The sequence below is a fragment of the Lacrimispora brassicae genome, assembly GCF_054772055.1.
Genome location: NZ_BRYH01000003.1, coordinates 1 through 57671, shown reverse-complemented (window position 1 = coordinate 57671; position 57671 = coordinate 1). Strand labels below are relative to the sequence as shown.

Here is a 57671-nt window from a genome sequence, read left to right as displayed (position 1 = left end):
CCGCATGACCCGCCCCAACTTTGAGCCTGTCATGAATACGGCGGAAATCCACACCATCGAGCATTTGGGGGCTACCTTCCTGCGCAACCATGAAACCTTTGCTTCCCGGGTCCTGTACTTTGGCCCCATGGGCTGCCGCACCGGCTTTTACCTTCTCCTGTCCGGCGACTTCAAGTCCAGGGACATTGTTCCATTGATCACAGAAATGTACGAATTCATCCGGGAGTTTGAAGACGAAGTCCCAGGCGCCTCTGCAAGGGACTGCGGCAATTACCTGGATATGAATTTAGGGATGGCAAGATACCTGGCCGGAAAATTCCTTAATTCCGTGCTGTACGGAATCGACGACGGCCAGCTTATTTATCCCCGGGACTGACAGCGGCATTCTCTCTTTCCTCCCCGGTTCAGGGAGAAATGAGGGGAAACCATTTATCTGGAAAAAGCCGAAGCAAGGGCATTATATGCCCTCTCCTCCGGCTTTTCTCATTTCCTCCGGGAATTTCCCGGCTCCAGCCCGGGATCCTGCCTGTAAGGGCCAGGGGCCTGCAGCTTCTTTTTTCTTCTTTTTTCTTCTTTTTTCTTCTTACTCACTCCTGTTCCGAAAAGTAAATCCATTCATCCTTCCATCACTTCCTCCGCCATCCGGTATCCAACGCCCATTTCCGTAAGGATGTACTGGGGTGCTCCGGGATTAGCTTCTATTTTTCTCCGTATGTTTGCCATGTTGACACGAAGGGTATGGCTTTCTTCAGTATACACTCCCCATATCTCCCGTATGATGAAATCACGGGTGAGCACCTTGCCTGCATTTTTAGAAAGGAGAACCAACAGCTTATATTCTATGGGTGTTAAATGGATCTTTTCCCCGGCTTTGTATACAACCCTTTTGCTGTAATCGATCTCCAGCTTTCCAGATGAAAAGGAGATGTGCCAAGAACTTGGCATCCAGCATAAAACCTTGCACCGTATGGGGCAGGCCCTTTCCCGGGGAGAGTCCTAAAGCTTTTTGGCCTGAAAAACCCCCGGAATAAGGGTTTTCTGCCTGATTCTCTTCTCCCCCATTTCATGGCTCCATGGAATGAGGGAAGAATGGCAGAATAAATGGTTGGATTTTACAATAAATTATTATTGACAATATTGTGTGTCACACAATATAATAATATTGAGGTGATAATATGACGGAAAATGAGCAGTTACAGATCTTTATTACAGAACTCCGCCGGGGCAGCTTAACTCTGGCTGTGTTGGGATGTCTTCACCAATCTCATTACGGCTACGCTTTGCTTCAGGAAATGCAGAGAAAGCATATAGATATTGAGGCCAATACGTTGTATCCTCTATTGCGCCGGCTGGAAAGCCAGGGCCTGCTTGTCAGCGACTGGAATACCAGCGAGAGCAGGCCAAGAAAGTACTACATCATCAATGAAAAAGGAAAAATGGTGTATAAGGAATTGATTGCTGAGTGGAAAAGAATGCAGGAAAGTTTTGAATCCTTTATTGGAAAGGAGGAGCACAATGAGTAATTTCATTGAACGTTACGTCTATGATGTAACACGCCGGCTGCCTGAAAAAGAACGAGATGAAATAAGCAAAGAGCTGACGGCCAATATTTACGATATGCTGCCGGATGATGCAGATGAAAACGAAATAAAGTCAGTTTTATATAAGCTGGGTGCCCCCGCCTTCCTGGCGGGAAAATACCGGAAAAACCCCCAGTATTTAATATCTCCCGGCATTTATGACGACTATGTGCGCTTGTTAAAGTGGATGTTACCGCTGGCCGGTGTCATCGGCATGGTGATCGGCATCATCACAGGTTCCACCGATGCCATAAAGGATAGCATGATAAATATAAGCAAGGTGCTGTCAAAGGGGATCTCAGCGGGTCTGTCCGCAGCGTTTCAAGCTCTTGCCTGGACAACAATAGGCTTTGTAATTGCCGAAAGAACCGGAGACAAAAGCCAGGAAAGCACAAGTTGGAAGGTAGAGGATCTGCCGGAAATATTGCCCAAAAGCAAATACCCCATCTCCCTGTCCGACAGTATTGCGGAACTGGTACTGACTGTTGTGTTTATGGTTGTGGCAATCCTGGTATGCAGCGGGGCAGTGCCCATTGCATTCATGATCCGGCATGGCAACACACAGATACGCACCTTATTCAGTCCCGGGTTTTTGGAAAGCTGCATCCCCCCGATCATAATCATGGCCCTGTTTGGAGTCGGGGAATGCATCATTAAGATAAAAGACCGCCGATGGTCGATTCCTGTATGCTGTACAGTTGTTCTGAGCAATATAGTAAGTGTATCCGCCCTGATTTATCTTGTTTCCCGTCCTGACATTTTAAGCGAAGAGTTCAAAGGGTTTATGAAATCAACTGTCTGGGTATCTTCAGGTCCGTTTCTATGGGGAATAAATCCTGCCATGATATTCCTTTTAATCGTGATCGTATGCTCCTTTGCAGAGTGCGGCAATGCCATTTATAAGACGCTTAAAAGCCAAAAAGTTTAAATGCCATTAAATAGGAAAAGGCACTTGAACATCCAAGTGCCGGCGTATATCCAAGTCAGGAAGGTTGTCAGATAGAATCTTTGATGCCTTCATAAATCTTTCAAAAAATAGCATCCTGCACCTTAAGCGGTGGAAGGATGCTATTTTTAGTATCATTATCAATTACAAAAACCAAGGATGCGACTTGCCAGACTTTCCGAATCCAATTCATGGGCTATTAGCAGTTCCCTTGCAGAGCCGGATCTTCCATAAACGTCATTAACACCTATCTTTAAAACAGGAACCGGATAATTTTCAGACAGAACATCGCACACTGCGCTTCCTAATCCGCCGATAATGGAATGTTCCTCCACCACCACTACTTTTCCCGTCTTTTTTGCCGACCGGATCACTAAATCCTTATCTAAAGGCTTAATGGTATGGATATTTATTATTTCTGCCTGAAGCCCTTTTTCCCCCAATCTCTTCTCCGCCTCCAGCACTTCATTTACCAGGATCCCATTTGCAATGACAGTAATATCTGATCCCTCCTTTAAAACTACTCCTTTCCCAATTTCAAAATCATAGTCCTCCCTCTGATTAATGGAAGGAACCGGCACTCTTCCAAACCTTAAATAAACAGGCCCTTTATATTTATATGCTGCTTTTACCGCTGCTTTTGTTTCCACATCATCAGAAGGACAAATGACAACCATTCCCGGTATAGCCCTCATAAGTGCAAAGTCCTCATTGCATTGATGAGTCGCGCCATCCTCTCCAACAGAAATCCCGCCGTGAGTGGCTCCTATTTTTACATTTAATCCCGGGTACCCAATGGAATTGCGTATCTGTTCAAAAGCGCGGCCCGCCGCAAACATGGCAAAGGAACTGGCAAAAGGAATTTTACCTGTTAAAGATAAGCCTGCTGCAACTCCCATCATATTGCACTCTGCAATCCCGCAGTCAATATGCCGGTCTGGAAATGCCTTTTTAAAAAGAGCAGTCTTTGTTGCCGAAGCCAGATCTGCATCCAATACATGTAAATCTTCATGGATACGGCCTAATTCTACCAGTGCTTCTCCATAGCTGTCCCTGGTTGCTTTCTTTATGATCTCTGACATAACAAGTCCCTCTCTCTTTCCAATTCCCCCATAGCAAGCTGATACTGCTCCTCCTTCAATACGCCGCTATGCCATGACAGATTATTTTCCATAAATGAAATCCCTTTTCCTTTTACTGTTTTTGCAATAATTACTGTTGGCTTCCCTTTTGTCTGCCTTGCCGTTAAAAAGGCTTTTTCCAGTTCCTCAAAGCTATGGCCATTGACAGTCATGGCATGAAAGCCAAAGGCTTCAAACTTCTTATCAATAGGATAAGGAGAACAGATTTCTTCAACGGTCCCGTCTATCTGGAGACCGTTATTATCTACAATCACTACCAGATTATCTAATTTCCTGTGGGCTGCAAACATGGCAGCTTCCCATACCTGCCCTTCCTGCATTTCCCCGTCCCCTGCCAAGGCGTAGACCCGGTAGTCTTCCGAAGAAAGCTTCCCTGACAATGCCATTCCGGCGGCAACTGAAATACCCTGTCCCAAAGAGCCGCTGGACATATCCACACCAGGTGTTTTCTTCATATCCGGATGCCCCTGCAGCCTGGAACCCAATTTCCGGAAAGTCGACAATTCATCTATTGGGAAGAAGCCCCTCTGAGCCAAAACTCCATAATATCCCGGCGTGATATGACCCTTTGATAAGATAAACCGGTCACGGTCTTCTTTCCCCGGATCTTTTTCGTCAATATTCAATTCTTTAAAAAACAAATAAGCCAGTATTTCTGCTGCGGATAAAGACCCTCCCGGATGTCCGCAGCCCGCATGATATACGGCTTCTATGATTCCTTTGCGGATATCATTGGCGATTAATTGCAGCTCTTTATATTCCATCCCAGCCCCTCTTTCTAAAATATCTGACAGCAAGCTCTGTTTTCCGGTGAAAAAAGTGCTGTAATGCCTGATGGTATGTTCAGGCATTACAGCCTTCCTTATGTATCACTGTTCTGCGTCTTTCCTGTCAGGCTTTACAATTGAAACTGCAATCATAACGGCCAATACCCCAAACACGAATATGGTAGCTGCCATAGGCCCTAATTGTCCGGCTTTTCCAATTAAGAATCCTGAGGCTATAAAATCCAGATCAGAGAAGGTTGTTCCCTGGTACCCCAGATCTCCCAGCAAAGGCATTAATAAAAGCGGTGCAAAGGTCAGCATCAAACCGTTTATAAAAGACCCGAATACAGCTCCTTTTACCCCTCCGTTGGCATTGCCGAAGACTCCCGCCGTGGCGCCGCAGAAAAAATGAGGCACAACTCCCGGCAATATGATGATTCCGCCGGTGAGAACCAGAATTGCCATACCCACTATCCCGCCTGCAAAACTGGAAAAGAAACCAATCAATACGGCATTTGGCGCAAAGGTATACACAATGGGGCAGTCCAGTGCCGGCTTTGCATTGGGAATCAGCTTTTCTGAAATGCCTTTGAACGCAGGCACAATTTCTGCAAGGATCAAACGTACTCCCTGTAATATAATAACTACTCCTGCCGCAAACTGGATTCCTTTTGTAAGGGAAAACATAATATAATTCTTTCCGTCTGACCAGTTGTTCTTTATATAGTCCGGTCCGCAAAAAAGTGCAAGAATCACATAAAAGAGAACCATTGTCAGGGAAATGGAAACAGAACTGTCTCTTAAAAATGCAAGTGATTTAGGGAATTCTATCTCTTCTGTTGACCTTGAATTTTTCCCTACCAATTTACCGATCATTGCAGAAGACCAATACCCGATGGTGCTGAAATGGCCGAAAGCCACATCATCGGTTTTGGTTATCTTTTTCATGGTTGGCTGTGCCAGGGCAGGGAATAACACCATAACAATTCCAAGAGCAACCGCTCCCACCACCACTGTCATGGCCGTGGACATGCCAATGGTAATTAAGATAACTCCAATCATACAAGCCATATAAAGAGTATGATGCCCTGTGAGAAAAACGTATTTAAATTTGGTAATACGGGCAATTATAATATTGGCGAACATTCCGAAAAACATGATCAAGGCAGTGACCTGGCCATACTCTTTTAACGCTACCGCAATAATGGCTTCATTATTGGGCACAACCCCTGCCGTATGAAATGCCTCCTGAAACATTCCTCCAAAAGGAGCCAGGGACGCAACGATCACATCTGCTCCCGCCGATAACACGATAAAACCCAGAAATGACTTTATCGTACCCCTGATGGTATCTGCTGCAGGTTTCTTTTGAAGCAATAAACCAATAAAGGCGATTAATGATACTAATACTGCGGGGGTTGAAAGAATTTCCTGTATTATCTTTAAAACAGCCATTTTTTTCTCCTCTCTATGCACAATTAGATTACATTCAGTTTCTTTAATGCCTCTTGCAATTTTTCCTTTAGTTCTTTTTTATCCAGCAGGTTCTCAAGCTCCACAACTCCTTTTAAATGGGTCATTCCCATTGCGATATCTCTTCCTGCAATAAAGATATCTGCTGATCCCGGTGTGGCACCCCCTAAATCACTGTGATCCACCTCAACCTCCGGCGCCCCTATCTCCTTTAGCACATTTTTAATATTCATTTCCACCATAAAACTGCTTCCAAGCCCTGAGCCGCAAACCGCCAATATCTTCATATGATTTCCTCCTGGTTTCTTATTCTTCTTCCATATCAATCAATTTGATGACATCCTCTGTTGAATTACAAGCGACTAATTCTTCCCTGGTAACTTCATTGGTTAAGATATTCGATAATTGGGCAAGGGCCCTTAAATGTGTGTGATTATCAATGGCCGCCAGTGTAATGAATACCTTGACAGGCTTTTGGGGATTATCCAGCACACAAACCTCTTCTTCCAGCTTTAAAAAACTCATTCCCAGCTTATTGACCCCTGTTTTATTCTGAGCATGGGGAATTGCTACATTGGGACATATTACGATATAAGGACCAAAGCCCTTCACATTGTCTATCATGGCATTGATATATTCTTTTGTTATGGAACCATTCTCCAATAAAGGCTTTGCCCCCAGCCAGATTGCTTCCTCCCAACTGTTTACACTGGAAGCAAATTGTATGGTTTCCTTCGTAAGAAGGTCTTTTATCACAGGTAATCCTTCCCTTCTGATTTTTTCTTTTTTATATTGTTTCTGCAAAAGGTCCTTTAAGTCGCCGCTTAATCCCTTCCAATCTTGAATCACTGCGTATTTCTCTATGATTTCCAGGATGGAATGAACTGTAACACCGGACTCTGACTTGATCCCAAATACCGAAGAATATACTGCTTCACTAAGCATAAACCTTTCTTCTACCGTTAAGATGGGGGAGGATATGAATAAATGCTTTTCTGCCGGCACATCAATTCCCTCCGTAGTGGAAAAAACCATATCATAGGTTTCCGGCGGAATCTCTTTGAATTCTTCTACATTACAAGTATCCGCGAAATGTATTTCAGGAAATATTTTTATTAATTGGTTTTTCATCATAACAGAGCTTGCAAGCCCGTTCTGGCATACAATGATCCCTCTTTTTCTGATCTTATCCTGATCCGGCAAATCCATTACCGTCATAAAATGTAAGGCAATATAGGCAATCTCATCATCAGGAATGAAACAGTCCAGATAATCCCCAAAGGGCTCCAGCACTAATCTGCATATGTCAAATACCTCTCCGAACTCTTTTTTCACCTGCATCAATGCCGGATTCACTACCGGTATTCCATATTTCAACCGGAAATAGGCCAAACGTAAATGCATCAGCATATTTTCTGATATGCCCGCCTTCTTCTTTACTTCGGTTCCGGTAATGACTTCAAAACGGTTGATCAGGCTTTGGGACAGCTCCTGTAAAAACATGCTTTCCTGATTGTAAAGCTGAAAATACATTTTATCGCCCAAAGTCATACTTAACAAAAGAACAAATAAATAGTCGATCTCTTCCCTGGGCAAGTGAAACGTCAGTGACTCATAAAAGGTTGTTACATCTGCATAAAGGGGGAGGTGGCTCCACATGGGTTCATGGATCAGCGGGGGGCAGTAGGTCATTGACTGGCAGTGATAAGGGAGTAAACTAATAAAATAGATCACCTGAATCAAATATTCCTTCATGATGGGCAGATTAAATTCCTTGATCAACGACTCTACCTTGTCTTTTGTCTCTTCAAATACCGTTTCATAGGAATTATCTGAAACAGCCAGTGATATTAATTTCTTGCATAAGAAATTATCCTTCAGGCTAATAATTGCAAGCAATACCAGAGAACGGATTTTAATAGGCTCGCCTTCAAAGTAATAACCCAATTTTCTTGAGTATTTTAAATCCACCTTATACTGCCCGCCTATTCTTTCAATTTTTCTTAAATCACCTAAGATGGTATTCTTGCTGGATTGGAGATTGGTAATAAAATGGTTCAACCCCAAAGGTTCCCTTGTGCAAAAAATCTGAATACAGATAATCCAGATTTTATTTTCCCCGTTTACAATAAATTTCTGACGGGGCAGGTTTAGCCTGGATACCTTGCTGATTGTTTCCTTATTAATCAGAAACCTGCCTCTTGACAGTCTGATCAATTCTATCTCATTTTCTTTCAGAAGCTCATTGATCTTTCCCACATCATATTCAATCTGCCTTTTGGAGCACCCTAACAGATCCATGGCTTTGTTCACGGAAAAATTTCTGTCATTTAACAAATACTGCAATAAATTGAACGCGCGCTTTTCAATAATCTGCATTTTCCCACCTCTTTTATGCAATATACCATTGACCTCCTGTGATTATTATAATTAATTGAGCATTATTTTTCCATTCTTATTGGTACCTATATTTGTCTCCGAAAAACAAACAAAAATGTGCTCATTCAAAACTAAAAAACAACAAGTATGACCAATTGCATCAAAGAACCACAACATATATTTACAGCCCATAAGGTAAAAAAAATGAGGGCAATGTGGATTCATTGCCCTCAAAACATCTTAGCTTATATTATTTTTTCTAATATCCCTTCATTTCAATTGAATAATCATATGGACAGCCGTCCCAAATGCGCCCGCCTGTCCTGAAGAGCGGCTGACCACCGGTCATGGCTTCCCAACAAGCACCACAATGGACCTTGGCGGAACCAGAAACCGTTTCCCTTCTGCCTGAGGCTCCTTTCCTTCCGGGTATATGCCGTTTTCATCCGTCTTATCCGTGTGAAAGGCCACATGCCACCGCTCCTTCCTGGGGAGATTGGGAAGGTCAAATTCATGAGGCTCCCAGTGCATGTTATAAGCCACATAAAAGTTGTTATCAGGGGTCCCGTCCGGCCTCTTTCCATATTCTCCGCAGTAAAAGATTCCAAGCTGGCGCCGGAAATTATCAAATTCCGGGCACCATGCCTTTACTCCATGGTAAGAAACATCCGGAAAGCCGCAGGCCAGATAATCCATGATTTTAGGCTCCTTCGGCATATGGAACACCGGATGAGCCTTTCGGAAGGCAATGACAGCCTTTACAAACTCCAGGATATCCTGATTGGTCCTGACCAGATTCCAATTAAGCCACGACACCTCATTGTCCTGGCAATAGGCATTATTATTGCCTGACTGGGAATTGCCGAATTCATCTCCCGCCATGATTAAGGGCGTTCCCTGGCTTAAGAGCAAAAGGAGGAATGCATTGCGAAGCTGCTTCTTCCGAAGCTCCATCACCTTTTTCCGCTTGGTGGGTCCTTCCACCCCGCAGTTCCAGGAATAATTATAGGGACTGCCATCCTGGTTTTTTTCCCCGTTTTCCTCATTGTGCCTGGTATCATAGGACACCATATCCATCATGGAAAAACCGTTGGTATTGGCCATATAGTTGATGACCCCGTATCCTGCCGGATTTCTCCTGGTGCGGAAAGCAAGATTTTTCATCTGCTCCTCGTCCCCCTTTAATACCCGGCGCATATCTATGAGAAAACCGTCGTTATACTCCCCTAAATGCCTGGCTTTTCCTTCTGAGACCGTCTCCCAGGAGAGTGCAAACAACTTGATCCGGCTTAAATAAGGGTCCCTGCCAAGGAGATCCAGGGGCATCTCTCCCACCAGATGGATCCCGTCCACATGGAATTCATCCGCCCAGAAACGGACCACATCAAGAACAAAAGAGGGAGGTTCCTTTCCCGTAAAGAAAAGCTCCACGATCACTTCCAAGCCTTCCTTGTGAAGAGTCTTCACAAGGCCTTTAAACTCCAGGACAGGATTCTTTCCCGCTGCGTAGGAGGCCTTGGGAGCGAAATAATAACCTGATGTGTATCCCCAATAATTCAATTTTCCTAAAGGCTTATCCACAACGGAAGGGTCCCCGTGCACATGTTCCTTCACAATGACCTCGGAAAATTCATTTACCGGCATCAGCTCCACAGCAGTAATTCCCAATTCCTTTAAGTAAGGGATCTTCTCCCCTATGCCCTGAAAGGTTCCCCGGTTCTTTACTTTGGAAGAGGCGTGCCTTGTAAACCCCCGGTTATGGAGACGGTATATGATGCTGTCCTCATATGGAATCTGAGGGGGTTTATCCCCTTCCCAGTCAAAATCCGCCAGCTCCATGGGAGTCCTTAAGAGAGGCGAGGCATGTTCAAGATCTCCCCATGCCTCCCGTCCGGTAAAGCGTTTTCCATAAGGATCTGAAAACAGCCTTCCATCGATTTCAAAGCAGTATTCCAGACCGTCAAAATCTTCCCCCAGAATGGTCATGTTCCATACATCGCCTTTTCTCAATTCTGCCGGAAAGGAAAGGGTCTGGACCGGCTCTTCTGCCCCGGCCTTAAAAATACGGACCCTGCAATCCTCCCCTTTTGCAGCCACACACAGGCGGATCCCTCCGGATACCTTTGAAAGCCCTATAGGATATGCCCCCATCTCACGCTTTGCAATCTTGTACTGTTCCATATCACTTATCTCCTCTGTCTCTTGGTCTGACTCCGGGATAGTTCCTGCTGTTTCTTATTAACTCTTATTGTCTTTTACTGGTTTTCAATCTGTTCCGCCAGATCGTTTAAATACATCCACCGCTCCATCTTCTCTTCCAGCAGCTTTTCCTGCTCCGACTTTTCTTCCATCAGTGTATTCAGCCTGCCGTAATCCCTGGCAGCCTCCCCCATCTGCTTATCCAGGGCCTCTATCTTCTCTTCCAGGGCCGCCATATCCTCTTCAATGGTATCCCATTCCCTCTGTTCCTTAAAGGAAAATTTAAGCTTCCGCTCTCCCTTTGGCTTTTCCTTGTTCTTTTTCTCCGGTGCCTGAGGATTTTTTCCGGTCCCCTCCACCTGGCCCGGAAGGCCCTGGGGATATTTCTCCTGGAAGGCGATCTGATAATCCGTATAGCCGCCCTCATACTGGGTCACCAGGCCCTGGCCCTCAAAGGCAAAGATCCGGCTCATCACACGGTCCAGAAAATAGCGGTCATGGGAAACTGCCACAACGATCCCCTGAAAGCTGTCAAGATAGTCCTCTAATATGGCCAGAGTCTGGATATCCAGATCATTGGTAGGCTCGTCAAGCAAAAGTACATTGGGCGCTTCCATGAGGATCCTGAGCAGATAAAGCCTTCTCTTTTCCCCGCCGGACAGCTTGCCCACAATGGTATACTGAACACTTGGCGGAAATAGAAAGCGTTCCAGCATCTGAGAAGCGCTGACGCTTCCATCCTTTGTTTTCACATATTCCGCCACGTTCCGGATGTAGTCAATGACCTTTATGCTGTCATCCATGTCCTCGCTTTCCTGAGAAAAATATCCCATTTTCACGGTCTGGCCTATGGTGACCGTTCCGGAATCAGGAGCCTGCCAGCCTGCAATGATCTTCATTAAAGTGGATTTTCCGCTTCCGTTAGGCCCGATGATGCCGATGCGGTCATTTTTAAGGAAAATATAGGTAAAGTCCTTCATCAGCAGCTTTTCTCCAAAAGCCTTGGTGATCTCATTAATCTCCACCGTAGTCCGTCCCAGGCGGCTTGCAATGGAATCCAGTTCCACGTTCTGGTCCGCCTCTGGCCCCTTTTGATCCCGTAGGGCCTCATAACGCTGAATATGGGCCTTCTGCTTGGTGGAACGTGCCCTGGCCCCCCGCTGCATCCATTCAAGCTCCACCTTAAGAATGGACTGGCGCTTCCGCTCGGTAGCCGCCTCCATGTCCATGCGCTCTGCCTTCAGCTTTAAATACCCTTCATAACACCCCAGGGTGCTCTCTCTGTCGGCTCCGCCGCCACTTACCTTGTTTTCCTGATAGCTGTAAATCTTTCCCTTATCCAGCTCCACGATCCGGTTGGTAACGCTGTCTAAAAAATACCGGTCATGGGTCACCATTAAAAGGGCACCTTTAAACCGCCGCAGGTAATCCTCCAGCCAGTCCGCCATGCTGCTGTCCAAATGGTTGGTAGGTTCGTCCAGGACCAGTAAGTCGGTAGTTCCAAGGAGGACGCTGACTAATGCCACTCTTTTTCTCTGTCCCCCGGACAGGGTCTCTACCCTGGAATCAAATTCTGTAAATCCCAGCCTGGTCAGCATGGACTTTGCCTGGCTTTCTAAATCCCACACATGCTCATGTCCTTCATTGTCCCGGACAATGCTTTCTAATATGGTATCACCTTCACAGAACCTTGGATTCTGGGACAGAAAGCGGATATCTAAATTCCTGCCCTTTACCACGGTCCCCTGATCCGGCTCCTCAAGTCCTGCCACAAGCCGGAGCAATGTAGATTTTCCGGTTCCGTTAATGCCGATCAGCCCGATTTTATCCCCCTCATTGATGCTGAAGCTGGTGTCATCAAAAAGCAGCCGTTCCGTATATGATTTTGTTAAATGTTCAATGGTCAGTAAATTCATTCCTTATCGTTTTCTCCTGTCTGATTCTCTCTAGCGGATCACAAGCTCCACAGGACAGTGGTCGGAGCCCAGGACCTCTGTATGAATGGCCGCGGCAGCAAGCCTGTCCTTTAAGCTTTCTGAAACGCAGAAATAGTCAATACGCCAGCCTGCGTTTTTCTGCCTGGCGCTGAACCGGTAGGACCACCAGGAGTATATGCCTTCCTGCTCCGGATAGAAATAACGGTACGTATCAATAAAGCCGTTTTCCAGAAGCACGGTAAACTTTTCCCTCTCTTCATCGGTAAAGCCTGCATTTTTCCGGTTGGTCTTGGGATTCTTTAAATCAATTTCCTTATGGGCCACATTAAGATCCCCGCAGAAAATCACCGGCTTTTTCTCCTCCAGCTTCTTTAAATAAGCCAGGAACGCCTCCTCCCACGTCATCCGGTAGGGCAGGCGGGCCAGCTCATTCTGGGAATTGGGGGTATAGCAGGTGACCACATAGTATTCCGAAAATTCGGCAGCGATCACCCGGCCCTCCCTGTCATGCTCCTCTGCTCCCAGCCCATAAGCCACTGACAAAGGCTCCTCCTTTGTAAACAGGGCGGTTCCGGAATAGCCCTTCTTTTCCGCATAATTCCAGTACTGATGATATCCGGGAAGATCAAGATTGATCTGTCCCTCCTGAAGCTTACTTTCCTGGATACAAAATACATCTGCATCCACTTCTTTAAAATAATCCAAAAAGCCTTTCTCCACGCAGGCGCGAAGGCCGTTTACATTCCATGAAATCATTTTTTTCATTATTTTTCACCTCTTAATAAAAGATAAAAATAGTATATCATTTTCCCATTGATTAGGAAAGGGAAGAATTTTAATTCCCGGATTCTTCCTTTGAAAAATCATGATATCCATTTTCTCACTGCTTCTGCTGACAATCATTATATTTTAAGCATAATTATCGTTGACGAACCCACTTCTTTTGAGATATTCTAATAATAATTTAAAGCGAAAGCGTGAGAACCATATTTACAAAAAAACGATACAAGGCTTCATGACCTGGGATGTGAATCTGTAAATTATAATGAACGGCTCCGGTTTACATAAGAAGTTCCATAGTATTCGTTTAATAAAATCAAAAAATAATCAGTGAGCTAAGGAGAATTGTATGGAATATTGTTTAGGAATTGATATAGGCGGAACATTTATTAAATATGCATTAGCAGATGAAAAGTACAACATTGTAGACCGGTGGAAAGCAAAAGCCATAAAACTGGACAGCGTACAGGAATTTTATGATTATATATGTTCAAATATAAAAGATCTTAACACAATAAAAAATATAGGAATAAGCGCTCCGGGACTTATTGATGAAAATTCTAATGTGAAATCTTATGCTGCGGCAAATGTATGTATCATGAAGGACAGCAATGTGAATCTTGAAATAGGAAAAAGGACAAATAAAAAGGTGGCAACCATCAACGATGCCAAAGCAGCCGGCCTTTGTGAGTTTAAAATGGGAAATGCAAAAGGAAGCAGATCCTCTGCATTTTTAATTATCGGAACAGGCGCCGGTGGGTGCTTATGTGATGAAAAAGGCGTTATTTACGGCAAGGATTGCTTTGCAGGTGAATTTCACCACTTGCCATTTATAAATGCTGAAACCGGAAAAATCGACCGGCTAGGGGATTATTCCTCAATGGTGGCTTTGATTAAAATATTCAATGATAAGGTAACTTCAGAAGATAAAGCTATCTACGGAAGCGAAGTATGTGATAAGTACTTAAATGGAGACAAAATCGCAAAGGAAGCTGTTGATGAGTGGATCAATAATATATCCGTCCAATTGCTGGCAATCACTGTATTTTACAATCCGGAAATCATATGTATTGGCGGCGGAATATCTGAAGAAGCCTGGTTTATAGAAGCTGTCAAGGAAACGTTTCAAAGCATATGCAAAGGTTATTTTGGAGACGCAGAATTTATAACGACTAAAATTGATAAGTGTAATTTTAACAATGACTCCAATTTATTAGGTGCAATCATTAATGTGAATGAAATGCTTACATAATTTTGCAATCAGGTGATTTTAAAGCGGGTTGGCCCGGGCCAGGATTCTGTCCCCAAATGGCCAGCCCCTTTCCTGTCCGGTCAGCCTTTCTTCTCCGGCACGAAAAAAAATAATCTGAGAATCAAAAGGAAAAGGATGTCTCAAAGGCATTTTCCCTTCAAGACACCCTTAATCAGGTTCTTATTCCTATCTCATTATTTTCCTTTATCCTGCCATTTTTTCCGTTCCACGAACCGTCCCAGGAAAAAAGACAGGATGCCTACTCCGATTCCAGTCTGGATACAAAACAGCAGACTTTCCACTTCCCCAGGCAGCTCCCCATCGATGAAGGTTTCCATCACAGGAGTAAACCATGGCTCATATTCACTTCCCTGGATTTCTGATATCATCTGGCTTCCTGCATCATCGGAGCCGCCAAATTCGGCTCCCTTTAAAGCAAAAAGAGGAACCGCTGCGATCAGGAAGGCTAAAATCAGGAGGATTGCTACGATCTTTTTATTTTTAACGGTCATATTACTGCACCTCCTTTGAAAATCCAACGGCCTTCAGCTCCGGAAGGGCATAGGTTTCAAGGGTAATGATGATTACCGTGGTAAGGATCCCCTCAATGACCGCAAGGGGAAGCTGAGTCGGCGCGAAAACCCCTAAAAACTTAAGGGCAGAAGCTGAGACGCCGCCAACCTCCGACGGATAAGCCAGGGCAAGCTGAATGCTGGTTACACAATATGTAAACAGGTCACCGATCATGGCTGCCAGGAAAATGCTGACCATCTTATTTACCTTCACCATTTTCAATAATTTATAAACTCCAAAAGACACAAACGGTCCTGCAATTGCCATGGAAAAGGTATTGGCCCCCAATGTCGTAAGTCCCCCGTGGGCCAGCAGGATGGCCTGAAAGACCAGCACGATCATACCCAGAATGCTGACCGCAGACGGCCCGAACAAAATAGCTCCAAGGCCGGTTCCTGTCATATGGGAACAGCTTCCTGTAACCGACGGGATCTTTAGGGACGATATGACAAAAATAAAGGCTCCCGACATAGCCAGTATGGTGATGGTTTTCCTGTTCTCCTGAAGCCTCCTTTTGATGGAGAAAAAGCCCGCTGCCAGAAACGGCACACAAACGGCTCCCCAGGCGATGCAGTATCCCACAGGGAGATACCCCTCCATTATGTGCATTCCATAAGCGCTTGGAACAATTCCAAAAGCCAGGGCAAATGCAATGACAAGTTTCATGACTCTTTTTTCTTTCTTACTCATTTTCATTCTCCTTTCCGTTTTCCCACCCAGCTTTCTGGGTAGAGCCCACCCCGCTTTATCGGGTGTAAAGGTATACCCGAAGGGTGTTCCAATAAAATAAGCACCTAATTCCGATGATTCCCACTCATCAGACCGGCGCTTACGGGGTAAATCTTTGTACAACAAAAAGACTTCCCGGCATCTGGTCATCGCTCGTAACCAGATGCGTCGCAGGCATAATTTACTTAATGAAGGCGTAGCCTGAATTTAGTAAATTAGCCGTTCGATGAGCCAAAGGCGAATCGAACTTCCTTATAAAAGGCAGGTCTTCTGACTCGTGTATCGTCACAGCAGCTCCTCTTCCCGGTTTCCCAGTGATTCATTGAGCCCTGCTCCCCACTTACAGCGGCGGGACCGTAAGGGATTTGCACCCTTTTCCCTATTATCCTGCGGAGAATTTTCACAGGCACCTTTCACATGATACGATTGTATTGTAGCTGTTTAAAACCTATCTGTCAATTTTTTTGTACATCCAAGAGCATTTCCAGCTCTCCGGTATCTCTTGGACAGGTTCCGCCTTCTTCTAAAATTCCATGCTTTACCAGGCTGTTATAAACCTCCAAAAGGACCGGTTTTTTCAAATTGGCCTGATTTAATACCTCATCATCCTCAAATACTTCCCTCACCGGCCCGTCCGCAATGATGCATCCGCCGGAAAAAATCACCGCCCGGTCTGCAAAACGGTATGCAAAATCCACATCATGGGTGGAAATCAGAAGAGTTTTCCCCATTTGGTTCATCTTATCCAGAACTTCCTTTAACATTTCCACATTCACCGGATCTAAGGATGCCGTAGGCTCGTCAAATATGATCACCTGGGATTCCATGGCAATGATATCTGCTATGCTGACTCTCTTTTTCTCCCCTCCGCTTAAATAATGAGGAGGCCGGTCCTTCATGGACTTTAAATTCATGTATTCCAGCGCATCTTCTACCCGTTTCTTCACTTCCTCTTTTGAAAGCTTTAAATTCATAGGGCCAAAAGACACCTCTGCAAATACCGTGGAAGCAATGATCTGATTGTCCGCATCCTGAAAGACGATCCCTACGTTTTTTCTCAGCTCATTCAAATCCCTTTTCCCTATTTCTTTCCCGCGGTAAAGGATCCTTCCTGAATCCGGGCGGTACACCCCGTTTAAATTAAGAAAACAGGTGGATTTTCCCGCACCGTTAGAACCGAGAACTGCAATTTTCTCTCCCTTTTTAACGGTAAGGTTGATTCCCTTTAGCACCTGGTTCCCCTGTCCATAAGAATAGCATAGGTCCTCCGCCTGCAAAAGTATTTCCTCCATCTTCCGTCACCTCCTTTCTCCTGTTTTATCCGCCCAAAACCGGTCAAGCCAGCAGGCGTACCCATAAAAGCACCAGAAAATAACCGGCCGCGGCCCAAAGCTGCCATCCCTTTACCTTCTTTTCCTCTTCCAGGAACAAAAGCTCTCCGTCATAGCATCGGGCGGTCAGGGCATCATAATAGGTATTGGCCTTTTTTAAGGAAACCACGAATAAATTTCCGGCCGTGCTTCCAAAGGAACGGCAGGAGGTCTTAAAATCACAATAGCCCAGCCTTGATTCGGCGGCCTGCTTCATATAGCACTGGGTATCCATCATTACGAAGATAAACCGGTAGATCATGTTCATCAGCTCTAAAATCAGCTTTGGAACATGAAGCCTCCGGAACACACTGATGATCTCGCTTGCCGGTGTAGAAAGCACCAGCATGTACATGGCACTTAAGGCCGCCAGGGCCTTTAAAATCAACCCCAAAGCAAGGATTATTCCTCCTTCCATCAGATACACATAACCACCTGGCACAGAAACAAATACCCGTCCATGAGGCACCGGAGACAGGCCTATGACAATGGCCCCTGTTCCCAAAGCAAGGAAGGTAAGGGGGATCTTAAGAAGGGCCAGATATTTTCTCCAGGGAAGACCGCCTGCCAGTGTGGTGACCCCAGCCATGGACAATAACACCAGCCACGAAACCTTCCAGTCATCCGCCACGATGCAAAAAAGCAGGGCAGCCACCGCTGTCACAGCCTTAAACCGTGGATCCCAGCCCCGCATCCGGGAAGCATATGCGTAAGAATCTATGGTGTCAATGGTTCTCACCTCCTTTCCCTGTCTGATTATACGTCATGATAGATCATTACGCAACGGTTCTCACAAACAGCCACCATTATATCCGTTCCAGGCAGGTTCCGGGAAAAGAAACAGGCAGACGCGGGCAACTCCGGCTCTTATATCTCTTTCACCGGAACTGCAGCATCTGCCTGAATATTTAACTATTTGACTATTTGTTCTCCTCAACCTGTTCTTCCGTCAAGGTAAATACCTGTCTCTTACGAGCCATCTCATCACTTGCCAGATACTCGTCATAGGTAGTGATCTTATCGATCAACTGGCCGTTCACGATCTCCATAATGCGGTTGGCCGTGGTCTCCACGATCTGGTGGTCACGGGAGGAGAAAATCAGAACTCCCTGGAATTTTACCAGACCATTATTAAGGGCCGTAATGGACTCCATATCCAGATGGTCCGTAGGCTCGTCAAGCAACAGCACATTGGCGCCGGAAATCATCAGTTTAGAAAGCATACAGCGCACTTTTTCCCCACCGGATAATATCCGTACCTTCTTTACTCCATCCTCTCCGGCAAACAGCATACGGCCAAGGAACCCGCGCACATAGGTGGCTTCCTTTTCCGGAGAATACTGGGTCAGCCAGTCTACAATGGTGTCATCGTTATCAAACTCCACCGAGTTGTCCTTTGGAAAATAACACTGGCTGGTGGTAAGGCCCCATTTGTAATCGCCTTCATCCGGCTCCATTTCCCCTGAAAGGATCTTGAAAAGAACGGTCTTTGCAAGCTCATTAGGTCCCACCAGAGCGGCCTTATTCTCACGGTTTAAGGTAAAGGAGATATTATCTAAAATCTTAACTCCGTCAATGGTCTTTGATAAACCATTAACAGTCAGCACCTCATTGCCGATCTCACGTGCCGGGCGGAAATCGATGTAGGGATATTTCCGGCTGGACGGCTTGATGTCATCCAGTTCGATCTTCTCCAGGGCCTTCTTTCTGGAAGTCGCCTGCTTGGACTTGGAAGCATTGGCGGAGAAACGCTGGATAAATTCCTGCAGCTCCTTCATCTTTTCTTCCTTTTTCCGGTTAGCTTCCTTCATCTGTTTTACCATCAACTGGCTGGATTCATACCAGAAATCATAGTTTCCAGCATAAAGCTGGATTTTTCCATAGTCAATGTCTGCAATATGGGTGCAGACCTTATTTAAGAAGTAACGGTCGTGGGAAACCACGATCACCGTATTTTCAAAGTTAATGAGGAATTCCTCAAGCCATGCAATGGCATCTAAATCCAGGTGGTTGGTAGGCTCATCAAGAAGCAGGATGTCCGGGTTTCCGAACAACGCCTGGGCAAGAAGCACCTTAACCTTTGACCCGCCGGTCAATTCCTTCATGGATTTGTAGTGAAGGTCTGTTTCGATCCCAAGGCCGTTTAAAAGGTTGGCCGCATCGGATTCTGCTTCCCAGCCGTTCATGGCAGCAAATTCCCCTTCCAGATCCGCCGCCTTGATGCCGTCTTCATCGGTGAAGTCCTCCTTCATGTAGATGGCATCCTTTTCCTTCATGATCTCATAAAGCCTGACATTTCCCATAATAACGGTATCAAGGACCTGGCACTCATCATATTGGAAGTGGTTCTGCTTTAAGAAGGAAAGTCTCTGTCCCGGCGTTAAAATGATATCGCCGTTCGTTGGCTCCAGTTCACCGGAAAGAATCTTTAAGAAGGTGGATTTTCCTGCACCGTTGGCGCCGATCATTCCATAGCAGTTGCCTTCGGTAAACTTGATGTTCACCTCTTCAAACAATGCTTTTTTCCCGATTCTTAATGTTACATTACTTGCACTGATCATCTTCAATTCCCTTTCTGCAATCTGGTTATCGTTCACTCCGGCGCTTTTCCATCCTGTTGCCGGTTCTGCCTCCGGATAGCCAAAATCATCAAAATAGGGGTCCATTGGCCCCTTCTTCTGTCATCTCTCTTATTGTACATGAAAATCCCGAATTTGCAAGCTTTTTATAAAGTTCCATATGCCTTTGGCTCACCAAAAGGCTGATTTACGGAATTCGGGCTGCGGTTTGCCTGCCTCCATTTTGTAAATCATGCCTGCAAATCCGGGATTTTTATGTTTTTTTACTTTGCAGCTTCTACCCTTAAGGGGAAATTGGACATGCTTCCTGCGTCATAGGTAACAGTCACATAGGTAACCTTCACCATGGCCCCGCTTCCATTGCTGTCATTGGAGGCAGTTCCAAGGACATCCGTGTCCAGACCCTCGCAGTTGTCCTTTATAAACCCAAGCTCTGTGCCGGATTCCGATTTAATGGTAAAGGTGCTCATGGCCTGGTCTACAACGCTTCCGGTCATCTCCTGCACCTTCATGCTCTCCTGCCCGTCTAATACCAGGACAGGCTTGGCATTAGCCGCATCCGTACCGGAGATCTCTCCTTTATAGATGACGGAAACTTTCACCTCCGGTTCCAGCGCATAAGTAGTCTCCACCCCGGCACCGCTTAAATCAAAGTTCAATTCCTTGTCGCCGCTTTGGATGGTCATGGTCCCCATGTTATCCGCAACCGTTTTCACCGTACCCGTAAGGATCTTAAATTCCGCCCCATTGCCCGGCGCCTCCTGGCTCACATCTTCCGTACCTTCGGAGGTTGGAGCCGTGGTTTCCGTAACCGTATTTGCCACGCTTTCCGTATTCTTTACTGATTTTCCACAGCCTGTAAATAAAACAGCCGCACAAACAGCCACTGCTATAATCCATGTTTTTTTCATAAGCATCCTCTTCTTTCTTTCCTAAATCACCTATGATTCCACATTTAGTATACCATCCGTTTGTGAAAAATCTTTATCTTTTTCCTTAATTAATTTTACGAATTGCCTAAAAATGGTAATTTTCTGCTTAAAATCAAGGGGTTAGAGACTTTTAGCCTCACTGGCTGCTACTACCTGGATGCAGTTGAAACCAGGCTTCATGCAGTTAAAATGCAGTCAGGAAATGATATGATCTACTATATAGTAAGCCAGCCGGAATCTTTCACTTGAAAAAGCAGACACAACTTTTTTATTTTAAATCCAATTGATATTGCTCCTTTCTGTGTATAGAAGGCATCGAAGAAAGACACAGTATCTTCAATCTCATTAAAATATCTTGTCTTCTTATTTCCATTATCTGGAAAATTTTAGATTAACTTATTAAAAAGTTTATACATTTATTACCTTCATTTTATATTGCTTTGTTATCATACTTGTAATAATGGAGGCTAACATATGAAAACTAAATTAACTAATTCAATACTTAAGGGACACGTAGGCTACGGTGCTGGCCCTGGTATTACCGAACTCCATGAATATGAGTGCCCTTGCGGAAAAGGCAAAATCTCAGAAGAACACAATAATATTCCTGGCTTTGAAGAACATGTTGTTAATATTTATTGTGACGAATGCTGTAATAAATATGAACTTAACACCAGCCTTGGTGTCCGCAGTTGGAATTTAAGTGAAAAATAAGTTACACCTTCGATTAAATTTTTATTCCTTAGCCGAAGCCCCAGCTTCGGCCAATCTCACTTCACCTGATTTCTGGCAATAAAAAAACTACCAGTTCAATACTGATAGTTATTAGTTTTTTATGATACATATAAATTCAGACCGCTATTTCTTTTTCTCTGAAACTTCTGCCCACACCAAATAGCCGACTCCAATTATAAAACTAACAATACTAAGTGTTCTCAAGGGAGTGCCTGCATACTCTAATCCCGAAGCAAATAATTCGCTATCCCATGTTGATGAAAGACCCGACATAAATATTGCTGCAGATATGTATCTGGCAGAAAATAAAACAGAGGCTATAAAGCAGAACGTTGAACCAACACCTCTTTTTCCCATATCAAAGACCTCTTTGAAATTCTTACTATTAAGAATACAACAAATACTACTAACTATTAATATTAAGTTTTCAATGTACCCGCTTTCACAAACTCTTCACAGATTCCTCAAATTCCCTTCACAATTTCCTGGTATATTAATAACTGTAAAGAGGCCAATAACCCTTTTAAATAAAACTTTTTTTCATACAGCCGGCAGGATTCCCCATCTTGCCGGCTCCTCCCTTTTATGAGGACTTTTTCTGAAACTCTTTCAAAGATTCCACCAAAGCTGACCAGTATTCTTACCGCTGTGCCACTCTGGCGGAACTTCCACGAACTCCCCATCAATTACAGTTTCAAGGGAACCTGGTACGTGTTCGGGCTGTTCGGGTACGTTTTCCGGTTCTTCAATAACAGTTTCGATTGTCCCATATGGACAACCAAGTGGGGTAGTTGAAAGTCTTGATTCTGTTCCATCTCTTTTTCCTGATATAAAGGTTTGTACCCCCTGCCAAATCTTCTATGTATTCATCAATCAGCTTCCCCACATAGTTTGTAAGCTTTAAAAAAACAAACTTCCAGGTTCTCATCACCGTGGAAAAACTCAATGTTTTCCACTCCCAGCATTTCTTAATATACTGATTTATTCTTTCATTGATCTTCAATTTATCACCCCTTTTTCGATACAGATTTTCTGTATAATTTTACTTTAGCGCAGTTATTCTATGTTATTAATAACTAAGTCCAATAATTCTGTATTTTTCATTTGCAAAATCACAGAATTACTGTATAATCAAGACACATTAATTAAAGGAGACTCGGTAATGGGAAACTTGGCTGAAAACATAAGAAAATATAGAAATCTCGCAAGCTTAAACCAGGAACAACTTGCAACCAAGCTAGGTAAATCAAAAAATGTGATTTCTAACTGGGAGCGTAGTGACAATAAACCAGATGCTGACACTATTGAAAAAATGTGTTACATTTTTAATATTGAACCCAATCAATTATATGGTTGGTCCACTGTATCACAATCTCAAACTATTTCTGCCCACAAAGATTCAGAATGGTCAGATGAGGAATTAGCTAAAATAGAAGAATATAAAAAACTGCTTCTGGCGGCACGCCCTAATAAAGGAAATGATTAATCTTCACTTACGAAAGTCTCCAAGGGGAGGAATACATAATATTCAATATCTATAGAATAACGGGAAGTGTAGGGAAATAGAAGTTTTACATTAAGATTAAAATAGCCTATGGCCTTTTAATAAAAACTAAAGAAAAGGGGATTAGAGTATGAAGCAAATTCTAAAAATCATCGCATTAATTGAATTAATAGGAGGTGCTATCGCAAGTTTTTATTTTGCAAAAACATTTGGGATAAACGTATCATTGTGGGGGCGCCCGGAACGAGATTGGTTATTAACCATTCTTATTTTTATTTCAGCATTGTTCTTGTTCTTTGTTAATTTTGTTATTTTAGTTTCTTTTTATGAGATTCTTGACAACCAAGAACAAATTTACCAAAAGCTGCATCAGGTAACATGTAAAATAGAAAAACAATCAGAAGCCATTCCCCCTGTTGATAGTTGGAAATGCTCAAAATGTGGAAAGTATAATCTTAATTATGTAGGTACTTGTGGTTGTGGAAATTTAAAGCAATAATACTATGAAATTAAATGAGGGGGAATTGCTGTGAATAAAGAAGAATTTGAACAAAAGTTAAACGAGGTACACGAAAGGGTATTATCAAAAGCTCTCTCTGTAGAAGAGGAAAATAATTATACAGAATCTCTGTTTGAGTCTATCCGTTACGTTAATATATATGGAGAAGAATTCTGGTATGCGAGAGAATTACAAGCAGCTTTGGAATATACTGAATGGAGAAACTTTTTAAATGTAATATATAAAGCGCAGACTGCTTGTGAAAATAGTGGAAATGTTGTATCTGACCATTTTGTTGAGGTTAACAAAATCGTATCTGCCGGTGCTACTACTAAACCAGTTGAAGATTTTGAGTTGTCTCGCTACGCTTGTTATTTAATCGTTCAAAACGGAGATTCTCGCAAAAAGGTAATTGCATTAGGTCAGTCCTATTTTGCCATTAAAACTCATCAGCAAGAACTCATTGAAAATTATGGCGAGTTGACAGAAGAACAAAAACGTTTGGCGATCCGCAATGAAATGATTTTTCATAACAAATCTTTGGCTGACGCTGCTCAAATGGCTGGGGTTGTAAAACCAAAAGATTATGCTATCTTTCAGAATAAGGGGTACCAAGGTTTGTATGGCGGTTTAGGCGTTAAGGAAATCCATGCAAGAAAGGGATTGAAAAATAGTCAGAAAATCCTTGATCACATGGGAAGCACGGAACTGGCTGCCAATTTATTTCGTGCTACGCAGACCGATGAAAAGCTCCGGAAAGAACACATAACGGGAAAAGATGCTGCGAACCACACACATTTTGAAGTTGGGCAAAAGGTCCGCCAAACAATAGAAGAACTTGGCGGTACCATGCCCGAAGATCTTCCTGTTCCGGCAAAAAGCATTAAGCAAATCGAAAGGGAGCATCAAAAGAAATTAAAAAAGACTTAAGGAAAAGCCACGTTGAGGGAATCCGGCAGCTATAACGGCAACCGATCCATGTGCAATCACTGGAGTAATATTCTTAAAAACTTCAGGCCGTAAGCGATACTCTGCTGGCAGAGGAAATTACTCCCCACACATTTCGGCATACCCATGCCTGTGACTTGCATAAATCAGGGACAGACATCAAACAGGCTCAATACCTACTTGGACATGATGATATTAAAACCACCCTGGACACTTACACTCATTTTGGGTATATGGTTGTAAAAGTGGACAAGTTGGAATCCTATTACAATACAGCCAAAATGCAGTCATAGAAAAAAACAACACCCCTGAAACATGCATAAACAAAAGGTTTCAGGGGTTTAATAAAAATCTTTATCTTTTTTCTAAAATCTTCCAACTCCTACAGGATTTCGCCATATCTGCCCAAAAAACTCTGCGTGCGCAAATTGCTGGAGGAAAATACCTCCTCCGGTGTTCCCTCCTCTACGATCACGCCGTCAGCCATGAAAATGACCCTGTCTGAAATATCTCTGGCAAAGGCCATCTCATGAGTTACAATGACCATGGTGATGTGCATGTCCGCAAGGGACTTAATGACCTTTAACACCTCTCCCGTAAGCTCCGGATCCAGGGCAGAAGTCGGCTCGTCAAAAAACAGGATCCTTGGATTTAAGGCAAGGGCCCTTGCTATGGCCACCCGCTGGCACTGTCCCCCGGAAAGCTGGCAGGGATAGGCACCTGTCTTATCCTCCAGCCCCATCTTCCGGAGAAGCTCCATGGCCTCGGAAAGGACCTCTTCCTTATCCCGTTTCTGCACATGGATGGGCGCATCGGTAATATTTTTCAAAACCGTCATATGGGGAAATAAGTGAAAGTTCTGGAACACCAGGCCGTAATTCTTCTGTATTTCCTTCCGCTTTTCTCCCCTGGCATAGACGGCCCTTCCATCAGGCCCGTTCCATGCGGCCTTTTCTCCCAAATAATTAAGTTCGCCTCCATCCATCTGTTCCAGCATGGTGGCACACCGAAGCAGGGTGGATTTTCCTGAACCGGATGGACCGATGATGGATACGATCTCACCTTCCTCTACCGATAGGGAGATATCCCGAAGCACGCCCTGGCCATCAAATGCCTTTTTCACATGGTTCATTTCCAGTAAGTACATCTTCTCTTCCTCCTATTGATAATAGTTCATCCGTTTTTCTATGTATTCCATCCCAACCGCCACGATAAGGTTGAAAATGTAATAGAATAAACCTGCCGCCACAAAAGGGATAAGGCTGGTCTGGGAAGAAGCCAGGGCCTTGGCAACTGCGAACATCTCTAAAACGCTGATGGTAAAAGCCAGGGATGTGTCCTTGACCAGGGTAATGACCTCATTGGTCACAGACGGCAGGATCCGTTTCACAACCTGGGGAAATATGATGCGGAAAAAGGTCTGGGGTTTCGTATAACCTAAAAGCTTGGCGGCCTCATACTGCCCTGCAGGCATGGACTGGATCCCGCTCCTGTATATTTCTGCAAAATACGCCGCATAGTTAATAACAAAGCCAATGAATGCGGCCCAAAGGCGGTACCCGTTTCCCACCTTCAAGCCGAATAAGTAATAGGGACCGAAATATACCACCATCAACTGCAGCATCAATGGAGTTCCTCTCATGACTGAAATATAGAATTTAACAACGGCCTGTATGACCGGGTTTTTTGACATCCTCCCAAAGGATACCAAAAGGCCCAGGGGCAGTGAAAAGGCCAGGGTCACCATAAATATCTGGATGCTGACCCACATTCCTCCTGCCAGTTGTGAAAATATCTTCGTTAAAGCCATGATTTATCCTCCATGTTCTCTGAAAAACCAAGAAAAACACGCTTTGGAAGTTTTTCTTAGTTGCTGCGGCATTTGTCGAAGGAATATGCAAGCATATTCCTTCGGCTCATTGCTCGCGCAAATGAAGTCCGGCCCTTAGACGCGGGACCGGAACCCATTTTATCACTTTTTTATTTAACCGTAGTTACATCCTTGCCGAACCACTTTTCCGAAATCTTTTTAAGGGTCCCGTCAGCCGCCATGGCGTCCAACTGTTCCTGAACCTGATCTCTTAATGGGTCATTGCCTTTCTTAAAGCCTACGCCGTATTCCTCTGCTGCAAGGGCTTCATCCAATATGATAAAATCGACTTTTCTCTGCTCGATCTGGTATGCTGCCACGATTACATCCATGGCAATGGCATCCACTGCACCCATTTCCAGATCCATAAAGGCTGTGTTATAATCCGGTGTCGTCTGAAGGGTTCCAAAGGTCCCGGCCAGCTTTTCATCCGCCTGCAGCGCCTTTTCCGCGGAGGAATCCGCCTGTACTTCAACGATCTTTCCTGATAAGTCTGCCAGGGTCTTGATGCCGGAATCCTTACTCACCACAAATACCTGGCTGTTTTCCATGTATGGCCTTGTCCAGGTATAGCCTTCTTCACGTCCTGTAATTGTAAAACCATTCCAGATACAGTCAATATTTCCGGATTCCAGCTCCATGTCCTTGGCATCCCATGCGATAGGCTGGGGAACAAATTTCTTTCCAAGGCGGTTTGCCACCTCCTGTGCCAGTTCCAGATCAAAACCCGTATACTCTCCATTCTCTCCTACAAAACCCATAGGCGGGAAATCCTGATCAAATCCAACGGTAAACGTTCCGGCAACCGCTTCTTCCTTTTTGCCGGCTTCCGTTTCTTTTGCTGTTTCTTTTGCAGTTTCCTTTGCTGTTGATGACGCTGTATCGGAAGCCGCAGAAGCTGCAACCGCATTCTTTTGTCCGGAACACCCGCTAAGCAGGACTGCTGCTCCCAACATTGCCGCTAATAAAACCTTTTTTTTCATAATTGCATCCTCCTCTTGCTTTTCATGTGTTACCATGGTAGCACAGTAAAGTATTTCTGTAAAGAAGAAATTTGCAGTTATGAAAATTACATTGCTGCTGTTAAAAAAAAGCTAAAAATAAAACCAGAATGAGAATCACGATCCCAGCTCCCGCCAGCAAAACCGGGCTAACCGTACTTCCTCCTCTTTTAGAGGGTCCCTCAGGCTCTGCAAGCATTCCCCATGGACTGAGTTCCATGATTCCCAGAGGGATCCCGCCTAAATCCTCTCTTCCCATAAAGGAAAGAAATTCCTTCCAGTCCTGTTCCACCATCCGTTTTCCCTCTTTCCAGTCCTCCCTTGGGTCCTTTTTCTCCCTGGTAAAAAAGGAGCCGGAATCTTCCCTGCCTTCCAGACATTCCTTGTCCTTCAGGAACTGCTGATAGGCATGTCTTATCCCCTTGTTTGCGGTCTCCCTAAGATCCCTGGTAGTCTGATAAAGGTTCATCATATAATAATAGACCTTGTAGGCAGCCCTGGGCTGAAATGGGGTATTCCTGCTCCCAGACCTTTTCATGATGCCCTCAGACTTCTTAAAGGCCTCCTGTATGTAATAGTCGATCATCCGGTCAACGGCTTCCCGCAAGTCCGCGGCCAGCCCTTTATTGATTCCGGAATAAGCCCCGTAGGTTTGAGATTTAATTGCCATCACAGCCGCCAGAAACCCATAAAGCGCCTCACTTCCCCCGGAGAGGGCAGAGGCTTTAAATAAATTCCCCCGGCGGTTCATATACCCGGCAAAGCGCTCTGCTGATTCAATATCATTGGAAGAATAAACCGTATTTTTCCCCATAGGGGAAATGGAGGCCTGAACGCCATGGGCCTTATCTGACCTGCCTCCCAGGCTGCCGTTTCCTTCCAGAGCGGATATGGGCACTTCTCTTCGCATCCGCTGGGCATACTGGGGATCATTCTTTATCCGTCCCTCTCCTGCCGGCTGGTAAATCATTCCCTGTTCTCCGTCATTTCCTGATTCATTGACCGGGGTTCTGATGCTGCCAGGGTTTAATGTAACCAAATCCCCGGTGCTCTCCGGTTGTCCCTGAAAAACCCTTTCCAGCTCCCTGATGCTTAAAGTATTTCCCGTAACACTGCGGTAAAGGGCGGCTTTTAAGGCTGCCATGGAGCTTTGGGAGCCGAATTTTTCAAAAAGCAGCTCCAGTTCCCCCATACGGGCCTCCAGCACCTTCATAAGGATATCCGATAAAACGGCATCCAGTGCGGCAAGCTGCCCCTCCTGCACTCCTGCCGTGGTATTCTCAAGGATGGCCCGGAGCAGTTCCTTATAAATCCCTGCAAGGCTGTCCAGATCATCGGTAAAAGTCTTTGCAGCAGACGGACTCCAGGTCAGGATATCCTCCCATGCCAGATCCGCCTCTTCCTTTCCCCACATTTTATCAAGATCAGAAAGTTCCTCAGGGCTCAGCTTATAATACGCGCTTTCCTCCGACAGAGCTGCCGTATCCCGGCCCGGCCTGGCTTCCCTGGTTTCCCTGGCTTCCCTGGTTTCCTCGCCGCTTTCCCCGCTCTTTTTCTCACGGCTTTCTTCCACGTTCCGGCTCAACTCTTCCACAAACCGTTCCCCTGCCTCCATCCTTCCCCTTATGTCCGCTTCCTCAACAGCCCGTTGAATGTCTCCAGGCTCGCCTATGGGAGCCGCAGCGGCGGCCGGATCCTGTACCTTTATCTCCATGTCCTCTTCCCTTTTTGGTCCCTTTCGCGAAAAGTCTTATTCATCGGGTAAAAATATCAGTCCTTTTCATCCTGATAAACGATCCTCCCGCCGCAGACAGTATACTTCACTCTTCCAAACAGTTTTTCTCCTGTAAACGGGGAATTGGAAGATTTGGAAACATATTCTCCCACGGTCCATTCCTCATTGGGATCGAAAATCACCAGATCCGCAGCCCTTCCTTCCTTTATGAAGCCAAAATCCAGCCGGTACAGCTTCGAAGGATTTAAACTCATTTTCTCCATTAACTGCATCATGGTCAGATGGCCGGGACGGACCAGGTTTGTCACCCCCAGCCCCAGGGCTGTTTCAAGGCCTATGATCCCGCTTGGGGCTTCGGTCAGCTTCTTTGCTTTTTCCTCGGCGCTGTGGGGCGCATGATCCGTTGCAATGATATCAATGCTGCCGTCCTTTAACCCCTGGATAATTGCCTGACGGTCCTCTTCCGTCCGAAGGGGAGGATTCATTTTCGCCAGGGTTCCATGCTTTAATACTGCTTCTTCTGTCAAAGTGAAATGATGAGGCGTCACCTCCGCATACACTTCTGCCCCCAGCTCCTTTGCAAGCTTCACCATCTTCACTGAGGCAGCAGAGCTGATATGCTGGATATCCACGGCAGCGCCGGTGTGAAGGGCAATCATGCAGTCCCTGGCAACAAGACAGTCCTCTGCCAGTGCCGGTGAGCCAAAGATTCCAAGCTCACCGGACACCTTGCCGTGATTGATTCCATTGTTTACAATAAAGGCAGGATTCTCCTCATGAAAGCTCAATGGAACATCCAGTTTAGCTGCCCGTTCCATGGCCGCCTTTACCAGTTTTTCATCAAGGAGGGGAATTCCGTCATCGGTGAATCCAACCGCTCCATGGGCCTTTAATTCCTCCATATCCGTCAGCTCCCGCCCAAGAAGTCCCTTGGATACTGCCGCTGCCTGCAGCACATGGATGCCTGTTTTCTTCCCTTCACGCTCCACATATTGAAGGGTTTCCACGTTGTCCACAGGAGGCTTGGTATTGGCCATACAAACCACCGCAGTAAACCCTCCTTTTGCCGCCGCTCTGGCTCCGGTCTGGATATCTTCCTTATAGGTAAGCCCGGGATCCCGGAAATGAACATGGACGTCAACAAACCCCGGGGCAACAATAAAACCGGAAGCGTCGATCACCACATCCTCTTTTGAAGCCGGAAAGGCATCCAGCTTAAGCTGTGTTCCCACACCTGCAATCTTTCCATCTGCAATGCAGATATCCATAGTTCCTTCCACCTGGTTCCCAGGGTCTACTACATGAGCATTTTTAATCCAAATCATTTTCTATTCCTTCCCTTCTCTTTTATTTCTGTAAACTACAAGAAATACGCTATGCGAGTTTTTTATAGTTGTATCCGGCGGATTCTGCAAGGGTCAAATACCCTGTAACTTCCTAAGGGGTATTTGACTCATCGTCCGTTTGCACCTGTTTCTTTGCAGCAAATCTAAAAAATCCCTGAGGCAGTTCAAAAACAAAGACAATGCCAAGTACAATGGCAACCGCCACCTTAAGAGCAAGAAAACCGGTCCGAACTGCCAGCGCCAGTTCATCCGTCACAATATAATAAGCCGTCCAGTACACTCCGGCCCCAGGCACCAGGGGGAAAATACCGGATATTAAAAATATAGTGACCGGACACCGTTTCCTTACAGCGAAGGTCCTGGAAAGAAGGATCACTACAATGGTGGCTGCCAGGGCGGCTGACGGAGCCGTCACGCCATTCATAAGTCCTGCATAGACCAGCCAGCCTGCTCCGCCGATCAGCCCGCAATATGGATAATAGCCTTTGGGCACACCGAACAAAAGGGAAAATGCAACCGTTCCCACAACTGCAGCGGCCGTTTCCGCAATCACGCTCATAGAAGCACACCTCCTGTCAGCCGGTGAAACAGGCTGAAAACCAGCCCAACGCCCATGGCAATGGAGAAAAATACCAGCAGCGCATCCATCATCCGAACGGAACCGGAGATATAATCCCCGTCAGCAATATCCCGAATGGCATTGGTAAAAGCAACCCCTGGGATCAAAGGCATGATGGAACCGATGATCATGAAATTCAAATGCTCCCCAAAATGAAGCAGATAAAGGACCGTACACAGAAAGGTCACCAGGGCTCCTCCCCCAATGTTTCCTACGATCTTTGAAAGATGGGGGCCGCTTAAAAAGATCACATATACATATAGAAGAATCCCTGAACAAAAAGCCGATAAGCTGTCTCTTAAATTCCCTCCGAACAGATAGCAGAAGCAGGCGCTTCCAATGCCGGAAGCCAGAATCTGCATGGTTTTTGATTTTCCCGGCAGGACCCGGATCTGATCCAGCCTCTGTTTTACCTCCACGGAGCTTAGGCGGCCCTTCTCGATCTCCCTGGAAAGCTGGTTTACCGCCGCCACCCGGTCCAAGTGGGTCCCGCTTACCGGAATGTGCTGGACCTTTGCAAATATTTCTTCTCTCTCATTGCCAGAGGTAGTAAAGATCCCATTGCTGAGAACAAAGGAATTCCCGGACCTTATCCCATAGTGACAGCAGATACGGTCCATGGTCTCCTCCACCCGGAAAATCTCAGCCCCGTTTTCCAAAAGGATATGCCCTGCCTGTATAGCGGCCTCCAAAACCTCTCTCTGTTCCTCAGGGGTCAGCTCCCCCGGCTGTTCCCTCTCATTTTCCATAAGAACCTGTCTCCTGCCCGATTTCAAAACAATCCCCGTCTTTTCGGATATTCACGATCCGTTCCCTGTAAGGTGCGGAAATATCCATGTCCTTCAGCCTGTTGATGACGGAAAAATCCCCCCAGAAGTGCATGGGAAATCCATAGCTTACCCGGGTCTTTCTCATGAATTCATCAAAGCCAAGGCAAAAGGCATTCTCCTGTCTGGGATCCAGGGGGAGAAAAGCCACATCAATGTCCATGCCTGACAGCTTGTCCACTTCCCCGGAATACTTCTTTGCCATACGGTCATTCCAGTCGTCCGGTTCTCCTTCCCATCTCCAGTTGTTTAGATCCCCGGCATGGTAAATGACCCTTCCTTCCGCTTCTATAAGAAACGCAACGCCTTCATCAGTGGATCGGAGGGTCAGAATTTCTAAATCTGCCTTTTTGTCCTCAGAGGCAGGGACTATAAGACTTCCTTCTGAAATGCAAAAGCCAATCCTCTCTCCTGGCTTCATAAAGACCGCCTCACTTAAAAGCTCCTTGGGCAGCCGTCCTTTTGAGATATCATCCGACAGGACATATCTGGTTTTTTCATGCTCGTTTATAATCCCCAGTATTATTTCAGAAAAATGGTCCCCATGGCGGTGGCTTGCAAATACCAGAAGGGGTTTCTTGTCATTGATCTTTGGCAGGGAACCCTCTGTATAATCAAACAGCAGGGCCACTGTCTCAAGCTCCACCAGAAATGCGCTGTGATGGATATAGGTGATTTTCATTGGAAAAGACCTCCTTTTATGGCTGTTTGAAAAAATTATATCACAACAGCCATCACTCTGCATAGCAGGTGGACGCAAAAAGGGCGGGAACAATTGTCCCCGCCCCGGAAATTTTTCATTCCTGACCGTACCGGTAATCCAGTCGATTAGTTTGCTGCTTTTGTGGATTCAACTTCTGCAGACTCTGATTCTTCTGCGTCTGCATCTTCGATGCTTTCTTCTTCGGAAGACTCCTCTAAGGAAACTTCTTCTGTCTTGGACTCTTCTACAACTTCCTTTGATTCATCTGCAGTTGTAGCTGCCTCTGTTGTTGCTTCTGTTGTGATGGCTGCTTCTGTAGCTGCTGTTGTTTCAGCAGTCTTGGTGCTGCCACATGCAGAGATAGATGCCATGGTTAATACGGCTACTCCTGTAAGTACCAGTTTCTTTGTTGTTAATTTCATAATTATTCTCCTCCTTGCGACTACATATGTGTTATTGTTCTTTTGTCTGTCGCGGCTTCATGTTGTCCTACGACTTTGAAGCTGACTCCAAGTTTAACACCTTAAGAAAATAAAGTCAATGACCCCTTTCTGCCTTTTGTCACACGTAAAATCAAGCAAAATCTTAAAACTAAATGACAATTGATACAGGCGGAGCCGAAGATAAATTATGAAATTATGCTCTTGTATTTTTTTCATCCCAATAATTCCAATTTTGTCCACTCCAAAAATCTTACAATTATTTCATTAAAAATAAAATATATTTGTAACATTTTACCACAGTTCTTTCGACAAAATAAGACAATTAAGTGGTCAGATCAAAGCTTTCCCCTATCATCCGCTTAATATCACTCTCCGGTACGGATCCGTCAAGGAGGATGGTGTTCCAATACTTTTTATTCAGGTGATACCCTGGAAGCACTCCGGTAAATGCATTTCTCCAAAATTCCACCCACTCCGGATCACATTTTAAATTAATGCAGACCAGTCCATCCCGTTCGTAGATCCAGGCAAATACCTTCCTGTTTTTTCTGTGCCGGATAACGGTCCACTGGTGGTCACGAAAAGGGTAATCTTCATAAGACTCAGGATAGGTTAAACAGTAAGAAATTAATTCCGCTCTGGTTTTCATGTTGTCTCTCCCTTCCTCTCCTTGTCCATTGCAGACTGGGCCAATACCTGCTATACTTTTAAGATAAGCAAACGAATAAAATACAGACAAAACAGGAGGAATTTATATGTTGAAAGAACTGGTTTCCAAATGCCGTACCTTCCGCCGTTTCTATGAGGATGAAGCCATTTCCCTGGAAGACTTAAGGGAGCTGGTGGATTTAGCCAGGCTCACTGCCTCAACGGCCAATTCCCAGGCCTTAAAGTTCCGGCTGTGCAGCACTCCCCAGGAAACAGCTAAGGTATTCCCTGCCTTAAGCTGGGCGGGCGCTCTGCCGGACTGGGATGGACCCGAAGAAGGGGAACGCCCTTCTGCCTACATCATCATTTTATGCGATTTGACTCTTGGGAAAAATAAGCTGTATGATGACGGGATCGCCGCCCAGACCATCATGCTTGGAGCTGTAGAAAAGGGATACGGCGGATGCATATTAGCGAGTGTGCAGAGAAGTCATCTGGCAGAAGCCCTTTCCATTGATCCGTCCCGGTATTCCATAGATTTAGTTCTTGCCCTTGGAAAGCCCAAGGAAGAGGTGGTCATGGTCCCGGTTAAGGAAGATGGGGATACCCGCTATTACCGGGATGAGAATCAGGTACATTATGTTCCCAAAAGAGCCCTTGATGATATCATCGTTTAGGCGGAGACAGGAACAGCTCACGTTCCTTCCTCCCTTTAAAATCTCTGTCCGCATTTAGGGCAGTATTCAAAATTCTCTGTAGTTTCATAGCCGCAGTGGGAGCATTGCTTCCGGTTCCAGTCTGAGGTCCTGTGGCCGGACTGCACCAGGGACATGTCCTGTTCACTGATGTCCATGGACTCTCCGCGGCTTAATCTCTTTCCCTTTTCCGGGTCCAGTTCGTAAATGGCATTACAGCAGGACATTTGAACGTAATAATGCCGGTCCCACTTTATGATGGGGATGAAAAAAATACTGAAATAGCTGTAAGTCATAAAGACCTGGTATCTGCCGTAGCCTCCGCACAGGCCGCAGATCACTGTTTTGGTGTAATCGAGCAGCTTCTTTCCCTGGCTCATACCGCATATAAATAGCATAATTTCCTCCTGAGATTGGTTGTTGGGTTGGACTGTTTCACATTACAAGCCAAGAGCATACGTTTGCATTTTCGTTGAGGTCAATAAATCCTTAAAATCAAAATTATTTTGATTTTTCCATGTTAATATTCTATCACAACTCCATATAGCTGACAACTTATATAAGGTCCATATACAAGGTGAACAGCTATAATGCTTTCATACTGCCATATTGCTAAGACAAAGGTGCCGCAGAACGACCAGATGATAGTCGTTCTGCGGCACCTTTCCTATTATACTACCAGGTATAAAACAAATCTGATTACCGCAATAACTGCAGTACATACGGCAGTAGTTATATAGAACGGTTTTGGGTGGAAGTGAAATAGCGTAAAACAGTAATCGCCGCTTGCTTTGCGAAAACGCAGAGCAGGCGGCGGTCTAAAAGTGAGATGCTCCATAAAATGAGCGGAGGCACCGCAGCACGGTAAGTTATCCCTACATGCTGCAATGCCCCTGTTAAAATCATCTGTTATCTTCTGTTTCGGCTTCTGAATGTCCATAAAAGGTAAGCAGGTACAACCCGCAAATACCTACCAGGGCATACACGATTCTAGTAATCCATGTCATGCTGCCGAAAATAAATGACACCAGGTTGAAATTGAAGAAACCTACCAGCCCCCAGTTTACCGCGCCGATAATGGCTAAGGTCAGAGCAGTGTAACTTAATGCTTTATTTCTCATGGCACTACCTCCTTTTCTTTCTTTATTATGGAGTAGCTTTCTGGTTTTTATACATTATTTTCCCAAACTATCGATCCTGGACCTTATATCGTTCTCCCGGTCTTTAAATAACAACCGCTCATTGTATTGATAATACCGTTCACAATCGTATTCTTTTAAAAATTCAACGCTGTAATATCCGGTATTTAACTCCGTTAAAAATACCACCATTTCCTGTCCGTCTCCAAAGGCGGCTTCCATGAAATCAAAGGCGTGTTCCAGGGCTTTTCCCGCCTCCTCTGACAGAGACTCATACCTGGCATTTTCCTCTTCAAACATTCCACGTATCCGGTCCCAGGCCGCCTCATTTTCCTGGAAGCCTTCCCCGCGAAGGATTTCCTCATACTGGACTAAAAGGGCTTCCACATCCCTGCGTAAATAATCTTCTCTCCTGTTTAAAAGGCCTGCGCTCCGCTTCCTGTCCCAATCTCCATTCCACTGGTCCCTTAAGAGAGACAGCCGGTCCGCCATAGGGGTCTCCGGACTGCTGCCGGCTTCCGGACTTATTTTTTTCAATTCCCCCATGAGAAGTCCTGTTTTTTCTCCCTGATTGGATACGCCGCGGAAGTTCTGTCCCAATCTGGACAGTAAAAGGCCGATGACATTTAATTTCTCGTCAAAGGGCGCCCGTTTCAGCCTGTTGCAGAGGCTTTCCCGGATGGTGCCGGACAGAATTTCATCGATCTGGTAATCATCCCGGTATTTATAATATATCTCCAGGTAATTGGTGAAATCCTTGGCAATCTTAGGAAACTGGATGTACTCTCCCACCACATCCCTGTCCGCCTTTTTTCCCAGGCGCTCATAAACTTCAATAAATTTCGATAAGTCTTCCCAGCCTCTGGGTGTGGCAAAAAACTTTCCATCCACGGTGGTTTCGATCCTGCAGAAATATTCTGTCCTGGCATTGAGATAGGAAATGACCGCCGGATGGATGGCCTGTTCATAGGCATAGGCCTTCCACACCTCAAAGTCCGGCTCCACATGGATGAGCTTGATTCGGTCCAAGGTAACCACATCAAAATCCCGGACCGATTTGTTATATTCCGGCGGGTTTCCGGCCGTCACAATGACCCATCCGTCGGGGATCCTGTGGTTTCCAAAGGTCTTATACTGGAGAAACTGGAGCATGGTAGGCGCAAGGGTTTCGGAAACACAGTTGATCTCGTCAATAAAAAGGACCCCTTCCTTAAGGCCGGTGGTCTCGATCTTATTGTAAATGGAGGCCACGATCTCGCTCATGGTGTATTCCGTTACCCTGTAAACACTTCCTCCAAATTCCTTCTCGTTTATAAAGGGAAGTCCCACCGCACTCTGACGGGTGTGGTGGGTGATGGTATAGGACACCAGACCGATCCCGCACTCCCTGGCTACCTGCTCCATGATCTGTGTCTTTCCCACTCCCGGAGGCCCCAAGAGAAACACCGGCCTTTGATGGACTGCCGGTATTTCATAGGCGCCGTATGCATCCTTAAGCAGATAGGCTTCTATGGTATTCTTAATTTCTTCTTTTGCTCGTTTAATATTCATGTTAAAATCTCCTGTCATGTAACTTCCAGATCTTCTGATTTAAGGATCACCTTCATGGCCCAACCCGGTACGGAAATATCCTCATACTGGTCCTCCATAAAAACAAAGGCTGTATCATAGGGCGGCATTTTCACCGGATATATCCCTTTTCCGTCGGTAAAATACAAAAGACCCCTAAGCTTTTGAAAGGCTCCCTTGCTCAAAAGACCGTTTACATATTCGAAGGCAGGACGAAAATCCGTCCCTCCGAACCCGGATAATGTGAAATGCTCCATATAATCTTCCATTTCTTCCCTGCTTGTGATGGTCACATCCGAGCGGATTTCCTCGTCGCACTGAATGATATGGATATTGATCTTCCTGAAATAGCTTTCCGACTCCCCAAGGATCCCATAGGTTTCCTGAAGGAAATTCCGCACCAGGTCCCCGGATACGGACATGGATGTATCGATCACGATCACAAAATCCTCGATCCTGTAAACCTCTTTTGTCTCCAATGGCTCAATAAGGGGCATATTCCGGTAAAGAGACAGTCCGTAAGTATAAAACACAGGATCAAAGGAGTCCGGATCTATCTCGGCTTCCTCCCTTAATACCGCGAACTTTCTTAAAAACTTCTTGTAATCATATTTTTCCCGGTTTTCCACCCTTACCTGTTCCAAAAGATTTTTTGACGATTCCTCATTCTTTTCCCCAAAGGATTCCATTTCCGTCTGCATCTTTTCCCGGATGTTCTGCCATTTATTCTGACGCTCCATTTGAGACCGGGGATTTTCATCTGATTCCCACCGGTCATGGCTGTCCACATAAAATTCCGCTGCCATCCGTTCATACTGTTCCCGGGTCAGGTTCATATCCTGAAGGTCTTTATAAATCCCCTCGGCAGTAAAGACCTTTCGCCTTTCTGCCAGCCGGCCATATACCTCTCTGCGGTAAGGAGTCTGGTGCCTGTATACAGGCTTTACATAAAACCCGTCCAGAATGGATTCTATGGTGATATCACAGGCCAGATCCCAGTATTCTTTTTCCCGCTTTCCTCTTCCGCCTAAATGGCAGAACAGGCAGTGAAACAGCATATGCAGATAGGCCCTGTTTACCAGGGTACGGCTTCTCTTATATATGGAAAACAAATGCTCCGGCTGATAATAGATCACAAATCCATCGGTCCCCACGCCCCGGCTTGTCCGGTCGGCTTCAAACCCAAGACTGCTTAGAGCCACATCCAGATACCGGAAGCCTAAATAAAGCTCATTTTTGGCATTGGAGAGAATCTCATGGCCCAGTTCCACCTCCGCCAGTTCATCAAGCTGTCTTTGTCTCACCGGATCGATCATGTTACCACCCTCTTTCCTAATTAATCTAAAGGGAAAATTTCCGTTTCCCAGCCTTAAAGCGCTGGCGGCGAAGCTTCATGAGAACGCTTAATACCTCAGGCCTGTCCCCATTTCCCGCCATGTCCACCATTCCGTCAAAATCCTCCTGCTTATGGCCGTACGCTCCGGCAAGCCAAAGGAAAAGGGCCGGATCCTTTTCCTCAAGCGCCAGCCTTGCCGCCCCCTTAAAATGCTCTGATAAATAAGCCTCGTATACCTTTCTGTCCTTTTCAAGAAGATCCATAGGAGTATACAGCCTTCCCAGAACCAGCGCCGCAGTCACCCGCTCCGGCTCCTGCACCAGGATGTGAGGAAACAGGGCGTCGTATTTGTGAAACTGAAACTCCGTCCGTTCAAAGCAGTAGCGGTACATATGGCCGCAGCCATGCATTTCCCTGAGTATGATCCTGGCTGGTGTATGCTCCACGGACTCTTCATACATCTCAGGAAAAACCAGCCTCGCCTCTCCTTTGGCGCTGTAATAGTTTACATAAAGTTCCTGACGCAATTCCGCCAGCAGCTCCTTCATGCAGGAACGCGCTCCATCGACGATATGGATATCCAAAAACCGGATCCCCGAACAGCCGGTAAACAGTCCGGATCCCACATCAAAAATGGAGCTGAAGCATTCCACATGGCTCAACTCATAACAATTATAGAATGCATAGTTTCCTATTTTTCTAACCGTATGGGGCAAATATATATCCTTCAGCCTGTCACAGCTTATTTCTGGCGGAAAATCTTTCTCTTCTATTTCCATTGGATTGCCCTCTTCATCACACAGGCGTATCTCTTTTCCCGCCGATGATAGCATCTCCTTTTTCCCCCAGCCATCGGAAAATGCATAGGCCGCCAATGACCTCACCGGCAAATCCCCGATTTTCTCCGGGACCCGTATGGAACCGTCGTATCCCCGGCAGCCCAGTATCCGCACATGGTTATCCGTAATCTGATATAAAAACATCCTGAAATCCTCTCCACTAACCGTTTAACAAATCAATATAACAGAAAAATGGGAGAAATGCAACGGACTTTTTCTGATAACAGGCAAAATCAGGTTCAAAACTTTTTAATATCAAACATTTGCTCCAACAGCAGCCAGTTTGCCCGGAAAAACTGCATGATCTGCCAGTACCCGGCTCCGGTCAGGCCGTATTCCTTGATCAGGTCAAACTTGGCCTTATAGCTTCTCACATCCTCAAACCACACCTCATGCTGAATTCCATACTGCCAATAGCGGAAATAGGGAGACATGGCGACCTCGTCAAACTGGATTTCCGCGCCATGGTCAATGGCTATCTGGATGGCCTCTAAGTTGTTTATAGTTCTTGCCCTGGTCACCCCCCGCTCATAGGGCAGAGGCCAGTCATACCCATAGTTGGGGATACCAAGGCTGATCTTCTCCTTGGGGATCTCTGTCAAAGCGTATTCTACCACTCTTCTGACCATGTTGATGGGAGCTACTGCCATTGGGGGGCCGAATGTATATCCCCACTCATAAGTCATAAGCAACACCCGGTTAGCCGCTTCCCCCAAAAGCCTGTAATCGACCCCTTCATACAAAAGCCCCATCTGGGTCGCTGATGTTTTGGGGGCGAGGGCCACCGTGACCTGATAGCCGAACTGGTTCATGATCTGGGTGGTCCGTCTCACAAAATCCACATAAGCGAGACGGTCAGCCGCCAGGATATATTCAAAGTCAATATCCAGGCCTGCAAACCCCTTTTCCAGCATTTTAAGGCCCAGATTCCAGATCAGCCGCTGCTGGATCTCCATATTATGTACCACCGTTGTGACCAGGTTGTTGTTAAAATGACCGTCAGGTCCCAGAGGGGTGAGGGTCAGAATCGGGCGCACTCCAAGCTGCCACGCTCTTTCTATCATCCAGTCATCAGAGCTCATGGGCGGTACCAGATCTCCCTCCATGGTGAACCCATAGGAAAAAACATAAAGATCGGTCAGATATGGAAGGGTATTTTCCAAATTATCCGGACTGATGATGGGGTATGCATAACCGAACACATAAAGAGGCATCCTTTCATCCAAAGGGATTTCATCCCGAATGTAAAGTGCCTGGCCTATAGCCAGGCGGTAGGGATAACCGATCTGGTTATCAAATATCAGATTTTCTACTGGAATGCCCTGAGAAGCAGCAATGGTGTCCACACTGTCCCCCTGCTTTACCACATATATTTTCATAGCAGCATCCTTATACCAGAATTGGTAAAGCATATGTTGAAAAAATCCCCAACATGACAGAAACAGACATATTTTCAGAGTTCTTCAGAAAAAAGTAATATGCTTTTTTATAGCCTTCGTTGTATAATATTGAAAAAGGAGGTTTTCGTATGCAGAATATTTTAGTATGTGATGATGACAAACAGATCGTGGAAGCCATTGATATATATTTAACAGGGGAAGGATTTCATGTAATCAAAGCCTATGACGGTTATGATGCCCTAAAGCTTCTGGAAGGACACGAGGTGGATTTAATGATCCTGGATGTGATGATGCCTGGGCTTGACGGGATCCGGACTACCTTAAAGGTCCGCGAGACAAGCAGTATTCCCATCATCATCCTATCTGCCAAATCCGAGGACACGGATAAGATCCTGGGATTAAACATCGGGGCAGACGATTATATTACCAAGCCTTTTAATCCGCTGGAACTGGTAGCCAGGGTAAAGTCCCAGCTCCGCCGCTATACCCAGCTTGGCAACATGAACCAGCAGCCCGCCGGTCAGGTGTATAAATGCGGAGGCCTGGCCATCAATGACGACAACAAGGAAGTTGCCGTGGAGGGCGAGCTAATCAAGCTGACACCCATTGAGTACAACATCCTGCTGCTTTTGGTAAAGAACGCCGGAAAGGTGTTTTCCATTGACGAGATCTACGAACAGATATGGAATGAAGAAGCCATCGGTGCTGATAATACTGTGGCCGTGCACATCCGGCACATCCGGGAAAAGATCGAAATTAATCCAAGAGAACCCCGCTATTTAAAAGTAGTATGGGGCGTAGGCTATAAGATAGAGAAACAATAGGAGCGTTTATGAAAAAAAGAAAAGATTTTGCGGCCTTCCTGCATATGCTCTTCTCCCTTCTTGTAGTTATGGGTGTCTCCATTATGTACAGCAATTCCCACTATGGAGAGGGTATTCGCTGGATCACCCATGAAACCTATGAGGATACGCCCGACTTCACCCGCCAGCTTAATTCCGACATTGATGATATTTTTAACTATGTAAAATATAAGGAAGTATTTGAAACCAACGGAAAGCTTGATTATTCAAAACCCATTGTCCGGGTCATGGAAGGCCCAGGAACCACCACGGAATATACGGTGGATGAGATGATACGGCGGGCTAAATCCCTTGGTTATTATCTCAACGAACAGTTTAAAGTCAGCGGAGGACAGCCGTCTTCCGATGACGTGGATTCCTATGTGCGGGTGGATTACCGGGCCTATGAGCCGGATTTTAAAATTACAGAGCCAGGAGAAGCATTTCTCACCATGGACCAGCTTTCCCATGAGGTGCTGACCCACCTGGGCAATTACTATTCTTTTTATTACCGCTTTATCCAGAATCCCGGCAACTTAAAGTATGAAGTTCTCTATCGGAACACGGAGGAGGATTACAAGCTTTACAGCAATGTTTCCGGCAAAACCGTAAATGACTTTAAGGCCATGGGAAAATACCTTTACGTAACGGGAGAAGCCCTTTATGTGGATTCCAATTTAAGCACTGTCCCGCAAAATATCTCTTCCCAGTTGGAACAGATGAATCCCTATAACAACGGCAATTACCATATGACCATAGCCGTGAATACTTCCTATCCCTATGACGACGCTTACGCCCAGGCCTCCGCTTCCTATGACCGGATGCGCCTGCTGTTCATCACCGGAATGATCAGCCTGTGCCTGGGAATATTAGGCTGCGCCGCAACCCTGTACGCCCTGGTAAGCCTCACCGGACATCCGGATGAGGAACATTGCTCCGGTCCCATGGAGCGGATCCACCGGCTGCCGGCAGAAAGCTGCCTGATTCTGTTTTTTGGCGCTGCCCTCCTGGCCCTGTTTCTGGCAAACCGGCTGGCGTATAAGATCATCCATCTTTTCCTTTCCGAAGAACAATGGGATTACGGAGAACTGGCGCTGCGGGTCCTGATTTATTATGCAGCCGGGCTGTCTGCCGCCTTAAGCCTTTTAAAACGGTATAAGGAAGGGAATCTCTGGACCGGAAGCCTTACGCACCGGGGACTTCAAAACCTGTCCCTGTATGTGAAAAACCACCGCTTCACCACCCGGATCATGCTTTCCTATGTCCTGTTCCTGGTCTTTAACGTTGTCATGACAATGGCTTTTGCCTTTCTCCTGTTTACCTATGACAGCCTGGAATCCCGGATCGTTATGGGGGCAGTTATCCTGCTGTTTTTCTGCCTGGATTTTTTGGTGTTCCATCAGATGTATAAAAATGCATGGGAAACCGATCAGATCAACGAAGCCCTTTTAAATATTTCTAATGGGGACACCACCTATAAGATCGATACTATGACGTTTAACGGGAAAGAACGGGAGCTGGCAGAGCATATTAATCACATCAGCACCGGACTTGAGACGGCCCTGCAGGAAAAGGTACGGAGCGAACGCCTGAAGGCGGACTTAATCACCAATGTGTCCCATGATATCAAGACTCCCCTTACATCCATCATAAACTATGTGGACCTAATAAAAAGGGAGCAGATCCAGGACCCGAAGATTCAGGGATATTTGGATGTTCTGGAACAGAAGTCTCAGAGGTTAAAGACTTTGACAGAAGATCTGGTAGAAGCCTCAAAGGCAAGCTCAGGAAATTTAAAGCTGGAGATCACCAGCATTGATTTTGTACAACTCATCCATCAGACCAATGGAGAATTTGAAGAAAAGTTTGCTCTCCGCCACTTAGAACTGGTCTCCACCCTTCCCGTGGAATCCATCCTGATCGAGGCGGACGGACGGTACCTGTGGAGGGTGCTTGAGAATCTTTATAACAATGCGTTCAAGTATGCCATGGAATACAGCAGGGTATACGTAGACATCACCGTGGAAGAGAATATGGCGGTCTTTACCATGAAGAACATTTCCCAAAGCCCCTTAAACATCCGGGCGGACGAGCTGACCGAGCGCTTTGTCCGGGGCGATGTTGCCCGGACAACGGAGGGAAGCGGCCTTGGGATCTCCATCGCCAAAAGCCTGGCCGAGCTTCAGGGCGGGGATTTAAGGCTTCATATTGACGGAGACCTATTTAAGGCAGGCCTAGCCTTCCCCATTAAGAAATAAGCCGTATCCTCTCCCACTTTCCTGTCAGATACCGGAGAAAAGATATGATATAATTGGCCGTCCAGCCCATTGGAACCGCAAACCAAACGGCCTGGACGCCAATGACAGGAGCCAGCACGGCCGCTACTGATACCCGGATGGCCAGATTTACCAGATTGGCGGCGGTGAATACCATCACATCTCCTGCCCCCCGCAAAAGCCCGTCTGTGGTCGCCTTTAAGCCAATGCAGACATAAAAGAATGAAATGAACCGGACATAATCCATACCCGTCTGAAATGCCGTATCCGCACTTCCTTCATTTAAGAAGCTTCGTATGAACCAATCTCCCCAGGTCTCCATAATGATACAGATAATGACCGCAAAAACCCCAACCATGATATAGCAGTAACCATAGCCCTTTTTCACCCGGTCCGTCCTTCCGGCGCCTATATTCTGCGCAGTGTAGGTGGACATGGCATTTCCCAGGGCGAGCATGGGCACGATGCAGATGGATTCGATCCTGGTCCCTGCCGCAAACCCCGCCATGACCGCAGAACCGAACACATTGACCACAGATTGTACGAGAAGCATTCCAATATGGACGATGGACTGCTGAAGAGTGGAGGGAATGGCGACCCGCATCATATGAAGCATCATGCCCCAGTCATAGAACCGGAACGGCTCCCTTGTTTCATACCCCTTCAGCCGTTTCATCAGGATGAGAAAAGATATGACCGCGGAAAACCCCTGAGCGATCAAGGTGGCGATTGCCACACCTGCTACCCCCATGAAAAACTGGGTTACAAACAACAGGTCCAGCACAACGTTTAAAAGGGAAGAAAAGACCAGAAGATATAAGGGGGTTTTTGAATCTCCCAGAGCTTGAAAAACCGAAGCCTGTACATTATACATGAACAAGAAGGGAAGGCCTATAAAATAAATCCCCAGATATACCGAAGCATCATAAAACACATTCTCCGGTGTGTTCATGAAGCTTAAAATCCGGTGATTGAAAAAAAGCCCCAGACCGCCTAACATCACGCCGATCAGAAGAAAATTTATAAGGGTGGTGGATATGGCGGTTTTCATGTTTCCAGTCTGTTTTGCCCCGAAAAACTGGGACACAACTACGGAGCTTCCGATCCCGCCCCCCACCGCAATGGCAATAAACACGTTTGTAATGGAATAAGAAGCCCCTACCGATGCCAGGGCCTCTTCCCCTACAAACCGCCCCACCACCACGGAGTCTATGATGTTGTAAAACTGCTGAAACAAGTTTCCAAGAATCATGGGAAGGGCAAAGAGCAAAAGGGCCCTTCCCGGTGAATCTGTTATCATATCAATTGCTTTTCTCTGTGTTTTCATACTCATTATTCTGAACCATTCCTATCCAAATATACGCCAGCCGCAGATAAAGTTCTTCCTCCACCAGGAGCTTAAGGAACGTTCCACTACCTTTCCGTTACTGGAGGAAGCGTCGATAACATTTCCGCCTCCGGCTACGATTCCCACATGGCCGCTTACCACGATGATATCCCCTGCCTGCAGGCTTCCAAAGCTGGTGATCTTCGTATATTTACCTACATTTCTCCAGCCGGAAGACGTCAGGTAGCTTTGTCTCACTCCTGCCTGGTTAAGGGACCAGTAGATAAATCCTGAACAGTCAAAGGACTCCGATCCCTTGGCTCCCCATACATAGGGGCGCCCCAGCTTGGATCTGGCAATGGAAAGCAGTCCGCTTACACCGGAGCCGCCCTTAACGGTACCTCCCTTAGAAGAACTGCCTGAAGAGCCGGAAGACCCTGCGGATTTTATGCCGCTTCCCGTTAGTTTACCCATGGTAAGCTGTCCCACAGAACCATCCGCAGTCAGGCCATTGTTGCTCTGGAAGGCCTTTACCGCCTTTTCTGTCACTTCACCATAATATCCAGTCACATTGGCGGAAGCCAGGTACCCGTATTTATTTAACAACTGCTGGATCCTGGTAACCGATTCCCCCTGCTCACCAAGGGTAAGGCCGTTTGGCTGTGCCCCGGCGCTCATTAAGGTGATCCTGGTGGAAGGTCCTAAATATCCATCCACGACCAGGTCATTCCGGGACTGGAACTGCTTCACCGCGGTCACCGTATCATCTCCGTAAGCCCCGTCCGGAGCAGTGATTAAGTACCCCAGATCCTTAAGGCGCTGCTGGCTGGTTAAAACCACGTCGCTTTTTTCCCCATAGGCCAGAAAGTTGGGCTTGATCTCTTCGCTGTAGAGAAGGTTTATGGTCTGACGTCCGACTTTACCGTCTATGTTTAATCCGTTGACCTCCTGAAGCTTTTTCACCGCTGCCTCAGTTTCATCCCCAAAGCTGCCGGATACCTGGCCTCCACTGGCAAGATACCCTAATTCATAAAGGCGGACCTGGATCCGTGATATGTCTTCCCCTTCCACGCCCTTAGATACGGCGTAATATTTAGCAGATGGAGACATAATGGAATTAAAAGTCTCAGGCCCTACGATCCCATCCTGGACCAGGCAGTTCTGGCGCTGGTAGGTTTTGACCGCCGCCTCTGTCACGTTTCCAAAATAATGGGTGGGCTCATCATTATCCATAAAGCCCAGATTCATCAAACGCTCCTGAAGGCTGGCCACCACCGGATGCTCTGCCCCGTTGCGCAGAAACTCCGGAATGGGATTTTCCTTTTGTTCCGGCACCGTCAGTAACCTTGGCATCAAATCTCCACCGGGAGTCAGTATCTCAACGGGCTGCATTTCCGTTTCTTGTTCCATTGCTATGGCTATGGATGGCGTAGCATCTTTCCCAGTATCCGTAACTGTTTCTGTTTTTCCGCAGCCTGCCAGCAGAGAAGATGTCGCTGCCGCCAGAAACAAAGAATAGGCAGAACGCCTTTTCCATCTTATTTTTATATTCATAAACCAAATTCCTTTCCTAATTATTGCTCATGCTCTCTGAGCATAAAGGGATACCCGAAGGGTATTTAATATGTAAAATCAGGTCTATTTTAGCATAAATTTGTCGGAAAGGGAAAGGGAATTTATCTCATTGCACCCAAACAGAGGTTATGATATAGTTAAAGCAGTGAAAATACAGTCAGAACCGCTGACTTTAAACAGAAAAGGAGGGATTTTTATGACACCGATCTTGTGGGCTGCCGGCGGTACCGGCTTTACATTCCTCATGACCACCCTGGGTGCTTCCGTTGTATTTTTCTTCCGGAAGGAGGTAAACCAGTCTGTCCAGAGAATCTTCCTGGGCTTCGCTGCCGGCGTCATGATTGCGGCCTCTGTATGGTCGCTTCTCATTCCGGCTATTGAAGAAGCCGAGGCAAAAGGGATTCCAGGCTGGATGCCTGCTGCCGGAGGATTTATTTTAGGGGTACTTTTCCTCATAGTGCTGGATACTCTTCTTCCTCACCTTCATCCCGACATGAACGCTCACGGAAAGAATGAGGCGGAAGGAATCTCTTCCACCTGGAAACGGACCACCCTGTTAGTCATGGCCGTTACCCTGCATAACATTCCGGAAGGCATGGCCGTTGGGCTGGCCTTTGCCCTGGCCGCCCAGCACGGAAGTGATCCTTCCCTTTATACCGCCGCCATAGCTCTTGCCATCGGTATCGGCATTCAGAACTTTCCGGAAGGCGCCGCCATTTCCCTGCCGCTCAGACAGGAAGGCTTATCTACGGGAAAAGCATTTCTCAAGGGCAGCATGTCCGGGATCGTAGAACCCATATTCGGGATCCTTACCGTGATCATTGCCGGCAGCATCCAGCCGCTCATGCCCTGGCTTTTGTCCTTTGCGGCAGGCGCCATGATGTACGTGGTGGTGGAAGAGCTGATTCCAGAGGCCCACTTGGGAGAGCATTCCAATGTTGGAACCCTTGGAGTTATGGTGGGATTTCTGATCATGATGATTTTAGATGTAGCTTTGGGATAAAAAAAGGATATCCGGGAGACAGACCTCTGCCTCCCGGATATCTTTTTTTCTATCATGATTTCCTGTCAAACTTCATATTTGTGCTTTGTACGCAGCCTGGCCAGAGATCTGGCTAAAGAAGCCTCAAAATGAGAGTGCTCCTGAAGGCTTTGCCCCTGCCTTAGCTGCTCCTCCGCCCTTTCCCTGGCTTCCTCTGCACGGCGTTCATCAATTTCCTCCGGATGCTCGGCAGTGTCAACAAGAAGGGTCACACGGTTGTTAACGATCTGAATAAAGCCATTTCCTACAACTGCATGAATCCACTGGCCGTCTTCATCCAACAGCCGCATCTCCCCTATGGATACTGCAATGACCATATCCTCATGATGGGGAAGAACCGCCTTCTCGCCATCTGCAAGGGGAATAATAAGCTTTTGGCACCGGCCCTTATAAAATATCTTGTTGCTGGCAAGAACCTGAAGGAAAAATGTATTTGTACTCACAGGCAGCACCTCCAAGCTAAGCCTCTAATGTTCCGGCCTTTTCAATCACCTCATCAACGGTTCCTACGTTAAAAAATGCGGCTTCCGGATACTGGTCCATATCACCGTTTACAATTGCCTTAAAGCCCCGGACTGTTTCCTTAAGGGGAACGTATTTGCCCGCAACTCCGGTAAAGTTCTCAGCCACAGAAAATGGCTGAGACAGGAATTTCTGGATCTTTCTTGCCCGGTAAACCGTTGTCTTATCCTCATCCCCCAGTTCTTCCATGCCCAGGATTGCGATAATATCCTGCAGTTCTCTGTACTTCTGAAGGATTTCCTGAACCTTACGGGCCACTTCATAATGCTCTTCCCCCACCACATCCGGTTCCAGGATTCTGGAGTTAGACGCAAGAGGGTCAACCGCCGGATAAATTCCCTGTTCCACGATCTTTCTGGATAAAACCGTGGTGGCATCCAAATGGGCAAAAGTCGTTGCCGGAGCCGGATCCGTAAGGTCATCGGCAGGCACATAAACTGCCTGAACGGAGGTAACGGAACCATTTTTCGTGGAAGTGATCCTCTCCTGAAGCTCACCCATTTCCGTAGCCAGGGTGGGCTGGTAGCCAACAGCCGATGGCATACGTCCAAGAAGGGCGGATACCTCAGAACCTGCCTGGGTAAAACGGAAGATATTGTCAATAAATAAAAGCACATTTTTATGCTCTTCATCACGGAAATATTCCGCCATGGTAAGTCCTGTCTCAGCCACACGCATACGTGCGCCCGGCGGCTCATTCATCTGGCCGAACACCAGGGCTGTTTTTGAAATAACCCCGGATTCTCCCATCTCAGTCCAAAGGTCGTTTCCCTCACGGGAACGCTCTCCAACACCGGTAAAAATAGAATATCCGCCATGCTCTGTGGCGATGTTGTGGATCAGCTCCTGGATCAGAACCGTTTTTCCCACACCGGCACCGCCGAACAGACCGATCTTTCCGCCTTTCGCATAAGGGGCCAGCAGGTCAATGACCTTGATCCCTGTTTCCAGGATCTCAGCCACCGGGCTCTGCTCCTCAAAGGCCGGAGGATCTCTGTGAATGACCCACTCCGGGCCTCCCTGCAAGGCTCCTCCGTTATCAATGGTCTCTCCAAGGACATTAAAAAGGCGTCCCAGAGTCTGCTCACCTACCGGGACTTTGATTCCTTCCCCGGTAGCGGTTACCTCCATGCCCTTATACAGTCCTTCGCTGGAAGCCAGCATGATGCAGCGGACCGTGCTGTTGCCCATATGCTGTGCAACTTCCATTACACAGCGTTTCCCGTCATTATCCACCTCAAGGGCGTCCTTAATACGGGGAAGGTCGCTGCCCTCAAAAAACTCAACGTCTACTACAGGTCCAAGGACCTGAACGATCTTTCCATTATTCATATTCTGTTACTCACAGTTGTGAGGACTCCTCCTCTCTAAAGTTAACTGGAACATTTCTTCCTTTTCTTCTTCTGGGCCTTTGCACCGCTGATCACCTCGGTGATCTCCTGGGTAATGGCGGCCTGACGGATCCTGTTATAGGTGATCGCCAGTTCGTCAAGCATTTCCTGGGCACTTTTTGTTGCGGCCTGCATTGCCATCATTCTGGAATTCTGTTCGCTGGAATAGGATTCCACCAGGCCTCCATAGATAAAGCCTGCGATGTAATTGGGCACGATGGCATCAATCACTGCCTGGGGAGACGGCTTCATGGTGATCTCCTCCAGATGCACGTTAATGGGAACGGTCTGGCCTATCCGGTGCTTAGGGATGGGAAGAAGCTGTTCGATCTCAGCTTCCATTTTCATGGCATTCACCATCCTGGTGTAGATCATATACACCTCATCCAGCTTTCCTGACAGAAAGTAATCCACGATCTTTTCTTCAATGATTCTGGCCCGGCTCATATTTGGCTTTTGCACGGTATACCGGAAATCCTGCTCCACCGGTATTCCTTTCTTCGTAAAATACTGCTGTCCCAGGTCACCTACTACGAACAGCATGGGATTCCCGCCTTTGTCGATCTGGTCCTGAGCCAGTTTAAAAATATTATGATTATAAGAACCAGCAAGCCCCTTGTCAGCCGTTACCACGATGTATCCGATTTTACGTTCTTCTTTTTTAATATGCGGTCTTGTATCCAGATACGGGTCGTCAATGTCGGGCGTATGCCTTATGATCCTGGCAATGGTCCTTTGCAGCGCATAAAAATAAGGCTCCGTATCAGTCAGGGCTTTCCTTGCCCTTTTCAGCTTTGACGAGGAAATGGTATACATCGCATTGGTTATCTTCATAGTGCTTTTGATGCTGTTCATCCTGCTTTGTATCTCTCTCGCATTTGCCATATCCTACACCCGTTTCTGTTTAAATTCGGCTGCCGCATCAAGAATTTTCTGCTTTAGCTGGTCAGACAGCGCCTTGCTCTCTTCGATTTCCTTTCCGATTTCCGGATGGCGCTCATCAAAGAAAGCCAGCATTTCTCTCTGAAACTCCTTGATCTTAGGAACTTCCACATCCAAAAGCAGCCGGTTATTGGCCACAACCAGGCTGATTACCTGGGCATGGAGGCTTAAAGGATGGCATAAGGGCTGTTTTAACAACTCCGTAAGCCCTTTTCCATACATGATCTGCTCCTTGGTAGCCGGATCTAAATCCGAGCTGAACTGGGTAAACACCTCCATCTCCCGGCACTGGGCCAGGTCGATACGGATGCTTCCCGCAGCCTTTTTCATGGCCTTGGTCTGTGCCGCTCCACCTACTCGGGATACGGAAAGTCCAACGTTTACCGCCGGTCTCATACCGGAGAAAAACAGGTCACTTTCCAGGAATATCTGTCCGTCTGTAATGGAAATGACATTGGTGGGGATGTAAGCCGATACATCTCCTGCCTGGGTTTCAATGATCGGCAGTGCGGTAATGGAACCGCCTCCTGCTTCCTCGTTCAACCGGCTGGAACGTTCCAAAAGTCTGGAGTGGAGATAAAATACATCGCCGGGATAAGCCTCACGGCCTGGAGAACGCTCTAAAAGCAGAGACAGGGCACGGTAAGCCACCGCATGCTTTGACAGATCATCATAAACGATGAGCACATCTTTTCCCTTGTACATGAAATACTCTGCCAGAGCAGTTCCTGCATAAGGCGCAATAAACTGTAAGGGCGCCGGCTCACTGGCTGAGGAAGATACCACGATGGTATAATCCATGGCACCGTAATGAGTCAGGGTATTCACCAGCTTTGCAACGGTGGAAGCCTTCTGGCCGACCGCTACATAAACGCAGATCACGTCCTTTCCCTTCTGGTTTAAGATCGCATCAATGGCTATGGAAGTCTTACCGGTCTGACGGTCGCCGATGATTAACTCCCTCTGCCCCCGTCCAATGGGGAACATGGAGTCAATGGCAAGAATCCCTGTTTCCATGGGCACGGATACACTCTTACGGTCAATAATGCCAGGTGCTTCATGTTCAATGGGACGGTAATCGTCAGAGATGATCTCTCCCTTTCCGTCAATGGGCGCACCAAGAGCATTGACCACTCTTCCCACAAACCCGTCGCCTACGGGGATACCGGCGCGCTTCTTTGTTCTTGTTACCTTACAGCCTTCCCTGATGTCCCGGTCAGAGCCGAACAGGATACAGCCGATGTCTTCTCTTCTGATGTCCTGTACCATTCCCTTGATTCCGTTATCAAAAATAACAATTTCTCCGTACATGGCACGGTCGATTCCATAAACCGTTGCAATGCCGTCGCCAACGCTTATAACCCTTCCCACTTCCTGGTCCCTGGCATGGGCGTCATAATCTTCAATCTCACTTCTCAATATAGAAATAATTTCATCTGAATTGATGGAAGCCACGTTTTTCACCTCCGCATTATTTTTTGTTCCAATTCTTTAAGACGTCCCTTTAAGCTCCAGTCAGTCTCCACATCTCCCACGCGAATGATGAATCCGCCGATCAAACTTGGGTCAAGGATCAGGCGAAGCCTTACATCCTTTTTTTCATATTTTTTACACAGCATCCCTTTGATCTCCTGAAGCTGTTCTTCCTCCGGCTCTGTCACGTAGAAAAGAGAAGCCTCCAGGATCCCTTCCTGCCTGCAAACACAGGCACGCCATGCCTTAAAAATATCATCTGCAAGGTCCATATCCCGGCGGTCCACCAAGACCTTGATAAAAGTCCTGATTTCAGCAGAAAATACACGGTCAACGATCCGGTACTTGCTGCTCCTTGCCACCACAGGGCTATTAAGGGCGCGTTTCAGCTCCGGCACAGTCCTTAATGCCAGAGCCGTTTCCTCAATGACCGTTTCAGGAACAGAAAGCTCATAAAGAACCTGCCCGTAATTAATTGCTGCCTGCATCATGGAAATCACCTGCTTCTGCTATAAATGAATCGTAAAGCGCCTGATTTGCCCTGGCGCTCACCTCCTGATTAACTACCTTGGCCGCTGCTGCAATAACTAAGCCTGCAAGCTGCGCCTTGGCCTCACGCATAGCCTTTTCCTGATCAGCCTCCGCTTGTTTCCTGGCTTCGACCATCAGACGGCCTGCATCTTCCCCCGCATCCTTTAAGATCCGGTCATACTGGGCCTTTGCCTGGATTTTCGCTTCTTCAATAAGCCTTGATCCCTCTTCAGAGGAGGCAGCCAGCTTTTCGTCATACTGTTTTTTAAGCTCTGCTGCCTGACCTTCCTTATTCCTGGCATCTGATATGCTCTGGTCAATCATTCCCTTCCGTTTGTTCATCACATCCGTGACCGGCCCTATGAGGAAATGTTTAAGGAGAAGATACAGGACGATGAGATTCACCATATTCCACACAAAGTTCATATCCAGTCTAAGCATCTATACCGCCTGCCTTTCTTTTAATTTTTTCCACCCTAATCCTGATCTTAAGAATTATTTGAGGAATAAAATAATGAGAAGGGCTATAACGAAACCATAGATGGCAGTTGCCTCGGCAAGGGCACAACCTAAAAGAAGGGCCTTGCTGATCTTGCTTTCCGCCTCTGGCTGTCTTGCAATGGCATCAACTGCCTTGGAAGTTGCGATTCCGATTCCGATTCCTGCTCCAATACCTGTAAATACTGCGATTCCTGCTCCAATTGCTATTAACATAATAATTCTCTCCTTTTGATTTTAATGACTTACTCCACTGCTTCCTTGATAAAAAGTGCAGTTAAAAATACAAATACATACGCCTGAATCAATCCGTCAAAGATGTCAAAGTAACAGGTGAACGGAATAGGTACGATTGGCGCAACCAACTGCTTAAGCAGCTCCATAACTACGAATGATCCCAAAACATTACCAAACAACCGCATGCACAGAGAAAGCGGCCTGATAAATAATTCCAGAACGTTCATTGGGGCAAGAAGCGGCAGCGGCTCCCCGAAGCTCTTAAAAAAACCCTTAACCCCTTTTTTGTGAAAACCTGAATACTCTATCAGCAAAATGCTCATAATAGCAAGCGCTGCGGTGGCATTTAAATCCTTGGTAGGCGGCTTAAATCCCACCAGGCCAATTAAATTGGCCACTCCGATATAAATTGCCACGGATATGAGATAAGGGATATACCGTTTTCCCTCTTCTCCCACCAGGTCTTCAAAAAAATTGTAAATTCCGCCGATTGTCATTTCAAGCGCTAACTGCTTCTTCCCAGGATTCTCAACCTTAAGATTTCTTACCAGAATGATGGAAAGGAGCGTCAGAGCAGCCATGATAATCCATGATACCACCACTGATTCAGAGATGGGAATCCCGCCGAACACAGGAATGGTAAAAACCGTTTCGCAGTTCAGTTCCTCTAATAACTTCTCTGCCAAATCCTCCGTAATGCTCACTTCCTTTCTTAAACCGTCCTCCTCTTATATATTACCAGATTTGCAAATTGTACTCCTAAATATACATGATACAGGAGGTATACCGTGTATCATACTTTCATCTTTGGAAATTGTCAACTTTTTGCAGAATTCGTAACATCCTGTTAATGTCTGCACTTGTTTGAACAATTAAAACAATTTTAACCTGTGAAATTATAAAATTTTTATTAATTTTTTAAGCCAAAATATGGCCAGATCCTAAAGTATTTTCTTTTCAGTGAATTTTTCTAGGTTTTATGTAGAATTTTTTTCTGATTATTTGTGAAATTTAACTACGTTTTTTTTGGGTTTTTTCATTTCCCCGTCATTAGTACCTAACGCAATTATAAATAAGCAGAGATTGATGGAAAAAAAGGATGCCCCTTCTGCCTTGTCCTCCTGTGAGGCTATCAAATCCTACAAATGCCATGCAAAAAACTTTTCCTGCTTTTCATGGCTTTCTTCCTATTAAAATGGACAGGATTCTGCTATAATAGAAGAAATGCAAAACAAATGCTTCAAAGGAGGTATTTCTATGGGAGAAATGATTTCTTCATTTGACGGGACCAGGCTGTTTTTAAACAGAGAGGTTCCAGAGGCCGTGCTAGGAGTGGCCGTCATTGTTCATGGGCTGTGTGAGCATCAGGGAAGGTATGATTACGTTGCGGAGCTGTTTCACAAGGCCGGGATCGGGACCTACCGCTTCGATCACAGGGGCCACGGACGTTCCGAGGGGGAACGGACCCACTATGAAGACTTTAATGAACTGCTTGACGACACCAATGTGGTGGTTGACATGGCCATCAAAGAAAATCCGGATATTCCGGTATTTTTAGTAGGCCACAGCATGGGAGGTTTTACCGTTTCCCTGTATGGCGCAAAATACACAGACAAAAAACTTCGGGGCATCGTCACCAGCGGAGCTTTGACAAAGGATATCATAGGGCTGATCAGCAGTGTTCCCAAAGGCCTGGATCCCCATACCAAGCTTCCCAACGAACTGGGCGCCGGCGTTTGCTCTGTCGCTGAAGTTACGGACTGGTACGGCAAGGATCCCTATAACTCTAAAACCTTTACCACCGGCTTATGCTACTCCATCTGCCAGGGAATTGCCTGGTTTGAAGAGGCGGTCACAAGGTTTGAGTACCCCATTCTCATGCTTCACGGAGAAAAGGATGGGTTGGTAAGCGTTCAGGACACTTATCAGTTTTTTGCAGCCGCCCCGTCAAAGGATAAGCAGATGAAGATTTACGGCGGATTGTTCCATGAGATCTTTAATGAATACTGCAAGGATGAGGTCATTCATGATGCCCTTCACTGGATCCAGGCGAGGATTTCCCATTAAGAGAAGGAATATCATCATTTTCATCCTCAGGTTATGCAAAAAGCAGCGTTTTTCCTTTACGGGCAAACGCTGCTTTCTTTTTTATTTTATTTCAGGTTCTCTACCAGTGAAGGACTGTACCTCCTACCTTCTGTTTCTCCGTATCAAACACAATGACCGTTCCAAGACCCTTTACCTCTCCTGCCGTAAGCAGGTCACAGGAATCCCCAATATCCCGGTGGGCCAGAATGACCACATACTTCTTTCCCTTCCAGCCAATGGATACCGCTTCCGCCTCAGAAGGGCTTAAGGGAAGGGTTGGATCTGCACCGAATACAGGAAGGAGAGAAAGCTCCGGGGCTTTGTATTTCCTCTTTTGGCCTCCGGAAACAATGGTAATGATGGAAGAAAATCCCTCTGTTTCCCTTCCCGCCAGAAGCTGTTTTCCTGTTTCCATCTGATTGTAATTTCTGGAAATCCGGCCTTCCGACAGCTTCATCTCACACCCTTTTGTGAGAACTGTCAATTCCCCGTCAGCTTTGATGCCGGAATAGCGCACCGTGGCCCCGGAACGGGAGACCTTTCCTAAGTTGTTAAAATGGTAAAGCTGCTGACAGGTATGCTTTTCACTGGAAAAAAACTCATCGGCAATCAGATAAAGGTCCGTATCAATTGCCACCACCTTTCTGGTAATCCACACGTTGCCCTCTTTCCCGTTTAAATATCCACCGTGGCTTCCCTGGACATAACGGTATCCGTCCTTTTTCTTATAGCCGCCAAAATACGCTGCGGACATTTTATCCACTCCCCAGGCCTCCCGGCATGTTAGATAGTCACGGCCATCTACCAGAGGAACGTTGTGGCCCAGGGCGCTTTTAAACCAGGTCCTTGCTTCACCGGGCACATAATGATAACGCCCTGTGTCCATAAGCACGTCTTCTCCGTTGATCACAAGATCCACATGGAGTTTGTCGGAATGGCCGTGGCCTCCTCCCAGGAATCCGCAGCGGAAGTGGAAATAGTCGGCATTTTCATCCCAGCCGGAGCGGATAAAAAGATTTCCGGTGTTTTCCATGACTCTTTCTAAAAAATCCGGTTCTTTTGAATCCAGCTTTCCATAGCCCTGGATCCCTTCTTTTAAGAAGTCCCAGGCTCCGTCATAATCCATTCTGTCATAGGCACAAAATTTCAGCACCGGGTCTGAAAAAAGCCAGGCGCTTTGGGCCAGCAGATCCCTGAGATCGGTTTCATCGCTGTCTCCCTGCATGGGCTGGCAATGGTTTGGCTTTTTCCATGCAATGTTTGCATAGGCCATCTGCCTTACTTTCTCTTTCATTTTCTTGGGAAGCTTAATGCCGTAACGTCCGGCCAGACGCATCACTTCCAGATAACAGTGAAACACCTCATTATGATACATAGGAGATTGTTCCCAATGCACTCCGTCGTCGGCCACCTGCACCTCTATTTCTTCATTAAGGCGTATAAGGGCTGCATCCAGATATTCCCTTGTCCGGTCGCAAACAGGAAGAGCCAGTGCGATCTCCATCAGCCCCCGGTTCTCAATCACTCCCCAGTTGCTCTTGATCTGGAAATGTTTGTAGGTTGTCATCAGGTATTCCCCGTGAACGGCGAGACAATCCATATATGCCTTCACAAGTTCGTCTCCGACAGAGGGACTTTCCTTAAAATAGCCCATGGCCTTTACCCAGGTTTCAGCCCGTATCCCGGCCTCAATGCTCCTCCATGTGGTCTGCCTGGTTTCTTCTGTCAGAGGGTTGCTTTTTATCCAGGAATCCAATAGCTCTGCAAAAGTCTTTGCATACTTTTCATCTCCGGTTATGGTATATGCCTGTCCCAGGCATATAAAAAACTGGTGGCGGTTGAACTGAAAGATAAATTCCGGGTCATCTCCCGGCATATGATCCCAGACCACTTCCCCGTCAAAGTGGACCGGCACATAGGTGCGTTCCATATCCCACCGCAGATCGAATAAAAACGTTTGCTCCGCCGCATCATCGGCAATGCGCAGGATGTGGTTCACTTCTTCTGGCCAGTTTCTTTGGCAGTAATCCGTGACCCAAACCTTGTCCTCAAGGGCAATATAATTGTTTCGGTTTTCAAAATACTGTTCCTTTGACATCTCGTTCCCCCTCTTCTGTGAAAAATTATTATACTACCTTCTATTATAAAGGAAAAACCGAAGAAATGGAATAAACGATTTTCATGATTCTTACTCTTTTTTTAGGTTCGTAAGATATCCAGCTGCAGACCTATTAATTCGAAAATCAAAAAGAGGACGCCATATCCGGCCTCCTCTCTCATATCAGTTCTATCCAGTTTTCACCAGGTCTCGCAACCCGCATAAATTCTCGCAAAATAAAAGCCCCACCCCCGCAGCTCTCTGTCTGCAAAACCGGAACTTTTGATGCGCCTTCGGGGGCTCAAACCCCGGACAAATAGATTAAGAGTCTCGTT

The 57671-nt window shown here is 46.3% G+C and carries 57 protein-coding genes and 1 riboswitch (1 of these 58 running past the window's edge); of the genes, 14 read left to right on the top strand and 43 right to left on the bottom strand.

The window, feature by feature from the left end:
- A protein-coding gene (locus tag ACYVD3_RS01580) for an S-ribosylhomocysteine lyase (protein WP_460640754.1) crosses the window boundary here: on the top strand, positions 1-376 show its 3' portion. Its footprint begins 107 nt before the window's first position; the window shows 376 of its 483 coding nt (coding positions 108-483); its start codon lies beyond the left edge, outside the window; it ends in the stop codon at positions 374-376.
- A gap of 239 nt (positions 377-615) precedes the next feature.
- Here ACYVD3_RS01580 and ACYVD3_RS01575 read toward each other — a convergent pair whose 3' ends face one another.
- Positions 616-945, bottom strand: a complete 330-nt coding sequence (locus ACYVD3_RS01575; RefSeq protein ID WP_460640753.1) for a winged helix-turn-helix domain-containing protein — start codon at positions 943-945, stop codon at positions 616-618.
- Between the two features lie 230 nt (positions 946-1175).
- Between ACYVD3_RS01575 and ACYVD3_RS01570 the strand changes: the two genes are divergently transcribed.
- Positions 1176-1523 (top strand): PadR family transcriptional regulator, encoded by a 348-nt coding sequence (locus tag ACYVD3_RS01570; RefSeq protein WP_460640752.1) that lies wholly within the window; start codon positions 1176-1178, stop codon positions 1521-1523.
- Positions 1516-2508 carry a hypothetical protein gene (locus ACYVD3_RS01565; protein WP_460640751.1) on the top strand — a complete coding sequence of 331 codons (993 nt, stop codon included), beginning with the start codon at positions 1516-1518 and terminating at the stop codon, positions 2506-2508. Before ACYVD3_RS01570 ends, ACYVD3_RS01565 begins: the two co-directional genes overlap by 8 nt.
- Before the next feature lie 158 nt (positions 2509-2666).
- On the opposite strand, the gene ACYVD3_RS01560 is transcribed toward ACYVD3_RS01565, so the two are convergent.
- From ACYVD3_RS01560 to ACYVD3_RS01525, 8 genes are all read right to left on the bottom strand, one after another.
- A complete protein-coding gene (locus ACYVD3_RS01560) occupies positions 2667-3608 on the bottom strand; it encodes a transketolase family protein (protein ID WP_460640750.1) in 942 nt (313 codons plus the stop codon).
- The gene (locus tag ACYVD3_RS01555) at positions 3593-4432 is read right to left on the bottom strand and encodes a transketolase (protein WP_460640749.1); all 840 of its coding nucleotides are present in this window, start codon (positions 4430-4432) and stop codon (positions 3593-3595) included. The genes ACYVD3_RS01560 and ACYVD3_RS01555 overlap by 16 nt, the downstream gene beginning before the upstream one ends.
- A 105-nt stretch (positions 4433-4537) precedes the next feature.
- Positions 4538-5890, bottom strand: coding sequence for a PTS ascorbate transporter subunit IIC (locus tag ACYVD3_RS01550; protein ID WP_460640748.1), 1353 nt, complete (start codon positions 5888-5890; stop codon positions 4538-4540).
- A gap of 23 nt (positions 5891-5913) precedes the next feature.
- A complete protein-coding gene (locus ACYVD3_RS01545; RefSeq protein ID WP_460640747.1) occupies positions 5914-6195 on the bottom strand; it encodes a PTS sugar transporter subunit IIB in 282 nt (93 codons plus the stop codon).
- Between the two features lie 19 nt (positions 6196-6214).
- Complete coding sequence (locus ACYVD3_RS01540) at positions 6215-8287, bottom strand: BglG family transcription antiterminator (protein ID WP_460640746.1); 2073 nt, start codon at positions 8285-8287, stop codon at positions 6215-6217.
- Between the two features lie 345 nt (positions 8288-8632).
- Positions 8633-10468, bottom strand: coding sequence for an alpha-amylase family glycosyl hydrolase (locus ACYVD3_RS01535; RefSeq protein ID WP_460640745.1), 1836 nt, complete (start codon positions 10466-10468; stop codon positions 8633-8635).
- A 74-nt stretch (positions 10469-10542) separates the two neighbouring features.
- Positions 10543-12402: a ribosomal protection-like ABC-F family protein gene (abc-f, locus tag ACYVD3_RS01530; protein ID WP_460640744.1), complete on the bottom strand. Its 1860-nt coding sequence runs from the start codon at positions 12400-12402 to the stop codon at positions 10543-10545.
- 30 nt (positions 12403-12432) lie between these two features.
- On the bottom strand, positions 12433-13188 hold the full coding sequence (locus ACYVD3_RS01525) for an exodeoxyribonuclease III (RefSeq protein WP_460640743.1): 756 nt from the start codon (positions 13186-13188) through the stop codon (positions 12433-12435).
- Positions 13189-13552: 364 nt separating this feature from the next.
- Between ACYVD3_RS01525 and ACYVD3_RS01520 the strand changes: the two genes are divergently transcribed.
- Positions 13553-14455: an ROK family protein gene (locus ACYVD3_RS01520; RefSeq protein WP_460640742.1), complete on the top strand. Its 903-nt coding sequence runs from the start codon at positions 13553-13555 to the stop codon at positions 14453-14455.
- Between the two features lie 194 nt (positions 14456-14649).
- On the opposite strand, the gene ACYVD3_RS01515 is transcribed toward ACYVD3_RS01520, so the two are convergent.
- The 6 genes from ACYVD3_RS01515 to ACYVD3_RS01490 all read right to left on the bottom strand — a co-directional run bounded on the left by ACYVD3_RS01515 (position 14650) and on the right by ACYVD3_RS01490 (position 20617).
- On the bottom strand, positions 14650-14967 hold the full coding sequence (locus ACYVD3_RS01515) for an energy-coupling factor ABC transporter substrate-binding protein (RefSeq protein ID WP_460640741.1): 318 nt from the start codon (positions 14965-14967) through the stop codon (positions 14650-14652).
- Position 14968: 1 nt separating this feature from the next.
- Positions 14969-15718, bottom strand: a complete 750-nt coding sequence (locus ACYVD3_RS01510) for an energy-coupling factor ABC transporter permease (RefSeq protein WP_460640740.1) — start codon at positions 15716-15718, stop codon at positions 14969-14971.
- A 282-nt stretch (positions 15719-16000) separates the two neighbouring features.
- Positions 16001-16186, bottom strand: a riboswitch (cobalamin riboswitch).
- A 26-nt stretch (positions 16187-16212) separates the two neighbouring features.
- A complete protein-coding gene (locus tag ACYVD3_RS01505; protein WP_460640739.1) occupies positions 16213-17049 on the bottom strand; it encodes an energy-coupling factor ABC transporter ATP-binding protein in 837 nt (278 codons plus the stop codon).
- A gap of 43 nt (positions 17050-17092) precedes the next feature.
- On the bottom strand, positions 17093-17866 hold the full coding sequence (gene cbiQ / locus ACYVD3_RS01500; RefSeq protein ID WP_460640738.1) for a cobalt ECF transporter T component CbiQ: 774 nt from the start codon (positions 17864-17866) through the stop codon (positions 17093-17095).
- 181 nt (positions 17867-18047) lie between these two features.
- Complete coding sequence (locus ACYVD3_RS01495) at positions 18048-19688, bottom strand: ABC-F family ATP-binding cassette domain-containing protein (protein ID WP_460641028.1); 1641 nt, start codon at positions 19686-19688, stop codon at positions 18048-18050.
- Between the two features lie 281 nt (positions 19689-19969).
- Positions 19970-20617: a hypothetical protein gene (locus tag ACYVD3_RS01490; RefSeq protein WP_460640737.1), complete on the bottom strand. Its 648-nt coding sequence runs from the start codon at positions 20615-20617 to the stop codon at positions 19970-19972.
- A gap of 495 nt (positions 20618-21112) precedes the next feature.
- Between ACYVD3_RS01490 and ACYVD3_RS01485 the strand changes: the two genes are divergently transcribed.
- Entirely contained in the window at positions 21113-21352 is a 240-nt protein-coding gene (locus ACYVD3_RS01485) for a hypothetical protein (RefSeq protein WP_460640736.1), read from the top strand.
- A 144-nt stretch (positions 21353-21496) separates the two neighbouring features.
- On the opposite strand, the gene ACYVD3_RS01480 is transcribed toward ACYVD3_RS01485, so the two are convergent.
- The gene (locus tag ACYVD3_RS01480) at positions 21497-21730 is read right to left on the bottom strand and encodes a hypothetical protein (protein WP_460640735.1); all 234 of its coding nucleotides are present in this window, start codon (positions 21728-21730) and stop codon (positions 21497-21499) included.
- An 805-nt stretch (positions 21731-22535) separates the two neighbouring features.
- Between ACYVD3_RS01480 and ACYVD3_RS01475 the strand changes: the two genes are divergently transcribed.
- The 4 genes from ACYVD3_RS01475 to ACYVD3_RS01460 all read left to right on the top strand — a co-directional run bounded on the left by ACYVD3_RS01475 (position 22536) and on the right by ACYVD3_RS01460 (position 24617).
- Positions 22536-22859, top strand: coding sequence for a helix-turn-helix domain-containing protein (locus ACYVD3_RS01475; protein ID WP_460640734.1), 324 nt, complete (start codon positions 22536-22538; stop codon positions 22857-22859).
- Between the two features lie 148 nt (positions 22860-23007).
- Positions 23008-23376, top strand: a complete 369-nt coding sequence (locus ACYVD3_RS01470) for a hypothetical protein (protein WP_460640733.1) — start codon at positions 23008-23010, stop codon at positions 23374-23376.
- Between the two features lie 30 nt (positions 23377-23406).
- Positions 23407-24306: a DNA damage-inducible protein D gene (gene dinD, locus ACYVD3_RS01465; protein ID WP_460640732.1), complete on the top strand. Its 900-nt coding sequence runs from the start codon at positions 23407-23409 to the stop codon at positions 24304-24306.
- A gap of 101 nt (positions 24307-24407) precedes the next feature.
- Entirely contained in the window at positions 24408-24617 is a 210-nt protein-coding gene (locus tag ACYVD3_RS01460) for a tyrosine-type recombinase/integrase (RefSeq protein ID WP_460641027.1), read from the top strand.
- Between the two features lie 89 nt (positions 24618-24706).
- On the opposite strand, the gene ACYVD3_RS01455 is transcribed toward ACYVD3_RS01460, so the two are convergent.
- The 10 genes from ACYVD3_RS01455 to ACYVD3_RS01410 all read right to left on the bottom strand — a co-directional run bounded on the left by ACYVD3_RS01455 (position 24707) and on the right by ACYVD3_RS01410 (position 33517).
- On the bottom strand, positions 24707-25471 hold the full coding sequence (locus tag ACYVD3_RS01455; RefSeq protein WP_460640731.1) for an amino acid ABC transporter ATP-binding protein: 765 nt from the start codon (positions 25469-25471) through the stop codon (positions 24707-24709).
- A gap of 12 nt (positions 25472-25483) precedes the next feature.
- A complete protein-coding gene (locus ACYVD3_RS01450) occupies positions 25484-26134 on the bottom strand; it encodes an amino acid ABC transporter permease (RefSeq protein ID WP_460640730.1) in 651 nt (216 codons plus the stop codon).
- Positions 26135-26304: 170 nt separating this feature from the next.
- Complete coding sequence (locus ACYVD3_RS01445) at positions 26305-27177, bottom strand: amino acid ABC transporter substrate-binding protein (protein ID WP_460640729.1); 873 nt, start codon at positions 27175-27177, stop codon at positions 26305-26307.
- A gap of 100 nt (positions 27178-27277) precedes the next feature.
- Positions 27278-28909 (bottom strand): hypothetical protein, encoded by a 1632-nt coding sequence (locus ACYVD3_RS01440; RefSeq protein ID WP_460640728.1) that lies wholly within the window; start codon positions 28907-28909, stop codon positions 27278-27280.
- Between the two features lie 56 nt (positions 28910-28965).
- A complete protein-coding gene (locus ACYVD3_RS01435) occupies positions 28966-30255 on the bottom strand; it encodes a dihydroorotase (RefSeq protein ID WP_460640727.1) in 1290 nt (429 codons plus the stop codon).
- Between the two features lie 112 nt (positions 30256-30367).
- A complete protein-coding gene (locus ACYVD3_RS01430) occupies positions 30368-30835 on the bottom strand; it encodes a threonine/serine exporter family protein (protein WP_460640726.1) in 468 nt (155 codons plus the stop codon).
- Complete coding sequence (locus ACYVD3_RS01425; RefSeq protein WP_460640725.1) at positions 30832-31644, bottom strand: threonine/serine exporter family protein; 813 nt, start codon at positions 31642-31644, stop codon at positions 30832-30834. The genes ACYVD3_RS01430 and ACYVD3_RS01425 overlap by 4 nt, the downstream gene beginning before the upstream one ends.
- Positions 31634-32404 (bottom strand): MBL fold metallo-hydrolase, encoded by a 771-nt coding sequence (locus ACYVD3_RS01420; RefSeq protein WP_460640724.1) that lies wholly within the window; start codon positions 32402-32404, stop codon positions 31634-31636. Before ACYVD3_RS01420 ends, ACYVD3_RS01425 begins: the two co-directional genes overlap by 11 nt.
- 146 nt (positions 32405-32550) lie before the next feature.
- Positions 32551-32847 (bottom strand): hypothetical protein, encoded by a 297-nt coding sequence (locus ACYVD3_RS01415; RefSeq protein ID WP_460640723.1) that lies wholly within the window; start codon positions 32845-32847, stop codon positions 32551-32553.
- A gap of 343 nt (positions 32848-33190) precedes the next feature.
- The gene (locus ACYVD3_RS01410; protein ID WP_460640722.1) at positions 33191-33517 is read right to left on the bottom strand and encodes an MmcQ/YjbR family DNA-binding protein; all 327 of its coding nucleotides are present in this window, start codon (positions 33515-33517) and stop codon (positions 33191-33193) included.
- A 106-nt stretch (positions 33518-33623) separates the two neighbouring features.
- Between ACYVD3_RS01410 and ACYVD3_RS01405 the strand changes: the two genes are divergently transcribed.
- The gene (locus tag ACYVD3_RS01405) at positions 33624-34193 is read left to right on the top strand and encodes a nitroreductase family protein (protein ID WP_460640721.1); all 570 of its coding nucleotides are present in this window, start codon (positions 33624-33626) and stop codon (positions 34191-34193) included.
- A 35-nt stretch (positions 34194-34228) separates the two neighbouring features.
- Here ACYVD3_RS01405 and ACYVD3_RS01400 read toward each other — a convergent pair whose 3' ends face one another.
- The 6 genes from ACYVD3_RS01400 to ACYVD3_RS01375 all read right to left on the bottom strand — a co-directional run bounded on the left by ACYVD3_RS01400 (position 34229) and on the right by ACYVD3_RS01375 (position 40473).
- Positions 34229-34609 carry a zinc ribbon domain-containing protein gene (locus tag ACYVD3_RS01400; protein WP_460640720.1) on the bottom strand — a complete coding sequence of 127 codons (381 nt, stop codon included), beginning with the start codon at positions 34607-34609 and terminating at the stop codon, positions 34229-34231.
- 504 nt (positions 34610-35113) lie between these two features.
- A complete protein-coding gene (locus tag ACYVD3_RS01395; RefSeq protein ID WP_460640719.1) occupies positions 35114-35332 on the bottom strand; it encodes a DUF378 domain-containing protein in 219 nt (72 codons plus the stop codon).
- 54 nt (positions 35333-35386) lie between these two features.
- Entirely contained in the window at positions 35387-36901 is a 1515-nt protein-coding gene (locus ACYVD3_RS01390; RefSeq protein ID WP_460640718.1) for an ATP-binding protein, read from the bottom strand.
- 14 nt (positions 36902-36915) lie between these two features.
- Positions 36916-38235: a vWA domain-containing protein gene (locus ACYVD3_RS01385; protein ID WP_460640717.1), complete on the bottom strand. Its 1320-nt coding sequence runs from the start codon at positions 38233-38235 to the stop codon at positions 36916-36918.
- Positions 38236-38260: 25 nt separating this feature from the next.
- Complete coding sequence (locus tag ACYVD3_RS01380) at positions 38261-39238, bottom strand: leucine-rich repeat protein (RefSeq protein ID WP_460640716.1); 978 nt, start codon at positions 39236-39238, stop codon at positions 38261-38263.
- A gap of 95 nt (positions 39239-39333) precedes the next feature.
- A complete protein-coding gene (locus ACYVD3_RS01375; protein WP_460640715.1) occupies positions 39334-40473 on the bottom strand; it encodes a glycosyl hydrolase family 18 protein in 1140 nt (379 codons plus the stop codon).
- A gap of 149 nt (positions 40474-40622) precedes the next feature.
- Here ACYVD3_RS01375 and ACYVD3_RS01370 point away from each other — a divergent pair, with 149 nt between their 5' ends.
- Both ACYVD3_RS01370 and ACYVD3_RS01365 read left to right on the top strand, forming a co-directional pair.
- Entirely contained in the window at positions 40623-41318 is a 696-nt protein-coding gene (locus ACYVD3_RS01370; protein ID WP_460640714.1) for a response regulator transcription factor, read from the top strand.
- Positions 41319-41326: 8 nt separating this feature from the next.
- Positions 41327-43594, top strand: coding sequence for a sensor histidine kinase (locus tag ACYVD3_RS01365; RefSeq protein ID WP_460640713.1), 2268 nt, complete (start codon positions 41327-41329; stop codon positions 43592-43594).
- Here ACYVD3_RS01365 and ACYVD3_RS01360 read toward each other — a convergent pair.
- Positions 43584-44945 (bottom strand): MATE family efflux transporter, encoded by a 1362-nt coding sequence (locus tag ACYVD3_RS01360; protein WP_460640712.1) that lies wholly within the window; start codon positions 44943-44945, stop codon positions 43584-43586. The two genes, ACYVD3_RS01365 and ACYVD3_RS01360, sit on opposite strands and share 11 nt — an antisense overlap.
- A gap of 15 nt (positions 44946-44960) precedes the next feature.
- The gene (locus tag ACYVD3_RS01355) at positions 44961-46493 is read right to left on the bottom strand and encodes a C40 family peptidase (RefSeq protein ID WP_460640711.1); all 1533 of its coding nucleotides are present in this window, start codon (positions 46491-46493) and stop codon (positions 44961-44963) included.
- Positions 46494-46710: 217 nt separating this feature from the next.
- On the opposite strand from ACYVD3_RS01355, the gene ACYVD3_RS01350 reads away from it, so the two are divergent.
- Positions 46711-47517: a ZIP family metal transporter gene (locus ACYVD3_RS01350; RefSeq protein WP_460640710.1), complete on the top strand. Its 807-nt coding sequence runs from the start codon at positions 46711-46713 to the stop codon at positions 47515-47517.
- 65 nt (positions 47518-47582) lie between these two features.
- Here ACYVD3_RS01350 and atpC read toward each other — a convergent pair whose 3' ends face one another.
- Genes atpC through ACYVD3_RS01310 form a run of 8 tightly spaced genes read right to left on the bottom strand, consistent with a single transcriptional unit; the run spans position 47583 to position 53854 of the window.
- Complete coding sequence (atpC, locus tag ACYVD3_RS01345; RefSeq protein ID WP_460640709.1) at positions 47583-47999, bottom strand: ATP synthase F1 subunit epsilon; 417 nt, start codon at positions 47997-47999, stop codon at positions 47583-47585.
- A 16-nt stretch (positions 48000-48015) separates the two neighbouring features.
- Positions 48016-49410, bottom strand: a complete 1395-nt coding sequence (atpD, locus tag ACYVD3_RS01340; protein WP_460640708.1) for a F0F1 ATP synthase subunit beta — start codon at positions 49408-49410, stop codon at positions 48016-48018.
- A gap of 41 nt (positions 49411-49451) precedes the next feature.
- Entirely contained in the window at positions 49452-50354 is a 903-nt protein-coding gene (gene atpG / locus ACYVD3_RS01335; protein WP_460640707.1) for an ATP synthase F1 subunit gamma, read from the bottom strand.
- Between the two features lie 3 nt (positions 50355-50357).
- A complete protein-coding gene (gene atpA / locus ACYVD3_RS01330) occupies positions 50358-51866 on the bottom strand; it encodes a F0F1 ATP synthase subunit alpha (RefSeq protein ID WP_460640706.1) in 1509 nt (502 codons plus the stop codon).
- Between the two features lie 5 nt (positions 51867-51871).
- On the bottom strand, positions 51872-52375 hold the full coding sequence (gene atpH / locus ACYVD3_RS01325; RefSeq protein WP_460640705.1) for an ATP synthase F1 subunit delta: 504 nt from the start codon (positions 52373-52375) through the stop codon (positions 51872-51874).
- On the bottom strand, positions 52356-52856 hold the full coding sequence (gene atpF / locus ACYVD3_RS01320) for a F0F1 ATP synthase subunit B (RefSeq protein WP_460640704.1): 501 nt from the start codon (positions 52854-52856) through the stop codon (positions 52356-52358). The genes atpH and atpF overlap by 20 nt, the downstream gene beginning before the upstream one ends.
- 54 nt (positions 52857-52910) lie before the next feature.
- Positions 52911-53129 (bottom strand): ATP synthase F0 subunit C, encoded by a 219-nt coding sequence (atpE, locus tag ACYVD3_RS01315; protein ID WP_460640703.1) that lies wholly within the window; start codon positions 53127-53129, stop codon positions 52911-52913.
- A gap of 29 nt (positions 53130-53158) precedes the next feature.
- Positions 53159-53854 carry a F0F1 ATP synthase subunit A gene (locus tag ACYVD3_RS01310; RefSeq protein ID WP_460640702.1) on the bottom strand — a complete coding sequence of 232 codons (696 nt, stop codon included), beginning with the start codon at positions 53852-53854 and terminating at the stop codon, positions 53159-53161.
- Positions 53855-54407: 553 nt separating this feature from the next.
- Here ACYVD3_RS01310 and ACYVD3_RS01305 point away from each other — a divergent pair.
- Positions 54408-55217, top strand: a complete 810-nt coding sequence (locus ACYVD3_RS01305; RefSeq protein ID WP_460640701.1) for a lysophospholipase — start codon at positions 54408-54410, stop codon at positions 55215-55217.
- A gap of 100 nt (positions 55218-55317) precedes the next feature.
- Here ACYVD3_RS01305 and ACYVD3_RS01300 read toward each other — a convergent pair whose 3' ends face one another.
- Positions 55318-57336, bottom strand: coding sequence for an alginate lyase family protein (locus tag ACYVD3_RS01300; protein ID WP_460640700.1), 2019 nt, complete (start codon positions 57334-57336; stop codon positions 55318-55320).
- Positions 57337-57671 lie beyond the last annotated feature (335 nt).

What these genes read in the sequence shown, in the direction of transcription:
- atpF (WP_460640704.1), bottom strand. Translation starts at nt 52,856, where the DNA reads ATGCTTAGACTGGATATGAACTTTGTGTGGAATATGGTGAATCTCATC.
- abc-f (WP_460640744.1), bottom strand. Translation starts at nt 12,402, where the DNA reads ATGAATTTACTGACCATTGAACATTTAACAAAATCATATACGGAACGG.
- ACYVD3_RS01380 (WP_460640716.1), bottom strand. Translation starts at nt 39,238, where the DNA reads ATGTTTTTATATCAGATTACGGATAACCATGTGCGGATACTGGGCTGC.
- ACYVD3_RS01410 (WP_460640722.1), bottom strand. Translation starts at nt 33,517, where the DNA reads ATGAAAACCAGAGCGGAATTAATTTCTTACTGTTTAACCTATCCTGAG.
- ACYVD3_RS01350 (WP_460640710.1), top strand. Translation starts at nt 46,711, where the DNA reads ATGACACCGATCTTGTGGGCTGCCGGCGGTACCGGCTTTACATTCCTC.
- ACYVD3_RS01395 (WP_460640719.1), bottom strand. Translation starts at nt 35,332, where the DNA reads ATGAGAAATAAAGCATTAAGTTACACTGCTCTGACCTTAGCCATTATC.
- ACYVD3_RS01475 (WP_460640734.1), top strand. Translation starts at nt 22,536, where the DNA reads ATGGGAAACTTGGCTGAAAACATAAGAAAATATAGAAATCTCGCAAGC.
- ACYVD3_RS01570 (WP_460640752.1), top strand. Translation starts at nt 1,176, where the DNA reads ATGACGGAAAATGAGCAGTTACAGATCTTTATTACAGAACTCCGCCGG.
- ACYVD3_RS01540 (WP_460640746.1), bottom strand. Translation starts at nt 8,287, where the DNA reads ATGCAGATTATTGAAAAGCGCGCGTTCAATTTATTGCAGTATTTGTTA.
- ACYVD3_RS01560 (WP_460640750.1), bottom strand. Translation starts at nt 3,608, where the DNA reads ATGTCAGAGATCATAAAGAAAGCAACCAGGGACAGCTATGGAGAAGCA.
- ACYVD3_RS01445 (WP_460640729.1), bottom strand. Translation starts at nt 27,177, where the DNA reads ATGAAAAAAAAGGTTTTATTAGCGGCAATGTTGGGAGCAGCAGTCCTG.
- ACYVD3_RS01360 (WP_460640712.1), bottom strand. Translation starts at nt 44,945, where the DNA reads ATGAGTATGAAAACACAGAGAAAAGCAATTGATATGATAACAGATTCA.
- ACYVD3_RS01495 (WP_460641028.1), bottom strand. Translation starts at nt 19,688, where the DNA reads ATGATCAGTGCAAGTAATGTAACATTAAGAATCGGGAAAAAAGCATTG.
- ACYVD3_RS01470 (WP_460640733.1), top strand. Translation starts at nt 23,008, where the DNA reads ATGAAGCAAATTCTAAAAATCATCGCATTAATTGAATTAATAGGAGGT.
- ACYVD3_RS01455 (WP_460640731.1), bottom strand. Translation starts at nt 25,471, where the DNA reads ATGTACTTACTGGAAATGAACCATGTGAAAAAGGCATTTGATGGCCAG.
- ACYVD3_RS01525 (WP_460640743.1), bottom strand. Translation starts at nt 13,188, where the DNA reads ATGAAAAAAATGATTTCATGGAATGTAAACGGCCTTCGCGCCTGCGTG.
- atpG (WP_460640707.1), bottom strand. Translation starts at nt 50,354, where the DNA reads ATGGCAAATGCGAGAGAGATACAAAGCAGGATGAACAGCATCAAAAGC.
- ACYVD3_RS01555 (WP_460640749.1), bottom strand. Translation starts at nt 4,432, where the DNA reads ATGGAATATAAAGAGCTGCAATTAATCGCCAATGATATCCGCAAAGGA.
- ACYVD3_RS01405 (WP_460640721.1), top strand. Translation starts at nt 33,624, where the DNA reads ATGTTGAAAGAACTGGTTTCCAAATGCCGTACCTTCCGCCGTTTCTAT.
- ACYVD3_RS01440 (WP_460640728.1), bottom strand. Translation starts at nt 28,909, where the DNA reads ATGGAGATAAAGGTACAGGATCCGGCCGCCGCTGCGGCTCCCATAGGC.
- ACYVD3_RS01515 (WP_460640741.1), bottom strand. Translation starts at nt 14,967, where the DNA reads ATGACCGTTAAAAATAAAAAGATCGTAGCAATCCTCCTGATTTTAGCC.
- ACYVD3_RS01575 (WP_460640753.1), bottom strand. Translation starts at nt 945, where the DNA reads ATGCCAAGTTCTTGGCACATCTCCTTTTCATCTGGAAAGCTGGAGATC.
- atpE (WP_460640703.1), bottom strand. Translation starts at nt 53,129, where the DNA reads ATGTTAATAGCAATTGGAGCAGGAATCGCAGTATTTACAGGTATTGGA.
- ACYVD3_RS01385 (WP_460640717.1), bottom strand. Translation starts at nt 38,235, where the DNA reads ATGATCGATCCGGTGAGACAAAGACAGCTTGATGAACTGGCGGAGGTG.
- ACYVD3_RS01355 (WP_460640711.1), bottom strand. Translation starts at nt 46,493, where the DNA reads ATGAATATAAAAATAAGATGGAAAAGGCGTTCTGCCTATTCTTTGTTT.
- ACYVD3_RS01420 (WP_460640724.1), bottom strand. Translation starts at nt 32,404, where the DNA reads ATGAAAATCACCTATATCCATCACAGCGCATTTCTGGTGGAGCTTGAG.
- ACYVD3_RS01400 (WP_460640720.1), bottom strand. Translation starts at nt 34,609, where the DNA reads ATGCTATTTATATGCGGTATGAGCCAGGGAAAGAAGCTGCTCGATTAC.
- atpD (WP_460640708.1), bottom strand. Translation starts at nt 49,410, where the DNA reads ATGAATAATGGAAAGATCGTTCAGGTCCTTGGACCTGTAGTAGACGTT.
- ACYVD3_RS01415 (WP_460640723.1), bottom strand. Translation starts at nt 32,847, where the DNA reads ATGAAATTAACAACAAAGAAACTGGTACTTACAGGAGTAGCCGTATTA.
- atpH (WP_460640705.1), bottom strand. Translation starts at nt 52,375, where the DNA reads ATGATGCAGGCAGCAATTAATTACGGGCAGGTTCTTTATGAGCTTTCT.
- ACYVD3_RS01390 (WP_460640718.1), bottom strand. Translation starts at nt 36,901, where the DNA reads ATGAATATTAAACGAGCAAAAGAAGAAATTAAGAATACCATAGAAGCC.
- ACYVD3_RS01520 (WP_460640742.1), top strand. Translation starts at nt 13,553, where the DNA reads ATGGAATATTGTTTAGGAATTGATATAGGCGGAACATTTATTAAATAT.
- ACYVD3_RS01485 (WP_460640736.1), top strand. Translation starts at nt 21,113, where the DNA reads ATGAAAACTAAATTAACTAATTCAATACTTAAGGGACACGTAGGCTAC.
- ACYVD3_RS01300 (WP_460640700.1), bottom strand. Translation starts at nt 57,336, where the DNA reads ATGTCAAAGGAACAGTATTTTGAAAACCGAAACAATTATATTGCCCTT.
- ACYVD3_RS01430 (WP_460640726.1), bottom strand. Translation starts at nt 30,835, where the DNA reads ATGAGCGTGATTGCGGAAACGGCCGCTGCAGTTGTGGGAACGGTTGCA.
- ACYVD3_RS01480 (WP_460640735.1), bottom strand. Translation starts at nt 21,730, where the DNA reads ATGGGAAAAAGAGGTGTTGGTTCAACGTTCTGCTTTATAGCCTCTGTT.
- ACYVD3_RS01535 (WP_460640745.1), bottom strand. Translation starts at nt 10,468, where the DNA reads ATGGAACAGTACAAGATTGCAAAGCGTGAGATGGGGGCATATCCTATA.
- ACYVD3_RS01510 (WP_460640740.1), bottom strand. Translation starts at nt 15,718, where the DNA reads ATGAGTAAGAAAGAAAAAAGAGTCATGAAACTTGTCATTGCATTTGCC.
- ACYVD3_RS01545 (WP_460640747.1), bottom strand. Translation starts at nt 6,195, where the DNA reads ATGAAGATATTGGCGGTTTGCGGCTCAGGGCTTGGAAGCAGTTTTATG.
- ACYVD3_RS01450 (WP_460640730.1), bottom strand. Translation starts at nt 26,134, where the DNA reads ATGGCTTTAACGAAGATATTTTCACAACTGGCAGGAGGAATGTGGGTC.
- ACYVD3_RS01490 (WP_460640737.1), bottom strand. Translation starts at nt 20,617, where the DNA reads ATGAAAAAAACATGGATTATAGCAGTGGCTGTTTGTGCGGCTGTTTTA.
- ACYVD3_RS01435 (WP_460640727.1), bottom strand. Translation starts at nt 30,255, where the DNA reads ATGATTTGGATTAAAAATGCTCATGTAGTAGACCCTGGGAACCAGGTG.
- ACYVD3_RS01375 (WP_460640715.1), bottom strand. Translation starts at nt 40,473, where the DNA reads ATGAAAATATATGTGGTAAAGCAGGGGGACAGTGTGGACACCATTGCT.
- ACYVD3_RS01370 (WP_460640714.1), top strand. Translation starts at nt 40,623, where the DNA reads ATGCAGAATATTTTAGTATGTGATGATGACAAACAGATCGTGGAAGCC.
- ACYVD3_RS01550 (WP_460640748.1), bottom strand. Translation starts at nt 5,890, where the DNA reads ATGGCTGTTTTAAAGATAATACAGGAAATTCTTTCAACCCCCGCAGTA.
- ACYVD3_RS01305 (WP_460640701.1), top strand. Translation starts at nt 54,408, where the DNA reads ATGGGAGAAATGATTTCTTCATTTGACGGGACCAGGCTGTTTTTAAAC.
- ACYVD3_RS01425 (WP_460640725.1), bottom strand. Translation starts at nt 31,644, where the DNA reads ATGGAAAATGAGAGGGAACAGCCGGGGGAGCTGACCCCTGAGGAACAG.
- ACYVD3_RS01565 (WP_460640751.1), top strand. Translation starts at nt 1,516, where the DNA reads ATGAGTAATTTCATTGAACGTTACGTCTATGATGTAACACGCCGGCTG.
- ACYVD3_RS01505 (WP_460640739.1), bottom strand. Translation starts at nt 17,049, where the DNA reads ATGGAGGAAATACTTTTGCAGGCGGAGGACCTATGCTATTCTTATGGA.
- ACYVD3_RS01365 (WP_460640713.1), top strand. Translation starts at nt 41,327, where the DNA reads ATGAAAAAAAGAAAAGATTTTGCGGCCTTCCTGCATATGCTCTTCTCC.